The organism is uncultured Nocardioides sp. (assembly GCF_902805925.1).
Taxonomy (GTDB): domain Bacteria; phylum Actinomycetota; class Actinomycetes; order Propionibacteriales; family Nocardioidaceae; genus Nocardioides.
On record NZ_CADCUP010000078.1, the window covers coordinates 1 to 43,182 of the forward strand.

A 43,182-nucleotide genomic window follows, 5' to 3' on the forward strand; every position below is an offset into this window, starting at 1 on the left:
CCGACCCGAGCCAGGCGTACGCCGAGCCGAGGGTGGGGTGGCCGGCGAAGGGGAGCTCGGTGCGCGGGGTGAGGATGCGCAGCCGGTAGTCGGCGCCCTCGACCGTCGGCGGGAGGACGAACGCGGTCTCCGAGAGGTTGGTCCACGCCGCGAAGCGGCGCATCTGCGCGTCGGTGAGGTCGCCGGCGTCGAGCACGACCGCCACCGGGTTGCCCGTGAAGGGCGCGGTCGCGAAGACGTCGACCTGGCGGAACGCTCGTGCCCGGGGTGCCATGGCGCGCGCGGGTCAGATGCCGATCGGGTGCCAGACGGTCTTGGTCTCCAGGAAGGTCGTCATCCGGTCGAGGCCGGGCTCGGCGTACCAGTCGGGCTCGGCGGCCGGCGGTCGCAGCACCCGCTTGAGGTTGTCGGCCGCCGCCTCCTCCCAGGCCGTCGCCTCCTCGACGAGCCCGGTCGCGCCGGTCAGGTCGAGGGCGTTGACGTCCATGTGCGAGGCCAGCCACGGAGCGGTGGCCGTCATCGGACCGGTGAGGATGTTCACGACACCGCCGGGGACGTCGGAGGTCGCCAGCACCTCCGCGAAGGTCACCGCGGGCAGCGGGTGCGCGTGCGAGGCGAGGACCACGGCGGTGTTGCCGGTCACCACGACCGGCGCGATGACGCTGACCAGCCCGAGCAGCGAGGAGGCCTGCGGGGCCACCACGGCCACGACGCCGGTCGGCTCGGGGCTGGAGAGGTTGAAGTAGGGGCCGGCGACCGGGTTGGCGCTGCCGATGACCTGGGTGATCTTGTCGGCCCAGCCGGCGTACCAGACCAGGCGGTCGATCGACTCGTCGACCACCTTGTCGGCCTGGCGGCTCCCGAGGCCCTCCGACTGCTTGACCGCCTCGACGAACTGCGGGCGGCGGTCCTCCATCATCTCCGCGACGCGATAGAGGATCTGGGCCCGGTTGTAGGCCGTGCGGGAGGACCAGCCGGCGAAGGCCTTGCGCGCGGCGCTGACGGCGTCGCGGGCGTCCTTGCGCGAGGCCATGGCCGCGTTGGCCACGAAGGCGCCCCTCGCGTCGGCCACCTTGTAGGAGTGGCCCGACTCCGAGCGTGGGAAGGCCCCTCCGATGAAGAGCTTGTAGGTCTTGCGGACGGTCTGTCGTTCGCCGGGACGGCTCACGCGGAGGCTCCCTTCAGGTAGGCCAGCAGGCCCTCGCGGCCGCCCTCGCGGCCGTAGCCGGACTCCTTGTAGCCGCCGAACGGCGCGGAGGCGTCGAACTTGTTGAAGGTGTTGGCCCACACGGTGCCCGCGCGCAGCTGGTTTGCCATCCAGAGGATGCGCGAGCCCTTCTCGGTCCACACCCCGGCGGAGAGGCCGTACGGCGTGTTGTTGGCCTTCTCGACCGCCTCGGCGGGGGTGCGGAACGTCAGCACCGACAGCACCGGGCCGAACACCTCCTCGCGCGCGATGCGGTGCGCCTGGGTGACGCCGGTGAAGACGGTGGGCGGGAACCAGAAGCCGGTCGCCGGCAGGTCGCACGGCGGCGACCAGCGACCGGCGCCCTCGGCCTCTCCGATGTCGGAGAGCTGGCGGATCTTGGCGAGCTGCTCGGCCGAGTTGATGGCGCCCACGTCGGTGTTCTTGTCGAGCGGGTCGCCGACGCGCAGCGTGGCCATCCGGCGCTTCAGCCTGGCGAGCACCTCCTCGGCGACGCTCTCCTGCACCAGCAGGCGGCTGCCCGCGCAGCACACGTGGCCCTGGTTGAAGAAGATGCCGTTGACGACGCCCTCGACGGCCTGGTCGAGGGGTGCGTCGTCGAAGACGATGTTGGCGGCCTTGCCCCCCAGCTCGAGGGTGACGGTCTTGCTGGTGCCGGCGACGGTGCGGGCGATCTGCTTGCCCACGTCGGTCGAGCCCGTGAAGGCGATCTTGTCGACGTCGGGGTGCGCGACGAGCGCGCGGCCGGTCGCGCCGGCGCCGGTGACGATGTTGACGACGCCCGCGGGCAGGTCGGCCTGCTGGCAGATCTCGGCGAAGAGCAGGGCCGTCAGCGGCGTGGTCTCGGCCGGCTTGAGCACCACGGTGTTGCCCGCGGCGAGCGCCGGGGCGATCTTCCAGGCCAGCATCATCAGCGGGAAGTTCCAGGGGATGACCTGGCCGGCGACACCGAGCGACCGCGGGTCGGGGCCCAGGCCCGCGTGGTCGAGCTTGTCGGCCCAGCCCGCGTAGTAGAAGAAGTGAGCGGCCAGGGCCGGGACGTCGACGTCGCGGGACTCCCGGATCGGCTTGCCGTTGTCGATCGACTCGAGCACGGCGAGCTCGCGACCGCGCTCCTGCACGATGCGGGCGATCCGGTAGAGGTACTTGGCGCGCTCCCGGCCGGCCATCCGCGACCACACGCGGGTGTGGGCACGCCGGGCGGCGCGCACCGCGAGGTCGACGTCGGCGGCGCTGGCCTCGGCGATCTCGGCCAGCACCTCCTCGGTCGCGGGGTTGATCGTCTTGAACGCCCGGCCCTGGCCGTCGACGAACTGGCCGTCGACGAACAGGCCGTACGACGGGGCGATGTCGACGATGGCACGCGACTCGGGAGCCGGGGCGTAGTCGAACGACGGCGTCGGCGTCGCGGTGTCGGGGACCTTGACCATGGTGCGGCTCTCTCTCAGTCCAGGGTGACGTAGTCGGGGCCGGAGTAGCGGCCGGTGCGCATCCTGGTGCGCTGCATGAGCAGGTCGTTGAGGAGGGTGGAGGCGCCGAAGCGGAACCACGCGGGGCGCAGCCAGTCGGCGCCGGCGACCTCGTTGACCATCACCAGGTACTTGATGGCGTCCTTGCTGGTGCGGATGCCGCCGGCCGGCTTCACCCCGACCATCTGACCGGTGGCCTCGCGGAAGTCGCGGACGGCCTCGAGCATGACCAGCGTGACGGGCAGGGTCGCCGCGGGCTGCACCTTGCCGGTGGAGGTCTTGATGAAGTGGGCGCCGGCCATCATCGCCAGCCAGGAGACGCGGCGCACGTTGTCGTAGGTCTGCAGCTCGCCGGTCTCGCAGATCACCTTGAGGTGCGCGCTCCGGCCGTCCGGCCGGGCGCACGCCTCGCGGGTGGCGACGATCTCCTCGAAGACCTGGAGGTAGCGCCCCGAGAGGAAGGCGCCGCGGTCGATGACCATGTCGATCTCGTCTGCCCCGGCCTCGACCGCGTCGCGGGTGTCGGCCAGCTTGACGCCGAGGGCGGCGCGGCCACTGGGGAAGGCGGTGGCGACGGCGGCGACGTTGACCCCGGAGTCGCCGAGCACCTGCCGGGCCGTGGCCACCATGTCGGCGTAGACGCACACGGCCGCGGCCGCCGGGCAGCTCTGGTCGGCCGGGTCGGGCCGCATCGCCTTGGCCGAGAGCGCGCGCACCTTGCCGGGGGTGTCCATGCCCTCCAGCGTGGTGAGGTCGACCATGGAGATGGCCAGGTCGATGGCCTGGGCCTTGGCAGAGGTCTTGATCGACCGGGTGCCGAGGACGGCGGCGCGGGCCTCGGCGCCGACCTGGTCGACGCCCGGGAGGCCGTGCAGGAAGCGCCGCAGGGACGCGTCGGAGCCGGTGACGTCGGCGAAGTCCCGACCGGCGTCGATCGCTCCGGAGCGGGCGCCCGTGGCGGCGGAGGAGGTGGTCGTCACCTGCCCAGCATAGGCTCGGCGCGCGGGGGCACGGCAATCACGGGGAGGCGTCGAGCATGGCGGCAACGGACGGCTCCGAGCGCTTCCCCGCCACCGGCGGCAGGGTCACCGGCATCGCCATCCTCGCGATGTCGGCGGGCGTGCTCGTCCTCGCCGTGGCCGAGCGCGACGAGCCCTGGTCGCTGTCCCTGGGACTGGCCGCCCTCACCTTCGCGGGCATCGCCTGGGCCTCGATGCTGCGCCCGGCCCTGTCCGTCGACGGCGACCGGCTGGTGATGCGGGGCATGGTCGGCACCGTGGAGGTGCCGCTCGCCGCGATCGAGCAGGTGGCGGTGCGCCAGGTGCTCGCCGTCCGCGCGGGCGAGAAGCGCTACGTCTCGCCGGTCGTGAGCAAGTCCCGGCGCAGGCTCACGCGTGCCGAGCGGGTGCGCGGCGCCGAGCGCCCCGTGCAGGGCGAGGTCAGCTACGCCGACTTCGTGGAGGAGCGGATCCTGCACCTGGCCGAGCAGGCCCGCTCCGAGCGCGGTGTGGCCCTGCTCAGCGACGAGCAGCTCGCCCTGGGCCGGGACGTGCGTCGCGCGTGGGCCTGGCCGGTCGTCGCGGCGGTGACGGTCCCGCTGGTGCTGTTCGTGCTGTCCGTGCTCCTCTGACCCTCCGCGGGTCCGTCCCCTCAGAGGCCCGCGGCCCTCCTGATGTCGGACCCGATGGAGTCCAGCCGCCCGGCGGCCGCGATGCGGGCGGCCGCGACGCCGTCCTCGGGGTGCACCGGCACGACCACCTCGAGGTAGCACTTGAGCTTGGGCTCGGTCCCGCTCGGCCGCACGACCACCCGAGCGCCCTCGGCCAGCCGGTAGCGCAGGCCCTCGGTGGGCGGCAGCTCCGCCGACCCCTCGGCCAGGTCGTCGACCTGCTCCACGTCCAGGCCGCCCAGCGCGGTCGGCGGTGTGGACCGCAGCCGGTCCATGGCCGCACCGATGAGCGAGAGGTCGGTGACGCGCACCGACACCTGGTCGGTGGCGTGGAGGCCGAACTCGGCCGCGATCTCGTCGAGCAGGTCGGTCAGCGACCTCCCGTCGGCCTTGGCCCGGGCGGCGAGCTCGCACAGCAGCAGCAGGGCCGAGACGCCGTCCTTGTCCTTGACGTGCTCGGGGTCGACGCAGTAGCCCAGCGCCTCCTCGTAGCCGAACGCGAGCCCGTCGACCCGGCCGATCCACTTGAACCCCGTGAGCGTCTCGACGTACGGCTGGCCGGCGGCCGCGGCCATCCGCGACAGCAGCGAGGACGAGACGATGGTGGTGGCGTAGACGCCCCGGCGACCCGACGTCAGCAGGTGGCGGGCGAGCAGGGCGCCGACCTCGTCGCCGCTGAGCATCCGCCAGCCGTGGGGGCCGGGGACCGCCACCGCGCAGCGGTCGGCGTCGGGGTCGTTGGCCACCACGAGGTCGGCGGACCTCTCGGCCGCGAGCGCCATCGCGAGGTCCATCGCCCCCGGCTCCTCGGGGTTGGGGAAGGCCACGGTCGGGAAGTCGGCGTCGGGCTCCTCCTGCTCGGGCACCACGTGCGGGGCGTCGAAGCCCGCCGTCTCCAGCACCTCCACGACCGCGGTGCCGCCGACGCCGTGCAGCGGGGTGTAGACGATGGTGAGGTCGCGAGGGCCGTCGGTGGCGAGGTCGGCCGCGGTGTCGAGGTAGCGGTCGAGGATCTCGGCGCCCACGGTCCGGCCCGGGCCGCCCCGCGGGACGTCGGCCGGCGCGCCCACCGCGGCGATGTGCCCGGCGATCTCGCTGTCGGCCGGGGGCACGATCTGGCTGCCGTCGCCGAGGTAGACCTTGTAGCCGTTGTCCTGCGGGGGGTTGTGGCTCGCGGTGACCATCACGCCGGCCACGCAGCCCAGCTCGCGGATGGCGTAGGCCAGCACCGGCGTGGGCAGCGGCCGCGGCATGGTGATCGCCCGCAGGCCGGCACCGGTCATCACCTCGGCGGTGTCGCGGGCGAAGACGTCGGAGTTGTGGCGGGCGTCGAAGCCGATGACGACGCTCGCGTCGGGACCGGCGCCCTGCGCCTTGAGGTACGCCGCCAGGCCGGCTGCCGCGCGCAGCACCACGACCCGGTTCATCCGGTTGGGGCCGGCGCCGAGGCCGCCCCGCAGCCCCGCCGTACCGAACTCCAGGGTGCCGTCGAAGCGGTCGGCGAGGTCGGTCGCGTCACCGCCGGCGGCCACGTCCTCGATGATCGCCGCGAGCTCGGCCCGGGTGGCCTCGTCGGGGTCCTGCGCCGCCCACGTGCGGGCACGATCGAGGAGCGCGGCGGTGTCGGTGTCGGTCATGTCGGCACGGTAGCGCGGCACGAGGCTCGACGTGGAGCCACGACGACGGGCGCCGACGACGTCCGACCGGGGGTCCCGGTGGACGCCGTCGCGCGAGGTCAGGACAGCGCGGCGATCGCTGCGTCGTAGTCGGGCTCGGTGCTGATCTCGGGCACGAGCTCGGTGTAGGTGACGGTGCCGGACTCGTCGAGCACGACCACCGCGCGGCCGAGCAGGCCCTCGAAGGCGCCCCCGGTCAGCGTGACGCCGTAGTCCTCGCCGAAGGTGGAGCGGAAGGCCGAGAGCGTCGTGACGCCCTCGATGCCCTCGGCGCCGCAGAAGGCGGTGAGGGCGAACGGCAGGTCCTTGGACACGCACACCACGGTGGCGTTGTCGAGGCCCGCGGCGAGCTCGTTGAAGCGGCGCACGCTCGCGGCGCACACGCCGGTGCCGACGCTGGGGAAGATGTTGAGGACGACCCGCTTGCCCTCGGTGGAGGACGAGGTGACCTCGGCGAGGTCGGTGCCGACGAGGGTCCAGGAGGGAGCGGTCGTGCCGACGGCCGGCAGGTCGCCGACGGTGTGGACGGGGGAGCCCTTGAGTGCTGTGGTTGCCATGCCCCATTCCTACCCCATGCCCCCACCGACCACGTGTGCCGGCCCCGCGGGCCGTCAGGCGTCGATGTGAGACATGTCGCCGTACCGGTCCCCCGCGACGGCCTCGCGAGGGACGGCGGCGTCCAGGGCCGCGAGGTCCTCGCCGGTCAGCGTGACGTCGGCTGCGGCGACGTTCTCCTCGAGGTAGGCGACGCGCTTGGTGCCGGGGATGGGGACGACGTCGTCGCCCTGCGCCAGCACCCAGGCGAGCGCGAGCTGGCCCGGCGTGCAGCCCTTCGCCGCGGCGAGCTCCCGGACCCGGTCGACCAGCGCCAGGTTGGCGTCGAGGTTCTCGCCCTCGAACCGCGGGAAGTACGACGACCGGCGGTTGTCCGCCTCGCCGTCGGCGCCGCTGTCGCGGGTGATGGCGCCGGTGAGCAGCCCGCGACCGAGCGGGGAGTAGGGCACCAGCCCGATGCCGAGCTCACGGATCGTCGGGAGGATGTCGTCCTCGAGGTCGCGGGTGAACAGCGAGTACTCGGTCTGCAGTGCCGTGACCGGGTGCACGGCGTGCGCCGTGCGGATGTTGGCGGCACTGGCCTCCGAGAGGCCGATGTGGCGCACCTTCCCGGCCTCGACGAGCTCCTTCATCGCGCCGACGGTGTCCTCGATCGGCACCGTCTTGTCGACGCGGTGCTGGTAGTAGAGGTCGATGTGGTCGACGCCGAGCCGCTGGAGGGAGGCGTCGGCGGCCCTGCGGACGTACTCGGGCGAGCCGTCGATGCCCAGCCGCTCGCCGTTCGGGCCGCGGACGTTGCCGAACTTGGTCGCGAGCTGCACCTCCTCGCGGCGGTCGGCGATGGCCTTGCCGACCAGCTGCTCGTTGACGAACGGGCCGTACATGTCGGCGGTGTCGAGGAAGGTCACGCCCAGGTCGAGGGCGCGCCGGATCGTGGCGAGACCACCCTGCTCGTCGGGCGTGCCGTAGAACTCGCTCATCCCCATGCAGCCCAGGCCCATCGCGGAGACGGTGAGGTCGGTGCCGAGGGTGCGTCGTGGGATCGTCATGCCATCCACTCTCGGTCTTCGAGCGCGCTCGAAGTCAACCCGTCAGCCGGTGCCCGCGGTGTCGAGCCGGTGCCGCTGGTCGGCGGTGAGCTCGAGGGAGGCGGCCGCGAGCGTCTCGTCGAGCTGGGCCACCGACGACGCCCCGACCAGCGGGACGACCGGGAGCCCGCCACCGAGCAGCCAGCTGAGCACCACCTGGTTGGGGGTGGCACCGGTGGCCGCAGCGACCTCCGCCAGGGCCGTACGCCGGGCGGTGGTGCCCGGGTGGTCGAGCTGCGGTCCCACCGGCTTGTCGTCGCGCACGTAGGCACCGCCGAGCAGGGGGGAGTAGGCCACCAGGGTCGTTCCGGGCGTCGCTGCGACATAGCTGAGCACGTTGCCGTCGGCGGCGCCTGAGGAGCCCTCGGGCGACCAGGGGTACGGCTGGTCGGTGCGCGGGCGCAGGTAGGTGTGGGCGTACTGCAGCACGTCGTAGGACGGCAGGCCGCGCGCGGCGGCCAGCGCCCGAGCGCGCTCCACCGACCATGTCCAGTGGTTGCTGACCCCGAGCAGGCCCGCGGACTGCCGCTCCATCCGCGCCGTGATGTCCTTGCCGGGGGCGTCGGGGCGAGCGCCCATCTTGGTCGCCACCGAGATCTCGTCCCCGATGCCGCGGTCACGCAGCCACCGACCGAGCAGCGACTCGCTCTCACCGCCCCGGGTGCCGTCGACCCAGAAGGCGTAGTTGTTCGAGGTGTCGACCAGGGAGCCGCCGGCCTCGACGTAGCGGTCGAGGATCGCGAACGAGGTGGCCTCGTCGGTGCGGGTGCCCATCAGCATCGCTCCGAGGGCGATGCAGCTGACCGTCCGGGTGCGCGCGGGGTCGGTGCCGATGGTCCGGGTGGGGAGGGTCGTCATGGGTCCAGCGTGGCCCTTCGAGCGCGCTGGCAGTCAAGGGTCGGGCCGGTGGCGTGCCGGTCAGCCGCAGTCGCCGGCGCGGCCGGCGTACCACTCGATCTTGCGCTCGATCAGGTCGAGGTGCTGCCGGGTCTCGTCGAGCTCGGCGCGCACGATCTCGCGGTGCCGCTGGAGGATGCGCATCCGCTCCGCCTCCGTGCCGTCACCGCTGCGCACCAGCTCGGCGTAGCGGCGGACGTCGCGGATCGGCATGCCGGTGCGCCGCAGCCGGGTGATCATCGCGATCCACTCCAGGTCGCCCTCGGTGTAGCGGCGGTGCCCGGTGGTCGAGCGGTCGACCGTCAGCATCAGCCCGTCGCGCTCGTAGTAGCGCAGCGTGTGGGCGGTCAGTCCCGTGCGCACGGCGGTCTCGGCGATGGTCAGGCTCATGGGGCCGATCATCCCGCTTCGAGCGCGCTCCAGGTCAAGGTCGCGGACGCAGGCCGTCCGCGACCAGCCCTAGGCTCACCGGCAGACCGCTCACCACCGCTCCTTCCAGGGGGATCCCGACATGGCCGAGGTGCTCCTGCTGGACCTCCTCGCCGCTCGCTCACGATGAGCGGCGCGCGCATCACCGTGGTCCCGGCGAACCAGGCGTCCTGGGAGGACCTCCAGGCGGTCCTCGGCACGCGCGGCCAGGCGGCCCGCTGCCAGTGCCAGCGCTACAAGCTCGCGCGGGGCGAGTCTTTCGCCTCCTTCCCGGTCGAGGAGCGCGCCCACCGGCTGCGACTGCAGACCGATGCCGGGCACCCGGAGCGAGGCACGACGAGCGGCCTGGTCGCGCGGCTCGACGGCGAGCCGGTGGGCTGGTGTGCCGTGGAGCCGCGGCCGGACTTCCCGGGCCTGGTCCGCAACGCCAGGGTGCCGTGGGAGGGCCGCGACGAGGACCGGTCCGACTCCGGCGTGTGGGCGGTCACCTGCCTGTTCACCCGGGCCGGCTTCCGCCGGCGCGGCGTGAGCCGCGCCCTGGCCCGGGCAGCGGTCGAGCACGCCCGCGCCGGTGGGGCGCGCGCCCTGGAGGCCTACCCGATCACCACGACCGAGGTCGTCGCGGAGGAGCTCCACGTCGGCACCGTCGGCGTCTTCGCCGCCGCCGGCCTCGTCGAGCTGGCGAGGCCGACCCCGCGCCGGGCCGTCATGCGCGTCGAGCTCGCCTGAGCGGCGGCGTCAGAACGCCGGGATCTCGAAGGAGCGGGCGGCGAACGGACCACCCACGTGGGCGGCCGCCTCCTCGTCGCCCTCGGCCGCCTGCACCTCGCCGGCGTACGTCTCGGCGTCGTCCTGCGGCTCGTAGCCCAGCCGCCGCCCGGGCTCCAGGTCCCACCACGCGCGCGTGTTGGCGCTGATGCCGTAGACGACGGCGTAGCCGGGGGCGGGGGCCGTGAGGGCCGCCTCGGCCATCCGCACGCAGTCGGCGGGGGAGAGCCAGGTCGACAGCGCCCGGACGTTCTGGGGGGTCTCGGTGAAGGAGCCGATCCGGCAGCTGACGGCGTCCAGGCCGTGGCGGTCGGCGTACAGGCTCAGCAGCGCCTCCGCGGCGACCTTGCCGACGCCGTAGAAGGTGTCGGGCCGTGGGCGGTGGTCGACAGTGAGCAGGCCCTGCCGCGGGGTGCGGCCCACGGCGTGGTTGGAGGAGGCGTAGACGATGCGCGTCACCCGGTGGGCGACCATCGCCTCCAGCAGGGCGGCCGTGGTGACGGCGTGCGAGGTGAGCGACTCCGCAAGCCCGCGCTCGCCGGGGATGCCGGCGAAGTGCAGCACCGCGTCGAGGGTCTCCTCGGCGAAGACGGCCGCCACGGCGTCGGGGTCCGCGCAGTCGGCCACGTGCCAGGCCCCGGTGACGCCCTCGGGTGCGGGCACCAGGTCCAGGCCCACGACCTCGTGGCCACGGCCTGCGAGCCCCTCGCAGAGCACCCGGCCGATGGTCCCGCCGGCACCGGCGAGCAGGACCCTCATCAGATGCGGGGCACGACGTCGCCGAGGAGGTCGCCCATCCGGCTGGCGGCGGCCCGGCCGGCCTCCAGCACCTCCGCGTGGTCGAGCGGCTCGCCGCTGATGCCGGCCGCGAGGTTGGTGACCAGGCTGATGCCCAGCACCTCCATGCCGGCCTCGCGGGCCGCGATCGCCTCGAGGGTGGTGCTCATGCCGACGAGGTGACCGCCGATGGCCCGGACCATGCCGATCTCGGCCGGCGTCTCGTAGTGGGGGCCTGGGAACTGCACGTAGACGCCCTCGTCAAGACTCGCGTCGACCTCCCTGCACAGGGCGCGCAGGCGGCTGGAGTAGAGGTCGGTCAGGTCCACGAAGCTGGCGCCCTCGATCGGCGAGGTCGCGGTGAGGTTGATGTGGTCGCTGATCAGCACCGGCGTGCCGGGCGTCCACGTCTCCTTGAGGCCGCCGCAGCCGTTGGTCAGCACGATGGTGCGGCACCCCGCGGCGGCGGCGGTGCGGACCGGGTGCACGACCGCTCGCACCCCCCTGCCCTCGTAGAAGTGCGTGCGGCTGAGGAACACGAGCAGGTTCCTCTCGCCGGCGCGGACGCTGCGGATCCGCCCGCTGTGCCCGGCGACGGCCGCCGCGGAGAAGCCGGGAAGGTCCGTCGTGGCGATCTCGGCGGTGGCCTCGCCGAGCGCGTCGACGGCCGGTAGCCAGCCCGAGCCGAGCACGAGAGCCACGTCGTGGCGCTCCACCCCGGTGAGGTCGGCGAGGACACGCGCCGCCTCGGCGGCGAGCTCGGAGGGCGGTGCGGCGGCGGGAGCGTGGGTCACGCGCCGCACTCTAGGACCGCCGGGGAGGAATCTGCCAACGTAGGGTGCGGGTCGTGACTGCCGCCAGCACCAGGGCCCGGACCGACCTGATCGTGGGGTCGCTGGGTGACGCGTTCGCACCACTCATGGAGGCCGACCCCGTCGCCTTCCGGGCCAAGTACCGCAAGATGGCCGCCGACCCGCACGCCTTCTACCGCGGCTCCGCCTGCCTGTTCTACGCCGACGTCACGCAGGAGACCGACGACTTCGTCGACGACCGCTCCTCGCGCATCTGGATCCACGGCGACCTGCACGTGGAGAACTTCGGCACCTACCTCAACTCCGACGGCCGCCTGGTCTTCGACGTCAACGACTTCGACGAGGCCTACCTCGGTCACTACACCTGGGACCTCCAGCGGTTCGCGGCGAGCCTCGCGCTCGTCGGCTGGCAGAAGGCGTTGCCCGAGGAGACGGTCCGGCGGCTCATCGGCCGCTACCTGCGGTCCTACCTGTCGCAGATCAACCACTACCGCGACAGCGAGACCGACGAGGACTTCGCCCTCACCCTCGACAACAGCGCCGGCGCGGTGCACGAGGCCCTCGTGCTGGCCCGTCAGATCCGCCGGGCCGACCTGCTCGACGGCATGACCGTGCTGACCCACGGGGTGCGGCAGTTCGCCGAGCACTCCTCCGTACGCCGCCTCGGCAAGGCCGAGCGCGCCCGGGTCGTGGCCGCGTTCGAGGGCTACCTCGACACCATCCCGGAGTCCAAGCGGTTCGACCGCGACCTCTTCTACGAGCTGCGCGACGTGGTCGGGAAGTCGGGGTTCGGGATCGGCAGCGCCGGCCTGCCGGCGTACAACCTGCTGGTGGAGGGCTTCAGCCAGGCTCTCGACAACGACGTGGTGCTGTCGATGAAGCAGGCCAACGTGCCGGCCCTGAGCCGCTTCGTGGACTCCGCGGAGGTGGACGGCTACTTCCAGCACGAGGGGCACCGGACCGCGGTCAGCCAGCGGGCGCTGCAGGTGCACACCGACCCGCTGCTCGGCCACACCAGCCTGGCCGACGTCGGCTTCGTGGTGTCGGAGGTCTCGCCCTACGAGGTCGACCTCGACTGGGGCGGGCTCAACGAGCCCGAAGACATCGCGGTGGTCGTGGACCAGCTCGGCCGTGCGACGGCCAAGATCCACTGCGCCTCCGACGAGGACAGCAGCCAGGACCTCGTCGACTTCCAGGTCGAGGAGGTCATCGCCGCGGCGCTCGAGGGGCGCCGCAGGGAGCTGACCGAGCACGTCGTCGAGTGGGGGATCGCCTACGCCACCCGGGTGCAGCAGGACTACTCGCTGTTCGTCAACGCCTTCCGCGAGGGGGCGATCGGGATCAGCGCGACGTGACCGTCCCGCGGCCCACGCTGCCGGTCCGCACCGAGCGACTCGTGCTGCGCCCGGCGCGGCCCGACGACGTCGGCACGCTGCACGACTACCTCGCGCGCGCCGACGTCTGCCGCTACCTGCCCCACGGCGTGCAGACCCGTGAGCAGTGCGCCGCGCGGATCGAGACGTGGGCCCGCTGCCTGGACCCGAGGCAGCCCGACGAGCACCTCCTGCTGTTCGTGGAGCACGAGGGCCGCCACGTCGGCCACGTCATCCTCTTCCTGCGCGGCGCGGAGCTGTCGAAGGGGGAGGTCGGCTGGGCCCTCCACCCCGACGTGTGCGGGCGCGGCCTCGCCACCGAGGCGGGCCGGGCCCTGGTCGACCTCTGCTTCGGGCACTACGGCATGCACCGGGTCAGCGCGCAGCTCGACGCGCGCAACACGGCCTCGGCGCGGGTGTGCCGGCGGCTGGGGATGCGGCAGGAGGCGCTGCTGCGCCGGGACTACCCCAACGACGGTGGGTGGGCCGACACCCAGGTGTTCGCGGTCCTCCGCGACGAGTGGGGGTGAGGCGCTCAGAGGCCGGTCGAGCGGCAGGTACGACGCCGCAGCGCCGCGACGTAGTCGGCCGGCGCGTCGGCCGCCTCCGCCGCGGAGGCCAGCATGCCGAGCAGGGACGCCGACGGCAGCCCGCCCTCGTAGGCGTCGAGCACGTAGGCCCACGCCAGCACCTCGCCGTTCATCGTCGAGACGCGCACCTTGGTCTTGCGGTAGAGCCCGGTGTCGGCGCTCTCCCAGCCGTCGAGGGCCGACTCGTCCTCGGGGGTGACGTCGAACACCGCGACGAAGACCTGCTCGATCGGGTCCTCGACGATGGTGGGCAGGGCGCCGTCCCAGCCGTGCTCCTCGCCGCCGAAGGTCAGGCGCCAGCCGGTGAGCCAGCCGATGGTCCTCAGCGGCGAGTGCGGGCACCGCTCGCTCATGCGTGCGGGGTCCATGTTCGTCCCGTAGGCGGCGTAGAGCGTCACGGGAGGAGCGTAACGGCCGGCGGCACCGGCGACCGGCTCGCGGGTCCCACCGGCTGGGTCCTAGGCTTGAGGACGTGAGCGAATCCCACTTCGATGTCATCGTCCTCGGCGCCGGACCCGGGGGGTACGTCGCCGCGATCCGTGCCTCGCAGCTCGGCAAGTCGGTCGCCGTGATCGAGGACAAGTACTGGGGCGGCGTGTGCCTCAACGTCGGGTGCATCCCCTCCAAGGCTCTGCTCCGCAACGCCGAGCTCGCCCACACGCTGGCCCACGAGAAGGACAAGTTCGGCATCGAGGGCGACGCCACCATGTCCTTCGGCGCGACGTTCAAGCGGTCGCGCCAGGTCAGTGCGGGCATCGTCAAGGGTGTCCACTACCTGATGAAGAAGAACAAGATCACCGAGATCGACGGCTGGGGCAACTGCACCGGCGACGGGAAGGTCGAGGTCAAGGACGCCGACGGCAACGTCACTCCCTACACCTACGGCGACCTGATCATCGCCACCGGCGCGACCGTGCGGGTGCTGCCGGGCATGAGGATCAGCGACAACGTCGTCACCTACGAGGAGCAGATCCTCGACGAGAACCTCCCCGACTCGATCATCATCGGCGGCTCGGGTGCCATCGGCGTCGAGTTCGCCTACGTGATGCGCAACTTCGGCGTGGACGTGACGATCGTGGAGTTCCTGGACCGGATGGTGCCCACCGAGGACGCCGACATCTCCAAGGAGCTGCTCAAGCACTACAAGAAGCTCGGCGTCAAGGTCATGCTCTCGACCAAGGTCGACCAGGTCGAGGACACCGGCTCCGGGGTCCGGGTGACCGTCAGCCCCGCGGCCGGCGGCGACTCCCAGGTGCTCGAGGCCGACAAGATGATGGCCGCCTTCGGCTTCGCGCCGCGGATCGAGGGCTACGGCCTGGACACCCTCGGCGTCGAGCTCACCGAGCGCGGCGCCATCGCGATCGACGGCCGGTTCCGCACCAACGTGGAGCACGTCTACGCCATCGGCGACGTGACCGGGCGGATGATGCTGGCCCACGCCGCGGAGGCGATGGGCATCGTCGCGGCGGAGACGATCGCGGGCGAGGACACCCAGGAGATCAACTTCGACATGATCCCGCGGGCCACCTACTGCCAGCCGCAGATCGGCTCCTTCGGCTACTCCGAGCAGCAGGCCAAGGACAAGGGGTACGACGTCAAGACGGCGACCTTCCCGTTCACGGCCAACGGCAAGGCGCAGGGCCTCGGCGAGGCGTTCGGGTTCGTGAAGATCGTCGCCGACGCCACCTACAACGAGATCCTCGGCGCCCACATGATCGGCCCCGACGTGACCGAGCAGCTGCCGGCGCTGACCCTGGCGCAGCAGTACGACCTCACCGCCGACGAGGTGTCGCGCAACATCTTCGCCCACCCGACCCTGTCCGAGGCCGTGAAGGAAGCCATGCACGGCATCGCGGGCCACATGATCAACCTCTGACCCGCAGGAGCCCCATGAACAGCGGTCAGCACGTCGTCATCGTCGGTGGCGGTCCGGGCGGCTACGAGTCGGCGCTGGTCGCGGCCCAGCTCGGGGCCCGCGTGACCGTCGTCGACACCGACGGCATCGGTGGGTCCGCGGTGCTCACCGACTGCGTGCCGAGCAAGACCCTGATCGCCACCGCGGAGCTGATGACCGAGGTCTCCTCGGCCGCCGAGCTCGGGGTCAACCTGCACGACCACGAGGGCGACGCCGCCACGGGCATCAAGGTCGACCTCGGCCGCGTCAACGCCCGCGTCCTGAAGCTGGCCGCCGACCAGTCGGTCGACATCGGGCGACGGCTGGAGAAGGAGGGCGTCCGGGTGGTGCGCGGCCGCGGGCGCCTGCTCGGTGCCGACCGCGTCCACGTCGCCCTGGCCGACGGCGGCGAGGAGACCCTCGAGGCCGACGCGGTGCTGCTCGCCACGGGCGCCGCGCCCCGCACGCTGCCCTCGGCCCGGCCCGACGGCGAGCGCATCCTGACGTGGGAGCAGGTCTACGACATCGCCGAGGTGCCCGAGAGCCTGGTCGTGGTCGGCTCGGGCGTCACGGGCGCGGAGTTCGCCTCGGCGTACCTCGCCCTGGGCATCGACGTCACGCTGGTCTCCTCGCGCGACCGGGTCCTCCCCGGCGAGGACGCCGACGCCTCCGCCGTGCTCGAGGAGGTCTCCACCCGGCGCGGCATGAAGGTGCTCTCGACGTCGCGCATGGCGTCGGTCACACGCGAGGGCGACACCGTGACCGTCACCCTCACCGACGGCCGCACCGTGCAGGGCTCGCACTGCATCCTGGCGCTCGGCTCCGTGCCGAACACCGCCGACCTCGGCCTCGAGGAGGCCGGCGTCGCGGTCGACGAGGGCGGATTCGTGGTCGTCGACCGGGTCTCCCGCACCTCCGCTCGCGGCGTGTACGCCGCCGGCGACTGCACCGGCGTGCTGATGCTCGCCTCGGTCGCGGCGATGCAGGGGCGCATCGCGATGTGGCACTTCCTCGGCGACGCCGTGGCGCCGCTGGACCTCAAGAAGGTCTCCTCCAACGTCTTCACCGCCCCCGAGATCGCCACGGTGGGGTGGTCCCAGCAGGCCGTCGAGGCCGGTGACATCCAGTGCGAGACGGTGATGCTGCCGCTGGCCGGCAACGCCCGCGCCAAGATGCAGGGCGTGCACGACGGCTTCGTGAAGCTGTTCTGCCGACCCGGCACCGGCATCGTCGTGGGCGGCGTCGTGGTGGGCCCGCGGGCCTCCGAGCTGATCCACCCCGTCTCGATCGCGGTGGCGGAGTCGCTGACGGCCGACCAGCTCGCGCAGGCCTTCACCGTCTACCCGTCGATGAGCGGATCGATCGCCGAGGCGGCGCGGCGGATGCACCGGGTGTCGGGCTAGGTGTGACCCGAGTCCCCGCCGCGCCGGCGGGAGGTCACTCGGGGACGACGTGCACCGCGGCCTCCTCGGCGCCGGCGGCAGCGCCGTCGATGCCGACGTCCTGGGCCAGCAGGTCACCCTCGACGTCGGTGTGCACGCCCTCGTCGGGCTCCACGAGGCGCCCGGCGCGCTCGTCGCCGACCTCGGTCACCTCGGCGTTCTCGTCGCTGCTGGCGAGCTCGGCCTCCCGCTCGGCCTGCTCGTACGGATCGGGCTCGGGGATCTCCTGGGCGACCCGCTGGTCGAGCGTCTCGCCCATCGACTCCTCGAGGTGGGTGTTGCCGAACCCCTGGCCCGCGGAGTAGCTCTCGCCCGGGGAGAAGCCCTCGTCCAGGGGGTCCGCCAGCCCGCGGTCGTCGTCGACCAGGCTGTCGCCGGTGCTCTGCGGCTGCGTCTCGTCGTCGACGCTGTAGCCGTGGTAGCTCTCCATGTCGTCGTTCATGGAGTCGTCCGACGGGTTGGTGCCGAGCGGCTCGGAGAGGTCGTTGCCTGACTCGCTCATGGATCCTCCTGGGTCGTCGTGCACGGTCGCTGCGACGGTACCCGGCGGCGTACGGCGTCATGCGAGGGCCGCCTCAGGCCAGCAGCTCCACCAGGATGCGGGGGACGTGGGGTGGGATCTCACGCGCGAGGTAGCCCAGGACGCCCACCTCGGCGGCCAGCCGCTCGCCCGCGCGGGCGTGCAGGTAGGCACCCCAGACGGCTGCCTGGGCGGGCTCGGCGCCGCGCGCCACCAGCCCGCCGACGATGCCGGCCTGGGCGTCGCCGGAGCCGGACACCCCCAGGCCCGGGCCGCCTCCCTCGACCGTCCAGGAACGGCCGTCGGGCGTCACGACGTGCTTGGTCGAGCCGCCGAGGAGCACGACGACGTTCGAGCGCTTCGCCACCCGGCTCGCCGGGCCGAGGGGGTCGTCCTCGACCTCCTCGGCCTCGCAGCCCGCGGTGAGCGCGAGCTCGGTGGGGTTGACGGTGAGCACGCCACGGCCCTCGAGGTGGTGGAGGCCGTCGGGGTGCTGGGTCAGGAAGGCCGAGCCGATGGCGTCGAGGACCAGCGCTCCGGTGACGTGGGGCAGCATCTCGGCGAGCACCTCGACGGCGCCGTCGGCGCTGGCGAAGCCCGGCCCCGCGACGACCACGTCGGCGGACTCCAGCCGCGACTGCACGACCGGCAGGCAGCCCACGGAGATGTCGCCGTCGTCGGTGCGGGGGAGGGCCAGCACCATGGCCTCGGGCACGGCCACGGCGAGGGCGGGCCCGACGTCGCCGACCGTCGCGATGGCGAGCTTCCCGGCGCCGGCGCGGAGGGCGGACTCCCCCGCGAGGAGCACCGCGCCCGGGGTGCCGCAGCTGCCGCCGACCACGACGACCTCCCCGCGCGAGCCCTTGCCGGAGCCGGCAGCCGGCAGCGCCCAGGTGCGCAGGGTCGCCGGCGTCACGATCGTGGGCGCGGCGCTCATGACCGACCGGTCTTCGAGGGCTCGTCGGTGACCTCCACCTCGGCGGAGTCGACCGCGGTGGTGTCGGCGAACGACTCGAGGTGGAAGTGCGTCCCGTCGCGCCGGTACGTCGTGAACGAGGCGTTCGGGATCGGCGTCTCGCGGTCGATGTCGAGCAGGTCCTCCTCGGAGACGTCCTCGAGGGCGTACCGGAAGCTGCTGATCACCGCCTGGTGGGTGAACAGCCACACCCGCTCCCCGTCGAACCCCTGGCGCAGGTCGTCCAGGAGGCTGCGCACTCGCAGCACCACGTCGGCCCAGCTCTCGCCGGAGGGGGGCTGGTAGTAGAACTTGCCCAGCTTGCTGCGGCGCTCTGCCTCCTCCGGGTAGTGCGCCCTGATGCCCACGCCGGTGAGCCCGTCGAAGACGCCGAGGTCGCGCTCGCGCAGCCGCTCGTCGAGGACCACCTCGAGGCCGAGGTCGGCGACCACGCGGGCCGCGGTGTCGGCGGCCCGTCGGTAGGGCGAGCTGACGACGACGGTCGGACGCCGGTCGCCGGTCTCACCGGCCAGCCAGGCGGCCACCGCACCGGCCTGCTCGCGCCCGGTGCCGGACAGCGCGACGTCGGCGTCGCGGGCATCGAGGTCGAGCCGCTCGGCGCCGGCCTCGCGGGCCTGGGCGTCGGCGAGGTTGCCCTCGCTGTGGCCGTGCCGGACCAGCACGATCTCCGCGGGTCCGCTGTTCCACCTGGGCTTCACGCTGGCTCACTCTCTCGTCGTCGACCGCTGCTGCCACCCTGTGCCCTCGGCGCCCGGCGTCCATGCACGACGCCGGCCTCCGGCCGGAGGTATGGACAGGGCAGGTGTGGACAGGGCGTGATCGGGTATCGGGAGGCATGAGCATCAGGGATCTGAGGGACATGGTGGGTCCGGCGCACCGCGCCGACGGCACGTCGCCGGCCGAGAGTCTCGCGCGGGCCTACGACCCGGAGGACGTCGTGGACCTGTCCGGCTTCGCCGGCAGCCTCACCACCTACGCAGCGGGCGTCGCGACGCTGACGCTGGTCGGCCGGGCGGCGGGGGTCCAGCTGCCCGAGCGCTACAGCGTCGTCGACGTGGTGCTGGGCGGCGTTGCGACCCACAAGTTCTCCCGCCTGCTGTCCAGGTCGTCGGTGGCCAGCCCGTTGCGAGCGCCGTTCACCCGGTTCCAGGAGGCCGCGGGCTCCTCCGAGCACGTGGAGGAGGCCCGCGGCGAGCACGGGGTCCGGCACACGGTCGGCGAGCTGCTGACGTGCCCGTTCTGCATGGGCGTGTGGGTCAGCACGGGGTACGTCGCGACGCTGGCGCTGGCCCCGCGCACGGCACGCGCCTGGGCGGCGCTGTTCGCGGTGTCGGCCATCTCGGACTCCCTGCAGCACGTCTACGCCCGGATGCGCGGGGACTGATGTCCCCGAGCCTCGCCCGGGGCGGCGTCACTGCAGCACGAGCACCAGGTCGCCGCCCTCGACCGCCTGGGTGGAGGTGACGGCGAGGCGGACCACGCGGCCGGCCACCGGCGCGGTGATCGACGCCTCCATCTTCATGGCCTCGATCGTGGCGACGGTGTCGCCCACGGCGACCGTGTCGCCCTCGGCCACGACCGGCGTGACGGCGCCCTGGAACGGAGCCGCGACCTGCCCGGGCACCGAGGGGTCGGCCTTCTCGGCCGCGGTCACGGCAGAGGCGACCGAGGTGTCGCGCACCGAGATCGGCCGCAGCTGGCCGTTGATGGTGGCCATCAGGGTGCGGAACCCGCGCTCGTCGGACTCGCTGATCGCCTGCACGCCGAAGAGGATCCGCACGCCCTCGGAGATCTCGACCTCGGTCTCCTCACCGTGCCGCAGGCCGTACAGGTAGCTCATGGTGGGGAGGACCGACACGTCGCCGTAGGTCTCCCTCGCCTCGCGGAACTCCTTGGTCGGGCCGGGGAACAGCAGCTCGTTGAGCGTCTCCCGGCGGTTCGCCGACAGGCCGGCCGACTGCTCGGGCGTCAGCTCGGTGGCCGGCGGTCGCCACGTACGGCCCGCCAGCGCCTTGGTGCGGAACGGCTCGGGCCAGCCGCCCGGCGGGTGGCCCAGCTCCCCGCTGAGGAAGCCGACGACCGAGTCGGGGATGTCGAACTTCTCGGGGTCCTCGGCGAAGACGGCCGGGTCGGCGCCGACGGCGACCAGGTGCAGCGCGAGGTCGCCGACCACCTTCGAGGACGGCGTCACCTTGACCACGTTGCCGAGGATGTCGTTGGCCGCGGCGTACATGTCCTCGATCTGCTCGAACTTCTCGCCGAGCCCGAGCGCGATGGCCTGCTGGCGCAGGTTGGAGAGCTGCCCGCCGGGGATCTCGTGGCGGTACACGCGCCCGGTGGGCGAGGGGAGGCCCGACTCGAAGGGCGCGTAGACGCGGCGGGTCGCCTCCCAGTAGGGCTCCAGCGCGCACACCGCGTCCAGGGACAGGCCGGTCTCGCGGTCGGAGTGGTCGGTGGCCGACACCAGCGCCGACAGGGCCGGCTGCGACGTCGAGCCGGCCATCGAGGCGGTCGCCGCGTCGACCGCGTCGACGCCGGCCTCGATCGCCGCCACCAGGGTGGCGAGCTGGCCACCGGGGGTGTCGTGGGTGTGCAGGTGCACGGGCAGGTCGAAGCGCTCGCGCAGCGCCGTCACCAGCGTGCGGGCCGCGGGGGCCCGGAGCAGGCCGGCCATGTCCTTGATCGCCAGCACGTGTGCGCCGGCGTCGACGATGCGCTCGGCGAGGTCGAGGTAGTAGTCGAGGGTGTAGAGGCTCTCGGCGGGGCTGGAGAGGTCGCCGGTGTAGCAGAGCGCGACCTCGGCCACCGTGGTGCCGGTCGCCCGCACGGCCTCGATCGCGGGGCGCATCTGCTCGACGTCGTTGAGCGCGTCGAAGATGCGGAACACGTCGACGCCGGTGGCCGCCGCCTCCTCCACGAAGGCGTTCGTGACCTCCGTGGGATGGGGGGTGTAGCCGACCGTGTTGCGCCCGCGCAGCAGCATCTGGAGGCAGATGTTGGGGACGGCCTGGCGCAGGGCCGCCAGCCGGTCCCACGGGTCCTCGGAGAGGAAGCGCAGCGCCACGTCGTACGTCGCCCCGCCCCAGGCCTCCACGGACCACAGCTGGGGTGTCGTGCGCGCCACGTGACCGGCGACCTGCAGCAGGTCGCGGGTGCGGACGCGGGTCGCGAGCAGCGACTGGTGGGCGTCGCGGAAGGTCGTGTCGGTCACCGCCACCTGCGTCTGCCCGCGCAGCCGGCGTGCGAACTCCTCGGGACCGACCGAGAGCAGCAGCTGCCTGGTGCCGTCGGGGGCAGGCACGCCGAGCTCGACCGGCGGCAGCTTGGTGGCCGGGTCGACCGAGACCGGTGCGGGCCCGTGGGGCTGGTTGACCGTGACGTGGGCCAGGTGGGCCAGCAGCTTGGTGCCGCGGTCCCCGGACGCGCGGGTGGCCAGCAGCTGCGGGTGCTCCTCGATGAACGCCGTGGTCACCCGGCCGGCGATGAAGTCGGCGTCGGCGAGCACGGCCTGGAGGAAGGCGACGTTGGTGGAGACCCCGCGGATGCGGAACTCCGCGAGCGCGCGCCGCGCCCGCTGCCCGGCCATCTCGTGGGTCCGGCCGCGGCAGGTCAGCTTGGCCAGCATGGAGTCGAAGTGTCCGCTGACCTCGGCGCCGGTGTAGGTCGTACCGCCGTCGATGCGCACACCCGCGCCGCCGGGGGAGCGGTAGGTCGTGATCTTGCCGGTGTCGGGCCTGAAGCTGTTGGCGGGGTCCTCGGTGGTGATCCGGCACTGCAGGGCGGCGCCGCGCACCACCAGCGACTCCTGGTCGAGGCCGAGGTCGGCGAGGGTCTCACCCGAGGCGATGCGCATCTGGCTCTGCACCAGGTCGACGTCGGTGACCTCCTCGGTGACCGTGTGCTCGACCTGGATGCGGGGGTTCATCTCGATGAAGACGTAGCTGCCGGCCGGGTCGAGCAGGAACTCGACCGTGCCGGCGTTGCGGTAGCCGATCTCGCGGGCGAAGCGGACCGCGTCGGCGCACATCCGGTCCCGGATCGCGGGGTCCAGGTTGGGCGCGGGCGCCATCTCGACGACCTTCTGGTGGCGACGCTGCAGCGAGCAGTCGCGCTCGAACAGGTGGATCACCTCCCCGCTGCCGTCGGCGAGCACCTGCACCTCGATGTGCCGCGGGTCGACGACGGCCTGCTCGACGAAGACCGTCGGGTCGCCGAAGGCCGCCTCGCCCTCGCGCATGCAGGTCTCGACCGCCTCGCGGAGCCGGGCGGGGTCGTCGACGCGTCGCATGCCGCGACCGCCGCCGCCCGCGACCGCCTTGACGAAGACGGGGAAGGGCAGCACCCCGGCGGCGTCGACCAGGGCGTCGACGTCGGTGGAGGGGTCGACGCTCTGCAGGGTGGGCACGCCGGCCGCCCGGGCCGCGGCGATGGCCCGTGCCTTGTTGCCGGTCAACGTCAGGACCTCGGCGGTGGGCCCGATGAAGGTGATCCCGGCGTCGGCGCAGGCCCTCGCCAGGGCGGGGTTCTCCGAGAGGAAGCCGTAGCCGGGGTAGATCGCGTCGGCCCCCGCGCGCACCGCGACGGCCACGATGGCGTCGGGGTCGAGGTAGGCGCGCACCGGGTGCCCACGCTCGCCGATCTCGTAGGCCTCGTCGGCCCGCAGGCGGTGCTCGGAGAGCCGGTCCTCGTGGGGGAAGACCGCGACGGTGCGGGAGCCGAGCTCGTAGGCGGCGCGGAACGCCCGGATCGCGATCTCGCCGCGGTTGGCGACCAGCACCTTGGAGAACATGCGCCGCAGGCTACCGAGCAGCGGCCGCCTGCGGGGCTCGGCCACCTCCCGGGTCCGTCATGCGGTCACGTCGACGGAGCGCCTTGTGAACTACACGTCTGTAGTTGCAGCCGTTCCGTTGTGACCCTTGGGGCAGGCGTGTTCCCATCGAGACCCAGACGTCACAGCAGACCCAGGAAGCCCTCGCGATGCGCCCCCTCCCGCACGGATCACGTCGGCTGCTGCTCGCCGCCATCACCGCCCTCACGCTGCCCCTGGGACTCTCCCTGCAGTCACCCACGGCGGCCAGCAGCGTCGTGGTCGACGAGGCCTTCGCAGTGCCGCCGTCGGCGTCGATCACGCTCACCGGTCACGGCTACGGCCACGGGCACGGCATGTCGCAGTACGGCGCCGAAGGCGCCGCGCGCGCCGGCCTCGGCTACCGCGACATCGTCGGGTTCTACTACGCCGGCACGGAGTGGGGCACGGCCTCCGGGCCGATCAAGGTGCTGGTCAGCGCCGACACGACCGACGACGTCGTCGTGCTCGCCCGCCAGGGACTCCGCGTCCGCAGCACCGCGACGCAGGAGGCGTGGACGCTGCCGGCCAACGGCGCCACCCAGTGGCGGCTCACCGCCGGCCGCAGCGGCAGGACCGTGGTCTCGCACCGCAGCGGCGGCAGCGCCTGGCGCCGGCTGATGGCCTTCGCCGGCGACGGGGAGTTCTCCGCCAGGAGAGCACCGATCGCCCTGGTCACCCCCACGCGCACCGTCTCCTACCGCGGCCGGCTCCGTGCCGCCTCGCCCACCCCGGGCAGCCCGGCGCGCGACACCGTGAACGTCGTCGGGCTCGACCGCTACCTGCGCGGCGTCGTGCCGCTGGAGATCCCCGCGACCTGGAGCCCCGAGGCCGTCAAGGCCCAGGCGGTCGCCGCCCGGTCGTACGCGTCGTACGAGCGGGCGCACCCGCGGGCCGGGCACTACCAGGTCTGCGACACCACCTCCTGCCAGGTGTACGGCGGCCGGTCGGCCGAGCATCCCGCCTCCGACGAGGCGGTGCGGGCCACCGCCGGCGAGGCGCTGACCGTCGGCGGGCAGCCGGCGTTCACGCAGTTCGCCTCCAGCAGCGGCGGCTGGACCGCGGCCGGGTCGGTGCCCTACCTCGCCGCCCGGGAGGACCCCTACGACGGCTGGGCGGGCAACCCCGTGCACACCTGGACCAAGCAGGTCACCGACGCGACCATCGAGGCGGCCTGGCCGCGGGTCGGCAACGTCACCCGGCTCGTCGTCGAGGCCCGCGACGGCAACGGCGAGTGGGGCGGCCGGGTCGACGACCTCACGATCGTCGGCGCCAAGGGGTCCGTGACCGTCTCCGGCGACGCGGTGCGCTCGGCCCTGGGACTGCGGTCGACGTGGTTCACGGTCAGCTCCATCACCGCCAGGTAGGCAGCGGCGTGGTCCCACGCGTCACTCCCGGAACACGCCCCGAAACGCGCGGGGGCGGACTACCTACCGGCGTTGCTCGGCCGGACCACGTACGGTGGGGGACTGCGAAGGGGGCGCCATGAAGAAGCGCATCACTCTCCTGGCCGGGGTCGTGGCCATCACGACGCTCTGGGGCGCGCCGGGAACGGCCGGCCTCACCACCGGCACAGGACCGTCCACGTCGATCTCCCAGGCAGCCGTCGTGCAGGCCCGTGCCGCCGAGACCTGCGGTGGCCAGGCAGCCACGATCGTGGGCACCGACGGTCCCGACCGCCTCGTGGGCACCCCCGGTCGCGACGTCGTCTGGGCCGGCAACGGCGACGACTACGTCGAGGCGCTCGACGGCAGCGACGTCGTCTGTGGCGGTGGCGGGTCCGACACCATCCTCGGTGGCGCCGGCGACGACACGATCTTCGGCGGGGCCGACGCGTTCTGGATCGACGGCCGCGGTGACCACAAGGTCGGCGACGTCATCGACCCGGGCCCGGGCAACGACACGGTCGACCCCGTGGCCGACCAGCGGCGCAGCCGCGACGAGACGATCCCCGACCGCGTGACCTACGCCACCTCCTCGGTGCCGGTGAAGGTGGACCTCAGCGCCACGGCCACCACCGGGACCGTCGCCGGCGACGGCACCGACACGATCGGCACCGCCGGCGCCGTGGGCATCATCGGCTCGCAGTTCGCCGACACCCTCAACGGCTCGCCTCGCGACGACTACCTCGAGGGCGGCGGCGGTGGCGACACCATCAACGGCCTCGGCGGCCACGACGAGGTCTGGGCCGAGGGCCCCGTGCCCGGCGGTGACGACGACGACCGGGTCTCCGGCGGCGACGGCAACGACACCCTCCGCAGCTACCGCGGCCGTGACACCCTCACCGGTGGGGGCGGCGTCGACGCGATCTACGCCCACTCCGGCCAGGCGGCCGACGTCACCGGCGGGGGCGGCCACGACGCGATCTTCGCCAACGTCGTCCGCGGCGGCACGATGCGGGTCGACGGTGCCTCGGGCGTCGACGTCCTCACGCTCACCAGCACCTACGGCGACCCGAGCGGCCGTCCGGGCATGAAGGTCGACCTCGCCGCCGGTGTCATCGACGGCCAGGGTGCCGGCAAGGTGAGCGGCGTCGAGCAGGTGCTCGTCAACGACTACGTCTCCGTGAACTTCACCGGCACCAACTCCGGCGAGCTCGTCGGCCTGGCGCGGGGCGGCGCGCTGGACGCCCGCCTGAACGGCGGCAAGGACTTCGCCTACGGCAGCTTCTACAACGACAGGATCGACGGCGGCAAGGGCAAGGACTTCGTCTGGGGCATGGGCGGCCGCGACTCCTGCTCCGCCGCGGAGTCGCGCCGCCTCTGCGAGTAGGCCGCCGGCCGTCGTCGACGGTTCATCATGGTATGCAGCCGAACCAGCGCTTCCCATGGCTTGCACGCCGTGGGAGGTCCCGATTCACCGACATACCATGATGAAGCAGCAGCGGTCAGGGGGCCGGACGCCCCCAGCTCAGTCCTTGAGCTCGCAGATGACCGCGCCGTTGGCGACGGTGGCGCCGACCTCGGCCCGCAGGCCGGTGACGGTGCCGGACTTGTGGGCCTTGAGCGGCTGCTCCATCTTCATGGCCTCCATGACCACCACGACGTCACCCTCGGCGAGCTGCTGACCCTCCTCGACGGCGACCTTGACGATGGTGCCCTGCATGGGGCTGGTCACGGCGTCGCCGGAGGCCGCGGCGCCGGCCTTCTTGCCGGCCGCGCGCTTGGGCTTCCGCGCGCCGCCGGCGGCACCGCCGCCGATGCTGCCGAGCCCGCCGGGCAGGACGACCTCGAGGCGACGCCCGCCGACCTCGACGGTCACCTTCTGGCGCTCCACCGGCTCCTCGGCCTCGGCCGAGTCGCCGGCGTACGGCGCGATCTGATTGTCGAACTCCGTCTCGATCCACGACGTGTAGACCGAGAAGGTCTCGCCGTCGCCGACGAACGCGGGGTCGGAGACGACCGCGGCGTGGAACGGGACCACGGTCGGCATGCCGTCGACGACGAACTCCGCGAGGGCGCGCCGCGAGCGCTCCAGCGCCTGGGTGCGGTCGCGGCCGGAGACGACGAGCTTGGCGATGAGGGAGTCGAAGGAGCCCGGGATCGTCTCGCCGGCGACGTACCCTCCATCGACGCGGACGCCCGGGCCGCTCGGCGGCGCCCAGGCGGAGAGGGTGCCCGGGGCGGGCATGAAGTTGCGCCCGCCGTCCTCGGCGTTGATGCGGAACTCGATGGAGTGGCCGCGGACCTCCGGGTCGTCGTACCCGAGCTCCTCACCGGCGGCGATGCGGAACATCTCGCGGACGAGGTCGATGCCGGTGACCTCCTCGCTGACCGGGTGCTCGACCTGCAGGCGGGTGTTGACCTCGAGGAACGAGATGGTGCCGTCCTGCCCGACGAGGAACTCGCAGGTGCCGGCGCCGACGTAGCCGGCCTCCTTGAGGATCGCCTTGGAGGAGTCGTAGAGCGTGGTCAGCTGCTCCGCGGAGAGGTACGGCGCGGGCGCCTCCTCCACGAGCTTCTGGTGGCGGCGCTGCAGCGAGCAGTCGCGGGTGGAGACCACCACGACGTTGCCGTGCTGGTCGGCCAGGCACTGCGTCTCGACGTGGCGCGGCCGGTCGAGGTAGCGCTCCACGAAGCACTCGCCGCGGCCGAAGGCGGTGACGGCCTCGCGGACGGCCGACTCGAACGCGTCGGCGACCTCCGACATCTCGCGGGCGACCTTGAGGCCGCGGCCACCGCCGCCGAACGCCGCCTTGATCGCGATGGGGAGCCCGTTCTCCTCCGCAAAGGCGACCACCTCGTCGGCGTTCGCGACCGGGTCCTTGGTGCCGGCGACGAGCGGGGCGCCGACCTTCTGGGCGATGTGCCGGGCCTGCACCTTGTCGCCGAGCGCGTCGATCGCAGCCGGCGGCGGGCCGATCCAGACGAGTCCGGCGTCGATCACCGCCTGGGCGAACGCGGAGTTCTCGGCGAGGAAGCCGTAGCCCGGGTGCACCGAGTCGGCACCGGCGTCGGTGGCCGCCCTCACGATCTTCTCGATGTCGAGGTAGGACTCGGCCGGGGTGGCCCCGCCCAGGGAGTACGCCTCGTCGGCCAGCCGCACGAACTGCGCGTCCCGGTCGGGGTCGGCGTAGACCGCCACGGAGCCGATCCCGGCGTCCCTGCAGGCGCGGACCACACGCACCGCGATCTCGCCCCGGTTGGCGACGAGGACCTTCTCGAGCGGCTTGATGTCAGGCACGGAGCGACCTTATCGCCCGCCGGCCCCGTGACCGCCCGAGACCCGTCCCGGGTGGTTAGCGATCGTTAACCTCTCCGGCTAGCATGGCGGCATGGCCTACGAGTTGTCGCCCGAGCACGAGATGTTCCGCCGCAGCGTCCGCGAGTTCGCGGAGGCCGAGATCGCGCCGTACGCCGCGCAGTGGGACCGCGAGCACCACTTCCCGACCGACGTCGTGCAGAAGATGGGCAAGCTGGGCCTGATGGGGCTCACCGCCCCCGAGGAGTACGGCGGCTCCGGCCTGGCCGGCGAGGACGGCGGCTTCACCAGCCTCTGCCTGGCCATCGAGGAGGTGGGCCGGGTCGACCAGTCGATGGGCATCACGCTGGAGGCGGCGGTCGGCCTGGGCATCAACCCGATCCTCACCTTCGGCTCCGAGGAGCAGAGGCAGACATGGCTGCCCGAGCTGGTGAGCGGTGACAAGATCGCCGGCTTCGGGCTCACCGAGCCCGGTGCCGGCTCGGACGCGGGCGCCACCCGCACCAAGGCGGTGCTCGTGGACGGCGAGTGGGTCGTCAACGGCGCCAAGCAGTTCATCACGAACTCCGGCTCCGACATGACCAGCGTCGTCGCCGTGACCGCACGCACCGGAGAGCGACCAGGCACCTCCGCCGAGGGCGGCGGCAAGCCCGAGATCAGCGCGATCCTGGTGCCCAGCGGCACGCCCGGCTTCACCGCCGAGAAGGCCTACGACAAGCTCGGCTGGCACGCCTCCGACACCCACCCGCTGAGCTTCGAGGACGTGCGCGTCCCGGAGGGGAACCTCCTCGGTGGCCGCGGCCGCGGCTACGCCCAGTTCCTCGCCACCCTCGACGACGGCCGGGTCGCCATCGCCGCGCTCGCGGTCGGCTGCATCCAGGCCTGCCTGGACCTCTCGCTGCAGTACGCCGGCGAGCGGCACACCTCCCAGGGCCCCATCGGTCGCAAGCAGGGCGTCGCGTTCCAGATCTCCGACCTCCAGGTGATGCTCGACGCCTCGCGGCTGCTGACCTACAAGGCCGCGCACCTCAAGGACCGGATGGACGCCGGCCAGTCGGTCACCACCCGCGAGTTCAAGCAGGCAGCGGCCGTCGCGAAGCTCTACGCCACGGAGTCGGCCGTCACCGCGACCCGCATCGCCACGCAGGTCTTCGGGGGCTACGGCTTCATGGAGGAGTACCCCGTGGCGCGCTTCTACCGCGACGCCAAGGTGCTCGAGATCGGCGAGGGCACCTCCGAGGTGCAGCGCATGCTCATCGCCCGCGGGCTCGGCCTGCCGGTCGAGTAGCCCGGGGCCCGGCTTCCTCGGACTCGGCCGCCGGGCCGGCGCCGGTCTCAGCCGAACAGGTCGAACAGTGACGTCGCTGCGGCGGCCACGATCCAGAAGCGCAGGAACCGCCCCACCAGGCCGGTGACCAGGAAGACCACGATGTTCGCCCGCAGGACGCCGGCCAGCGCCGCCATCACGGCGTACGGCGGGAACCCGGCCCAGGCGGACACGAAGAGCAGCAGCGCGGTGAACCACGGGCGCCCCTGCGTGCGGGCCTGCCACTTGTCCATGCTGGCGCGGGTCTTCGGCCGCTCCATCTTGCGGTTGATGTAGGGCAGCCTCTCGGCGTGGGCGCCGGCGTAGTACCAGAGCACCTTGCCGACCATCTGGCCCACGGCCGCCACGGCCGCGATGAGCAGCGGGGGGTGGCTCCTGGCCGCCACCGCGACGTAGGCCTCCGCGTTGAGGATCGGGACGAGCGCCGAGCCGAACGAGAACAGGAACGTCCCGATCAGCAGGTTCACGCGCTGACTCGCTCCGGCACCGGCAGCCGCAGCTTCATGAGCCAGCCGAGCGAGACGCACTTGAGCACCAGCAGCGCCGTGGCGATCGCCAGGCCCAGCCACATCCAGCCGGTGACCAGCAGCAGCACCGCGAAGAGCGCGGAGTTGGTGGCCTTTCCGGGCTTGGACCAGTTCCACAGCCACAGGCGCCGGTCGACCTCATAGAAGTAGTTGGGGCTGCGGATCGGCCAGGCGAGGAACGCGATCGAGAGGAAGCAGTCGATGACCATGAACTCGGCGAGGTAGACGAAGATGGCCGGCGACAGGTGCGGCTCCAACCAGGCGAGCCCGATGTAGAAGGCCGCGGCGCAGAACCGGTCGCTGAAGATGTCCATCACCGCGCCGATGCGGGTCTCCTCGTCGCGCACCCGCGCCACGAAGCCGTCGAGCATGTCGCCGACCCAGTAGACGACCAGCGCGACGACCAGCAGGGTCAGGTCACCGTCGTACGCCGCCCAGGCCGCGAGGGTGACCGAGATCGCCGTGCGCACGAAGGTCACCACCGTGGCCGACGTCCAGAGCCGCTCGGCGCTCGCGTCGGCGGCGGTCTGCCTCGTCGCCCCCATGCTGGCGAGGCTACCGGTCCGGGGGTTCTCGACAGCGCAGGTGGCACGCGGCACAGTGGGGCCGTGCGGAATGCTCCGGGACACGGGATCGCGAGATGGTCGGCGGGCGCTGTCGCAGCGCTGCTGCTGGTGCCCCTGTCCGCGTGCGGGGTGACCCGCGGTGCCGACTCCCGCGACCTGCTGATGATCATCCCCAACAGCCCCGGCGGCGGCTACGACCAGACGGGCCGCGCCGCGGTGGCCGCGATGGAGGCCAACGAGGTCACGGGCGGCTCCTTCACCGTCGACAACGTCATCGGCGCGGGCGGGGCAGCGGCGATGACCGAGCTGATCGGCGACGCCGGCGACGAGCGGACGGTGATGACCGTCGGCCTCGGCGTGGTGGGCTCGACGTACTCCTTCGCCAGCTCCTACAACCCCCTGGACGCGACCCCGCTGGCCCAGCTGATGAGCGAGCCCGAGGGGATCCTGGTGCCGGCCGACTCGCCGTACCAGACGGTGGAGGACTTCGTGGAGGCGTGGACGGCCGATCCCGGCTCGCTGGCGATCGGCGGCGGCTCCTCGCCGGGAGGGCCCGACCACCTCTTCCCGATGCAGCTCGCGGCCGAGGTCGGGATCGACCCCCGCGACGTCAACTACGTCTCCTACGACGGCGGCGGCCCGCTGACCAGCGCGCTGCTGGGCGCGAAGATCGACGCCGGCTTCTCCGGGCCGGCGGAGTTCCTGGGCAGCATCGAGGACGGCGAGCTGCGGATGCTGGCGGTGTCGGGGGAGGAGCGGTCCCCGCAGGAGGCCTTCGCCGAGGTGCCGACGCTCACCGAGTCGGGCATCGACCTGGTCTTCCTCAACTGGCGGGGCCTGCTCGCCCCTCCCGACATCTCCGAGGAGCGCCGCGACGAGCTGATCGGCTACCTGGAGACGATGCACGAGACCGAGGAGTGGCAGGGGGAGCTGACGGCCAACGGCTGGACCGACGACTTCATCACCGGCGACGAGTTCGGCGACTTCCTGCAGGAGCAGGACCAGCGCGTCGCCGGCACCCTCGAGGAGCTGGGTCTGATCTGATGGCCGATGCACTCACGCCCCGGGGCCCCGCGCCGGTCCAGGTCGACCGGGGACAGTACCTCCTCGCGGGAGCCCTCGCGGTCGTGGGCGTCTACACCGTGATCGACGCACGCGGGCTGAACGTCGGCTTCGGCGACCCGGTCGGGCCGCGGGTCTTCCCCTACGTCATCGGCGTCGGCATGGTCGTGCTCGCGGTGCTGCTGGCCCTGGCCACCGCCCGCGGCGACGTGGCACAGGGCGAGGAGGGCGAGGACATCGACCTCACCAGCCCGCCCGACTGGGTCACCGTCGGCAAGCTCGTCGGCATCCTGGTGCTCAACCTGCTGCTCGTGAACATCATCGGCTGGGCGGTCACGGGGGCGCTGCTCTTCGCCGGCTGCGCCTGGGCGCTCGGGTCGCGCACGCTGGTGCGCGACCTCCTCGTCGGTGTGGTGCTCTCGGTGGGCAGCTGGTACGGCTTCTACGTCGGCCTGGACGTGCCCCTCGCGCCCGGCATCCTGGACGGCATCCTGTGATGGACACCCTGAACCTGCTCCTCGGCGGCCTGGGCAACGCCCTGACGCTGGAGAACCTGCTCTTCGCCGCCGTCGGCGTGCTGCTCGGGACCTTCGTCGGGGTGCTGCCGGGCATCGGGCCGGCCATGGCGGTGGCGCTCCTGCTCCCGATCACCTTCGGCCTCGAGGCCACCCAGTCGCTGATCCTCTTCGCCGGCATCTACTACGGCGGCATGTACGGCGGCTCGACGACGTCGATCCTGCTGAACACCCCGGGTGAGTCGGCGTCGGTGATGACCGCCATCGAGGGCAACAAGATGGCCAAGAGGGGGCGCGCCGCCCAGGCGCTCGCGACGGCGGCCATCGGCTCGTTCATCGCCGGCACCATCGGCACGCTGCTCGTGGCCTTCCTGACCCCGTGGCTGGCCGACATCGCGGTCGACATCGGCGCGCCGTCGTTCTTCGCGATCATGCTGCTCTCGCTGGTGCTCGTCACCGCGGTGCTGGGCTCCTCCAAGCTGCGCGGCTTCATCGGGCTGTTCATCGGCCTGACCATCGGCCTGGTCGGGATCGACCTCTCGACCGGCCAGGCCCGCCTCACCGCCGGCGTCCTGCAGCTGGCCGACGGCGTCGACATCGTCGTGGTCGCGGTCGGCGTGTTCGCCATCGGGGAGGCGCTGTGGATCGCCGCCCACCTGCGGCGGGCCCCCATCGACGTCATCCCCGTCGGCCGTCCCTTCATGAGCCGTGACGACTGGGGCCGCTCGTGGGGGCCGTGGCTGCGCGGCACCGCCCTCGGGTTCCCGTTCGGGGCCCTCCCCGCCGGCGGCGCGGAGACGCCGACGTTCCTCTCCTACGTGCTGGAGCGGCGGCTGTCGCGGAAGTCCGAGGAGTTCGGCCACGGCGCGATCGAGGGTGTCGCCGGGCCGGAGGCCGCGAACAACGCCAGCGCCGCCGGCATGTTCGTGCCCCTGCTCGCCCTCGGCCTGCCGGTGACCGCCACGGCCGCCGTGCTGCTGGCGGCGATGCGCACCTACGGCATCGTGCCGGGCCCGACCCTGATGGCCGACCAGCCCGACCTCGTCTGGACGCTGCTCGGCGCCCTGCTCATCGGCAACACGCTGCTGCTCCTGATCAACCTGCCGCTCGCACCGCTGTGGGCCAAGCTGCTGCAGGTCCCGCGGCCGCAGCTCTACGCCGGCATCCTCTTCTTCGCCTCGCTGGGCGCCTACGCCGTCAACCAGAGCGCCTTCGACATCGCGCTGCTCCTGGTCTTCGGGGCCGTGGGCTTCGCCGTCCGCCGCTTCGGCATCCCGATCCTGCCGCTGATCCTCGGCGTGATCATCGGCCCGCTGATGGAGACCCGGATGCGCGAGGCGCTCGACGTGTCCGACGGGGCCATCAGCGGGCTCTTCAACGAGCCGCTGGCCATCGTCATCTACGTGCTGATCGTGCTGGCGCTGGTGGTCCCGCCGATCCTGGAGCGCCGCGGTCGGGGCCTGGTCCCGGGCAGGCTCGACGACACGTCCGACGACCGCACCGACGAGAGCGAGGTCCGGCGATGAGCGTGGTGGTGGGCTACATCCCCAACGAGTACGGCGAGGCGGCGCTGACCGAGGCACTGGCCGAGGCGCAGCGGCGGGGCACCGGCCTGGTCGTCGTCAACGCGACCAGGGGCGACAGCCTCGTCGACAAGCGGTACGTCGGCGAGCGGGACCGCACCGAGCTGGAGGAGCGGCTCTCGGCGTCGCCCGTGGACGTCGAGCTGCGCCAGTCGATCGGTGCCGACGTCGCCGAGGAGATCCTGGCGGTGGCTCGCGAGGTCCGCGCCGAGGCGCTGGTGATCGGGGTCCGCCACCGCAGCCAGGTGGGCAAGATGCTGATGGGCAGCGTCGCCACCCGGCTGCTGATGGAGGCGCCCTGCCCCGTGGTGGCCGTCAAGCCCTGAGGCCGAAGGCGTCACGCTCGACGCCGAGGTGGATGTAGGCGGTGGTCATCTCACCTACCCCTGGTCAGGGGGGGTCGCCCAGAGCGACGGCCACGCGTGGCCGAGCTCGCGCACGAGGTCGCGCAGCAGCGGGAGGCTGACGCCGACGACGTTGTGGTGGTCGCCCTCGATGCCGGTGACGAAGGCGCCGCCGAGGCCGTCGACGGTGAAGGCGCCGGCGACGTGCAGCGGCTCTCCGGTGGCGACGTATGCCGCCACCTCCGCGTCGGTGACGTCGGCGAAGTGGACCGTCGTGCTGGCCGTGGCGGCGGCCACCGCGCCGGTGGCCAGGTCGCGCAGCGAGTGGCCGGTGTGCAGGACGCCGGAGCGCCCGCGCATCGCCTGCCACCGGCGGACGGCCTCGTCGGCGTCACCTGGCTTGCCCAGCGCGTCGCCGTCGAGCTCGAGGACCGAGTCGCACCCGAGCACCAGCCCGTCACCCGGGAGGTCGCCCCGGACGGCGACGGCGGCGCACTTGAGCTCCGCGAGCTGGAGCGCCAGCTCGACCGGCGGCAGCCCCACCAGGCGTGACTCGTCGACGCCGCTGACGACCACGTGGGGGTCGAGCCCGGCGCTGCGGAGGGTGGCCAGCCGGGCGGGAGACTGGGAGGCCAGGACGAACGGGAGGCTCACCCGGCGACCCTATCCGCGGCCTCGACGTCGTGGGAGGCCACCTGCACGAAGGCGGGACGGTCGTGCCGGCCCTCGTGCACCTCGCCGCGCGCCCACCACAGGTGCAGGCCGGAGGGGGTCACCTCGAGGGTGGCCAGGTTGTTGTCGAACCAGGGCCCCTTGGCCAGCCGCCAGCGCACCGGCGCCTCGGGCAGCCTGGCCCAGCGCGCGACGGCGCGCCCCACCGAGCCGGCGACGCCGGTGGACACGACGGTTGTCGCGAAGCGCACCTTCCGTGGCATCGGGTTGCGGATCGGGGAGCAGACGGCCTGCACGACACGGCTGCGCAGCGGCGGTTGCCCCTCGGTCGCGCGGCGGGTGGCCCGGGCCTCGCAGACATAGCTGTGGTGGACGTCGCCGGAGAGGAAGGTGACCGTGCGCGGTGCCCGCCCGCGCATGCCGCGCGCGACCTCCAGGACCATCGCCGCCACCGTCTGGAAGCCCTCCTGGAACGCGGCCCAGTGCTCGAGGTCGACCGTGGTGCGCATCCTCTCGCTGAGCGTGCCGACGCGCCGTCCCCAGGCGCCGCCGGCGAGCGCCTCGTTGAACGCCTCGACGTAGTGCAGTCCGGGGGCCAGGAGGAAGGGCAGCGAGGTGCCCAGGAGCAGGTGGTCGACGTCGCCCCGCATCTGCTCGTCGAGCCACGCGAGCTCATGGGCGTCGAGGATCGAGCGACGCCCGGGCTCCAGCACACGGGCCGCCCGGGAGTCGATGACCACCAGCCGGGCCTGGCTTCCGAAGTCGCGCGAGTGGCTCCACCGGTAGCTCTCGGGGTGCTGGTCGGCGCGCTCGGCCAGCGCGTCGAGGTGGGCGGTGGCGTCGTGCTCGTGCTCGCCCTCGTGGGCGGTGATCGCCCTCCAGACCTCGTCGTCGACGCGCTGGGCGGGGGAGAGGTTCCCCAGGTGCTGGTAGACCCAGTACGCCGCGAGCCCGGCGACGACCCGGCCGTGCCACCAGCTGGTGGCCTCCATCTCGTCCTTCCAGACCTGCGAGGTGTTCCAGTCGTCGCGGATGTCGTGGTCGTCGAAGATCATCGCGCTCGGCACCGTGGAGAGCAGCCAGCGGTTGGTGGGCTCGACCCACGCGATCTGGTAGAGGTGGGCGTACTCCTGGTAGTCCTTCAGCTCCGTCCACGGCGGCTGCTCGATGTCACGCCGGGCCTCGATGAACTCGCGCATCTCGGCCGTCGTCTCGTCGGCGTAGACCTGGTCGCCGAGGAAGAGCAGCAGGCCGGGCCAGCGCACGTCGCCCCCTGCATCGGGGTCGTGGTCGCCCGAGGCATCGGTGACCCCGGCCATCCGCAGCGCGTAGGCGCGCAGCGCGTCCACGCCGTGGATGCCGTTGCCCTCGGCGTCGTGGCTGATCGAGGTGCGGCAGGACCCGAAGACCACCCGCAGCGGCTCGTCGTGGTCGAGGGTGACGATCTGTGAGGGCGGGTACGGCGAGTCGGCCGGCGGCCACACCGGCTCGCCGTCGACGAGGACCCGGTAGTCCAGGCGCGTCCCCCTCGGCAGGCCGTCGAGCTCGACGAGGGCGTAGTGGTGACCGTGCACGCCGAAGGTGCGTGCGGTGGCCTCGTGCTCGCCGGCGCACACCGTCACCCGGGCGGCTGCGACGGTCTTCACCCACACCGAGGCGGTGTGCTCGTCGACGTAGCGGACCAGGGGGCCAAGGACGAGTGCGGTCATGGGCCCACCCTCACACGTCCTGCCTGAGGGAGGGCTGCCTCCCCGTTGCTGGAACGTTCGTACAACGCCCGTTGCACGAACGTTCCAGCAACCGGTCGGACACCCTCACTGCGGCAGGCCGCTGGAGCGCCAGCCGCCCGGACCGTGCGGGAGCGTACGGCGCACCTTGCGGTGGTGGGCCGACCACTCCGGGACCGGCTTCGGGGCAGGCGCCTGGTCGGACCCGAGCGCGGAGAGGACGGCGACCAGCGCCGCGACCTCCTCGGCGGTGGCGTCCGGGGTGAGGACGCGGAGCACGGGCTGGTCCTCGTCGGCGCCACTGCTCGTGGCCATCAGAGGGGGATGTTCCCGTGCTTCTTCGCGGGCAGCGACTCCCGCTTCGAGCGCAGCAGGCGCAGTGCCCGGACGACCTCGACCCGCGTCTCGTGCGGGGTGATGACCGCGTCGACGTAGCCGCGCTCGGCGGCCTGGTAGGGGTTGGCCAGCGTGTCGTCGTACTCCTGCACCAGCTCGGCGCGACGTGCCTCGGGGTCCTCGGCGCTCCTCAGCTCGTTGCGGTAGAGGATGTTGACCGCGCCCTGGGCGCCCATCACCGCGATCTGCGCGGTGGGCCACGCCAGGTTGATGTCGGCGCCGAGGTGCTTGGAGCCCATGACGTCGTAGGCGCCGCCGTAGGCCTTGCGGGTGATGATGGTGACCAGCGGGACGGTGGCCTCGGCGTAGGCGTAGATGAGCTTGGCGCCGCGGCGGATGATGCCGTTCCACTCCTGGTCGGTGCCGGGCAGGAAGCCGGGCACGTCGACGAAGGTCAGCACCGGGATGTTGAAGGCGTCGCAGGTGCGCACGAAGCGCGCGGCCTTCTCGGAGGCGTCGATGTCCAGGGTGCCGGCGAGCTGCAGCGGCTGGTTGGCCACGATGCCGACCGAGCGGCCCTCCACCCGGCCGTAGCCGACGACGATGTTGGGCGCGAACAGCGCCTGCACCTCGAGGAACTCCTCGTCGTCGAGCACCGCCGAGACGACCTCGTGCATGTCGTAGGGCTGGTTGGGCGAGTCGGGGATCAGCGCGTCGAGGGCCCGGTCCACCTCCGAGAGGTCGAGGTCGGCCGCCTCGTCGTAGATCGGCGGCTCGTCGAGGTTGTTCTGCGGCAGGTAGGACAGCAGCGCCTTGACGTAGTCGATGGCGTCCTGCTCGTCCGAGCCCAGGTAGTGGGCGTTGCCGGACTTCGTGTTGTGGGTGCGGGCGCCGCCGAGCTCCTCCATGGTGACGTCCTCGCCGGTGACGGTCTTGATGACGTCGGGGCCGGTGATGAACATGTTCGAGGTGCCGTCGACCATGATCGTGAAGTCGGTGACCGCGGGGGAGTAGACGTGCCCGCCGGCACAGGAACCCATGATCAGGCTGATCTGCGGGATGACGCCCGAGGCGTGCACGTTGCGCTTGAAGATCTCGCCGTACAGGCCCAGGGACACCACGCCCTCCTGGATGCGCGCGCCGGCGCCCTCGTTGATGCCGATGATGGGCGAGCCGGTGCGCACCGCGAGGTCCATGACCTTGCAGATCTTCTCGCCGTAGACCTGGCCCAGCGAGCCGCCGAAGATGGTGAAGTCCTGCGAGAACACGCACACCTGGCGGCCCTCGATGGTGCCGTAGCCGGTGATCACGCCGTCGCCGTAGGGCCGGTTCTTCTCCAGCCCGAAGTTGGTGGAGCGGTGGCGCGCGAGCTCGTCGATCTCCACGAACGAGCCCTCGTCGAAGAGCAGCGCGATGCGCTCGCGAGCGGTGCCCCGGCCCTTGGCGTGCTGCTTCTCGACCGCCTTGGCCGATGCCGCGTGCACCGCCTCGTCGAGTCGGAGCTCGAGGTCGGCCAGCTTGCCGGCCGTGGTGTGGATGTCGGGCTCGGGTTGGGTCGCGTCTGCACTCACCGGTGTGGCCTCCTCGTGGTCCGTGCGCCAATCTAGTGCCCATGAGCGACGCCCTGGCACCTCGCCCGCCCCTGGATGCCGAGCGCCTGGCCGCGCTCCCCGGACCCTGGCGCGTGGAGGTGGTCGACGCCACGCCCTCGACGAACGCGATCGTGGTCGAGCGGGCGCGGGCGGGGGAGGAGGCGGGCCTGGTCGTCACCACCGAGCACCAGACCGCCGGCCGCGGGCGCCTCGACCGGGTGTGGGAGACGCCGCGCGGCGTGGCCCTGACGTTCTCGGTGCTGCTGCGCCCCGACGTGCCCGCGGCGCAGTGGCCCCTGCTCCCGTTGCTCGTCGGGTACGCCGTCCAGGCGGCCCTGGCCGACCGGGTGCCCGAGGTGGCGCTGAAGTGGCCCAACGACGTCCTGGTGGGTGACCACAAGATCGCGGGGATCCTCGTGGAGCGGATCGAGACCCCGGGCGGTCCCGCCGCGGTCGTCGGCGTCGGCATCAACGTCAACCAGACGATGCACGACCTCCCCGTCGCCCTGGCGACCTCGCTGGCGCTCGAGCTGGGGGAGAGCTTCGACCGCACCGACCTGCTGGTGCACGTGCTCGGCGCCCTCAACGGGCTGCTGCCGCTGCTGGAGGCTCCCGACGCCGTGCGCGTGGCCTACCTGGACGCCTGCTCGACGATCGGGCGGGAGGTGGAGGTGCACCTCCCCGGTGGCGACGTGCGCCGCGGGGAGGCGATCGGGATCGATGCCCACGGCGCGCTGGTGGTGAGCTCGGCCGACGGCACCCTCACCGTGGGCGCCGGGGACGTGATCCACGTGCGCGCCACGGCCGACTGAGGCGCCCGCGCGCGGACCGAGGAGGCGGCGGGGCCGGGGCCCCATGTCCCAGGCCCCGCCGCCGGTCGAGAGCTACGTGGTGACCGCTCAGGCGGCCGGCGCCACGTAGTCGGCCGAGTCGCCGGTGACGACCACGTAGAACCGCTTGCGGTTGTCGGCCGTGGTGACCCCGCCGTTGCTCAGCCGCGGGCTGACCACCAGGTGATTGAGGTTGGCGGTGCCGGGAGGGGCGCACGCGGTGACGGGGACGCCGCACTGGCTGACCGAGATCTCACCCGAGAACTCGGGGTTGGCGTCGGCGCCGGGGGCGCGACCGTTGGTGATGGCGTCACCGTTCTGGTCCACGGTGTTCTGCAGCGCGACCACGGCGAGGACGCCGTTGTTGCCCAGCGGCTCGTTGGCGTTGATGTAGACGTTCCCGTTGGCGCGGGCCGAGTTGTCACCCGGGGCGGGCGCGGTGTTCGGCAGCGTCGGGTAGGCGGCGGTGATGCTGAACCCGCCCGACTGCGCCTCGATCTGCCCGGCAGCGTTCACCAGTGCCCAGCGGCCGACCCCGGCGGGTCCCTGCGGGCCCTGCGGCAGGTCGCTCTCGCGGAAGTCCTTGGCTCGCAGCGAGCCGTTCTTGACGTCCTTGCTCTTCACGGTGTTGTTGCGGATGTCCTTGGAGGACACCGTGCCGTTCTTGATGTCCTTGCCGGTGATCATCACCGCGGCGTACGACGTGCCGCCGGTCGCGACGACCAGCGCGAGGCTGGAGATGATCAGGGCGGGGGACGGGCGGCGGCCCCTGAGCAGGCGAGGCAGGTGTGGACGCATGGGAGGGTTCCCTTCGGCTGTGTGTTCGCGGTGACGTGGTGAGGGCTTCGTCGCGGACGACTGGATCGGATTGGCCGCGGGCGCGGCGCGCCCACAGCAGTACATGCACCTGGGCGGGACGGTGTTACAGGAGACGGCGTGGCAGGTCAGACCCGGCAGGGTCGTCCTGCGAGGTGACATGATCGGCCGGTGACCTACCCCGCCCGGCTCCTCAACGAGGGCCAGCGCGTCGTCGCCTCGACCCGCACCCAGACCGAGGCCCTTCTCGGCCCGGTCCGGCTCCTGGTCGTGGTGGCGCTGGCGGCGCTGTGGTTCGTGGTCCGGCCGCTGGTCGCCGAGGATCTGCACCGACTCTCCGGGAGCGACCCGGAGCGACCCGGTGCGACACGACGATGACGCCTGACGACTCCTCGCCCAGCGAGCGCCTCGAGCGCGCGATCCTGCGGCAGGACCGCGTCTACAACGCCGCCGAGGTGGCGTCCGAGACGGGTGTGACGATCGACCAGACCCGGCGCCTGTGGCGGTCCCTGGGCTTCCCCGAGCACGTCGCCGAGGTGGCGTTCACCCAGTCCGACGTCGACGCGGTCTCCACGATCATCTCGATCGTCGACTCCGGCGCCATCGACTTCGACCTCGCGGTCAACCTCACCCGCGCGGTCGGCCAGACGATGGCCCGCCTCGCCGACTGGGAGGTGGCGACGCTGGTCAACCGGGTGGAGGAGCTGGCCCGCACCGACGAGGAGTCGGGCAGCCGCGTGGAGTCCGCGCTGCGGCTGGTCGAGCAGGTCAACGAGCCGTTCGAGACGCTGCTGACCTTCGCCTGGCGCCGCCACCTCGCCGCCGCGGTGTCGCGGATGGAGGCCCTGGGCGCCAACGAGGCCGACCTGCACACCACCGCGGTCACCGCCGGGTTCGCCGACATCGTCAGCTTCACCCAGCTCAGCAACGAGATCGACGCCAACCGCATCGGCGACCTCGTGGAGGTGTTCGAGAGCCGTTGCGCCGATGTCGTCAACGCGCAGGGCGGCCGGGTCATCAAGAGCATCGGCGACTCGATGCTCTTCGTGGCCGACGACGCCGAGCGCGCTGTGTCGATCGCCGAGGGCATCATCAACGTCATCGGCCGCGACAGCCGGATGCCCGACGTCCGCCTCGGGCTGGCCAGCGGCTCGGTGGTCATGCGGATGGGCGACGTCTTCGGGCCGCCCGTGAACATGGCCGCGCGGCTCACCGCCGTCGCCCGCCGCAACCGGGTGATCATCGACCAGGCGACCGCCGACCTGCTGCCGCCCGCGGAGTTCGAGACCCGTCGGCTGCCGGCCCGTCCGGTGCGCGGGTTCGGGCTCGTCGAGCCGGTCGCCGTACGCCGTCACTGAGGCGTCGCTGGTATGGACCAGAGGGCCCCGCTCAGCGGTTTACGGCGTGGCGCGCCCCGCGCATTCCTACGGTCTACCCGTGATCATGGTGCAGGACGTGTGCGTGGACCCCGAGCAGCGTCGCTGCTGGCGTGGGGACGATGAGGTGCGCCTGTCGCGCAAGGAGTTCGACCTCGTGCACGCGCTGATCGCCCGCGCCGGTGAGGTCGTCACCCGCGACGAGCTCATGCACCGCGTCTGGGACGCCCGCTTCTACACCTCGTCGAAGACCATCGACGTGCACCTGGGGTGGGTGCGCCGCAAGCTCGGTGACGACACCCGGCGACCCACGCTCATCACCACGTTGCGCGGCCGCGGCCTGCGCTTCGAGGTGGCCGCCCCCGTCGAGGTCCGCGTCCTGTCCTAGAGTCGGCCGCGTGCCGCAGCCCCCTGCCCCGTCCCAGGCGCCGACCCTGGCCGTGATCGGCGGCGGGCAGCTGGCGCGGATGATGGCGCAGCCCGCCATCGCGCTCGGCCTGCCGCTGCGCCTGCTCGCCGAGGCCGACGGCGTCTCGGCCGCCCAGGTGGTCCCCGACCACGTCGTGGGCGACTTCCGCGACCTCGAGACGCTGCGGTCGGTGACCGCCGGCTGCGCCGTGGTGACCTTCGACCACGAGCACGTGCCCACCGAGCACCTGCGCGCGCTGGAGCAGCAGCTGGCCGTCCGGCCCGGCCCCGACGCGCTGGTGCACGCCCAGGACAAGGCCGTGATGCGACGCCGGCTGGCCGAGCTGGGCGTCCCGTGTCCTCGCAACGCCGTGGTGGAGGGGCTCGCCGACGTCGAGGCGTTCGGCTTCCCCTGCGTGCTCAAGACGACCCGCGGCGGGTACGACGGCAAGGGTGTCTGGTTCGTGCGCGAGCCGGACCAGGCCCGGGCCGCCTTCGAGGCCGCCGCGGCTGCGGGTGTGCAGGTGCTGGCCGAGGAGCTCGTCGACTTCCGTCGCGAGCTGTCGGCGATCGTCGCCCGGTCGCCGAGCGGGCAGGCCGCCGCCTACCCCGTCGTCGCCTCCACCCAGCTCGACGGCGTCTGCCACGAGGTCGTCGCGCCCGCACCCGACCTCTCCGCCGAGCTGGCCGGCGAGGCCCAGCGGATCGCGCTGCGCGTGGCGGGGGAGCTGGGCGTCACCGGCGTCCTGGCCGTCGAGCTCTTCGAGACCACCGACGGGCGGGTGCTGGTCAACGAGCTGGCGATGCGGCCGCACAACACCGGCCACTGGACCCAGGACGGCGCCGTCACCTCGCAGTTCGAGAACCACCTGCGCGCCGTCATGGACCTGCCCCTCGGCTCGCCCGCGCCGCGGGCGCGGTGGACCGTGATGGTCAACATCCTCGGCGGGCCCGACGACACCGGACGCCTGTACGACGGCTTCCCGCACGCCCTGGCGCGCGACCCGTTCCTGCGGGTGCACCTCTACGGCAAGACGCTGCGTCCGGGACGCAAGGTGGGCCACGTCAACGCCTACGGCGACGACCTCGAGGACTGCCTCGAGCGCGCCCGGCACGCCGCCGCGTGGTTCCGCGGAGACCTGGGAGACGAGAGCGAATGAGTGCCGACGACCGGCCCCGCGTGGGCATCGTGATGGGGTCCGACTCCGACTGGCCGGTGATGCAGGCCGCCGCCGAGGCGCTCGCCGAGTTCGACGTCGCCCACGAGGCCGACGTCGTCAGCGCCCACCGGATGCCCGAGGAGATGCTCGCCTACGGCCGCGACGCCGCCGGCCGCGGCATCTCGGTGGTCGTCGCCGGCGCCGGGGGCGCGGCCCACCTGCCCGGCATGCTGGCGGCCGTCACCCCGCTGCCCGTCATCGGCGTGCCCGTGCCCCTCAAGCACCTCGACGGCTTGGACTCCCTGCTCTCGATCGTGCAGATGCCGGCCGGCGTGCCCGTCGCCACGGTGTCGATCGGCGGCGCGCGCAACGCCGGGCTGCTCGCCGTACGCATCCTCGCCGCCTCCGACCCTGCGCTCCAGCAGCGGATGCTCGAGTTCCAGTCCTCCCTGCGCGCCGCCGCGGCCGAGAAGGGCGCCGCCGTGCGCCGGGAGTCCGGCCGGGGGGCGCGAAGGCTGGGGTTCTGAGCCGGGGGTGTCGTGCGCGCAGGGATCCCCGGATATCCGGGGATCCCCTCGCTTGGCGGGTGTTGCAACCCCCATTAACCGTGAGACACGCCGGCGAAGGTTGGGCGGACACGCCGGGGCGAGGC

Annotated in this window: 44 protein-coding genes; 20 read left to right on the forward strand and 24 right to left on the reverse strand. The window is 72.7% G+C overall.

Translation table 11 applies throughout. The annotated features are described in order from the left end of the window. The 4 genes from QZX64_RS05445 to deoC form a co-directional block, all read right to left on the reverse strand. A partial coding sequence (locus QZX64_RS05445; protein ID WP_295657585.1) for a PhzF family phenazine biosynthesis protein occupies nt 1-274 on the reverse strand: 274 nt, incomplete at its 3' end. Between the two features lie 12 nt (nt 275-286). Continuing rightward, nucleotides 287-1,168 (reverse strand): aldehyde dehydrogenase family protein, encoded by an 882-nt coding sequence (locus tag QZX64_RS05450; protein WP_295657586.1) that lies wholly within the window; start codon nt 1,166-1,168, stop codon nt 287-289. After that, nucleotides 1,165-2,637, reverse strand: coding sequence for an aldehyde dehydrogenase family protein (locus QZX64_RS05455; protein ID WP_295657587.1), 1,473 nt, complete (start codon nt 2,635-2,637; stop codon nt 1,165-1,167). Before QZX64_RS05455 ends, QZX64_RS05450 begins: the two co-directional genes overlap by 4 nt. Nucleotides 2,638-2,651: 14 nt before the next feature. Next, on the reverse strand, nt 2,652-3,611 hold the full coding sequence (deoC, locus tag QZX64_RS05460; RefSeq protein ID WP_366558519.1) for a deoxyribose-phosphate aldolase: 960 nt from the start codon (nt 3,609-3,611) through the stop codon (nt 2,652-2,654). A gap of 101 nt (nt 3,612-3,712) precedes the next feature. Between deoC and QZX64_RS05465 the strand changes: the two genes are divergently transcribed. Next, complete coding sequence (locus QZX64_RS05465; RefSeq protein WP_295657591.1) at nt 3,713-4,306, forward strand: hypothetical protein; 594 nt, start codon at nt 3,713-3,715, stop codon at nt 4,304-4,306. Between the two features lie 20 nt (nt 4,307-4,326). Here the strand turns inward: QZX64_RS05465 and QZX64_RS05470 are convergent, their stop codons facing one another. From QZX64_RS05470 to QZX64_RS05490, 5 genes are all read right to left on the reverse strand, one after another. Then, nucleotides 4,327-5,982 carry a phospho-sugar mutase gene (locus QZX64_RS05470; RefSeq protein ID WP_295657593.1) on the reverse strand — a complete coding sequence of 552 codons (1,656 nt, stop codon included), beginning with the start codon at nt 5,980-5,982 and terminating at the stop codon, nt 4,327-4,329. A gap of 98 nt (nt 5,983-6,080) precedes the next feature. Then, nucleotides 6,081-6,578: a thiol peroxidase gene (tpx, locus tag QZX64_RS05475; protein WP_295657595.1), complete on the reverse strand. Its 498-nt coding sequence runs from the start codon at nt 6,576-6,578 to the stop codon at nt 6,081-6,083. A gap of 54 nt (nt 6,579-6,632) precedes the next feature. Beyond that, nucleotides 6,633-7,625, reverse strand: a complete 993-nt coding sequence (locus QZX64_RS05480; protein ID WP_295657596.1) for an aldo/keto reductase — start codon at nt 7,623-7,625, stop codon at nt 6,633-6,635. Between the two features lie 42 nt (nt 7,626-7,667). Next, on the reverse strand, nt 7,668-8,522 hold the full coding sequence (locus QZX64_RS05485) for an aldo/keto reductase (RefSeq protein ID WP_295657597.1): 855 nt from the start codon (nt 8,520-8,522) through the stop codon (nt 7,668-7,670). A gap of 60 nt (nt 8,523-8,582) precedes the next feature. After that, nucleotides 8,583-8,951: a MerR family transcriptional regulator gene (locus QZX64_RS05490; protein ID WP_295657598.1), complete on the reverse strand. Its 369-nt coding sequence runs from the start codon at nt 8,949-8,951 to the stop codon at nt 8,583-8,585. A gap of 165 nt (nt 8,952-9,116) precedes the next feature. Here QZX64_RS05490 and QZX64_RS05495 point away from each other — a divergent pair, with 165 nt between their 5' ends. Further along, a complete protein-coding gene (locus QZX64_RS05495) occupies nt 9,117-9,719 on the forward strand; it encodes a GNAT family N-acetyltransferase (protein ID WP_295657599.1) in 603 nt (200 codons plus the stop codon). A gap of 9 nt (nt 9,720-9,728) precedes the next feature. On the opposite strand, the gene QZX64_RS05500 is transcribed toward QZX64_RS05495, so the two are convergent. Continuing rightward, nucleotides 9,729-10,517, reverse strand: a complete 789-nt coding sequence (locus tag QZX64_RS05500; RefSeq protein ID WP_295657600.1) for an NAD(P)-dependent oxidoreductase — start codon at nt 10,515-10,517, stop codon at nt 9,729-9,731. Continuing rightward, nucleotides 10,517-11,329 carry a purine-nucleoside phosphorylase gene (locus tag QZX64_RS05505; RefSeq protein ID WP_295657601.1) on the reverse strand — a complete coding sequence of 271 codons (813 nt, stop codon included), beginning with the start codon at nt 11,327-11,329 and terminating at the stop codon, nt 10,517-10,519. The genes QZX64_RS05500 and QZX64_RS05505 overlap by 1 nt, the downstream gene beginning before the upstream one ends. A 53-nt stretch (nt 11,330-11,382) precedes the next feature. Between QZX64_RS05505 and QZX64_RS05510 the strand changes: the two genes are divergently transcribed. Together QZX64_RS05510 and QZX64_RS05515 are read left to right on the forward strand one after the other, a co-directional pair. After that, entirely contained in the window at nt 11,383-12,702 is a 1,320-nt protein-coding gene (locus QZX64_RS05510; protein WP_295657602.1) for a DUF2252 domain-containing protein, read from the forward strand. After that, on the forward strand, nt 12,699-13,250 hold the full coding sequence (locus QZX64_RS05515; RefSeq protein ID WP_295657603.1) for a GNAT family N-acetyltransferase: 552 nt from the start codon (nt 12,699-12,701) through the stop codon (nt 13,248-13,250). The genes QZX64_RS05510 and QZX64_RS05515 overlap by 4 nt, the downstream gene beginning before the upstream one ends. Before the next feature lie 5 nt (nt 13,251-13,255). On the opposite strand, the gene QZX64_RS05520 is transcribed toward QZX64_RS05515, so the two are convergent. Continuing rightward, nucleotides 13,256-13,708, reverse strand: coding sequence for a gamma-glutamylcyclotransferase family protein (locus QZX64_RS05520; protein WP_295657604.1), 453 nt, complete (start codon nt 13,706-13,708; stop codon nt 13,256-13,258). A gap of 74 nt (nt 13,709-13,782) precedes the next feature. Here QZX64_RS05520 and lpdA point away from each other — a divergent pair, with 74 nt between their 5' ends. Beyond that, nucleotides 13,783-15,186 (forward strand): dihydrolipoyl dehydrogenase, encoded by a 1,404-nt coding sequence (gene lpdA / locus QZX64_RS05525; RefSeq protein WP_295657605.1) that lies wholly within the window; start codon nt 13,783-13,785, stop codon nt 15,184-15,186. Between the two features lie 14 nt (nt 15,187-15,200). Then, entirely contained in the window at nt 15,201-16,607 is a 1,407-nt protein-coding gene (locus tag QZX64_RS05530; RefSeq protein WP_295657606.1) for an NAD(P)H-quinone dehydrogenase, read from the forward strand. A gap of 34 nt (nt 16,608-16,641) precedes the next feature. Here QZX64_RS05530 and QZX64_RS05535 read toward each other — a convergent pair whose 3' ends face one another. The 3 genes from QZX64_RS05535 to QZX64_RS05545 form a co-directional block, all read right to left on the reverse strand. After that, entirely contained in the window at nt 16,642-17,148 is a 507-nt protein-coding gene (locus tag QZX64_RS05535) for a DUF5709 domain-containing protein (RefSeq protein WP_295657607.1), read from the reverse strand. A 73-nt stretch (nt 17,149-17,221) separates the two neighbouring features. Continuing rightward, a complete protein-coding gene (locus tag QZX64_RS05540) occupies nt 17,222-18,103 on the reverse strand; it encodes an NAD(P)H-hydrate dehydratase (protein ID WP_295657608.1) in 882 nt (293 codons plus the stop codon). Continuing rightward, nucleotides 18,100-18,840 (reverse strand): histidine phosphatase family protein, encoded by a 741-nt coding sequence (locus QZX64_RS05545; protein WP_295657609.1) that lies wholly within the window; start codon nt 18,838-18,840, stop codon nt 18,100-18,102. The genes QZX64_RS05540 and QZX64_RS05545 overlap by 4 nt, the downstream gene beginning before the upstream one ends. Before the next feature lie 137 nt (nt 18,841-18,977). On the opposite strand from QZX64_RS05545, the gene QZX64_RS05550 reads away from it, so the two are divergent. After that, on the forward strand, nt 18,978-19,526 hold the full coding sequence (locus QZX64_RS05550) for a DUF1360 domain-containing protein (protein ID WP_295657610.1): 549 nt from the start codon (nt 18,978-18,980) through the stop codon (nt 19,524-19,526). A gap of 27 nt (nt 19,527-19,553) precedes the next feature. Here QZX64_RS05550 and QZX64_RS05555 read toward each other — a convergent pair whose 3' ends face one another. After that, on the reverse strand, nt 19,554-22,931 hold the full coding sequence (locus tag QZX64_RS05555) for a pyruvate carboxylase (protein ID WP_295657611.1): 3,378 nt from the start codon (nt 22,929-22,931) through the stop codon (nt 19,554-19,556). A gap of 188 nt (nt 22,932-23,119) precedes the next feature. Here QZX64_RS05555 and QZX64_RS05560 point away from each other — a divergent pair, with 188 nt between their 5' ends. Further along, complete coding sequence (locus QZX64_RS05560) at nt 23,120-24,355, forward strand: SpoIID/LytB domain-containing protein (protein WP_295657612.1); 1,236 nt, start codon at nt 23,120-23,122, stop codon at nt 24,353-24,355. Nucleotides 24,356-24,473: 118 nt separating this feature from the next. Beyond that, complete coding sequence (locus tag QZX64_RS05565) at nt 24,474-25,760, forward strand: calcium-binding protein (protein WP_295657613.1); 1,287 nt, start codon at nt 24,474-24,476, stop codon at nt 25,758-25,760. A gap of 138 nt (nt 25,761-25,898) precedes the next feature. Here QZX64_RS05565 and QZX64_RS05570 read toward each other — a convergent pair whose 3' ends face one another. Further along, a complete protein-coding gene (locus QZX64_RS05570) occupies nt 25,899-27,671 on the reverse strand; it encodes a biotin carboxylase N-terminal domain-containing protein (protein WP_295657614.1) in 1,773 nt (590 codons plus the stop codon). A gap of 91 nt (nt 27,672-27,762) precedes the next feature. On the opposite strand from QZX64_RS05570, the gene QZX64_RS05575 reads away from it, so the two are divergent. Next, nucleotides 27,763-28,977 (forward strand): acyl-CoA dehydrogenase family protein, encoded by a 1,215-nt coding sequence (locus QZX64_RS05575; protein ID WP_295657615.1) that lies wholly within the window; start codon nt 27,763-27,765, stop codon nt 28,975-28,977. A gap of 47 nt (nt 28,978-29,024) precedes the next feature. On the opposite strand, the gene QZX64_RS05580 is transcribed toward QZX64_RS05575, so the two are convergent. Both QZX64_RS05580 and QZX64_RS05585 read right to left on the reverse strand, forming a co-directional pair. Then, the gene (locus QZX64_RS05580; RefSeq protein ID WP_295657616.1) at nt 29,025-29,483 is read right to left on the reverse strand and encodes a VTT domain-containing protein; all 459 of its coding nucleotides are present in this window, start codon (nt 29,481-29,483) and stop codon (nt 29,025-29,027) included. Then, nucleotides 29,480-30,088 carry a CDP-alcohol phosphatidyltransferase family protein gene (locus tag QZX64_RS05585; RefSeq protein WP_295657617.1) on the reverse strand — a complete coding sequence of 203 codons (609 nt, stop codon included), beginning with the start codon at nt 30,086-30,088 and terminating at the stop codon, nt 29,480-29,482. The genes QZX64_RS05580 and QZX64_RS05585 overlap by 4 nt, the downstream gene beginning before the upstream one ends. A gap of 63 nt (nt 30,089-30,151) precedes the next feature. On the opposite strand from QZX64_RS05585, the gene QZX64_RS05590 reads away from it, so the two are divergent. The 4 genes from QZX64_RS05590 to QZX64_RS05605 are packed head-to-tail and all read left to right on the forward strand — an operon-like array spanning nt 30,152 to nt 33,595. Continuing rightward, nucleotides 30,152-31,153 (forward strand): tripartite tricarboxylate transporter substrate binding protein, encoded by a 1,002-nt coding sequence (locus tag QZX64_RS05590; RefSeq protein WP_295657618.1) that lies wholly within the window; start codon nt 30,152-30,154, stop codon nt 31,151-31,153. Beyond that, a complete protein-coding gene (locus QZX64_RS05595) occupies nt 31,153-31,668 on the forward strand; it encodes a tripartite tricarboxylate transporter TctB family protein (RefSeq protein ID WP_295657619.1) in 516 nt (171 codons plus the stop codon). The genes QZX64_RS05590 and QZX64_RS05595 overlap by 1 nt, the downstream gene beginning before the upstream one ends. Further along, entirely contained in the window at nt 31,668-33,212 is a 1,545-nt protein-coding gene (locus QZX64_RS05600) for a tripartite tricarboxylate transporter permease (protein WP_295657620.1), read from the forward strand. Before QZX64_RS05595 ends, QZX64_RS05600 begins: the two co-directional genes overlap by 1 nt. Continuing rightward, the gene (locus tag QZX64_RS05605) at nt 33,209-33,595 is read left to right on the forward strand and encodes a universal stress protein (RefSeq protein WP_295657621.1); all 387 of its coding nucleotides are present in this window, start codon (nt 33,209-33,211) and stop codon (nt 33,593-33,595) included. The genes QZX64_RS05600 and QZX64_RS05605 overlap by 4 nt, the downstream gene beginning before the upstream one ends. 54 nt (nt 33,596-33,649) lie before the next feature. On the opposite strand, the gene QZX64_RS05610 is transcribed toward QZX64_RS05605, so the two are convergent. The 4 genes from QZX64_RS05610 to QZX64_RS05625 form a co-directional block, all read right to left on the reverse strand. After that, nucleotides 33,650-34,267 (reverse strand): nucleoside triphosphate pyrophosphatase, encoded by a 618-nt coding sequence (locus tag QZX64_RS05610; protein ID WP_295657622.1) that lies wholly within the window; start codon nt 34,265-34,267, stop codon nt 33,650-33,652. Continuing rightward, nucleotides 34,264-35,994 (reverse strand): alkaline phosphatase D family protein, encoded by a 1,731-nt coding sequence (locus QZX64_RS05615; RefSeq protein WP_295657623.1) that lies wholly within the window; start codon nt 35,992-35,994, stop codon nt 34,264-34,266. The genes QZX64_RS05610 and QZX64_RS05615 overlap by 4 nt, the downstream gene beginning before the upstream one ends. 105 nt (nt 35,995-36,099) lie before the next feature. Next, nucleotides 36,100-36,327 carry an acyl-CoA carboxylase subunit epsilon gene (locus QZX64_RS05620; RefSeq protein WP_295657624.1) on the reverse strand — a complete coding sequence of 76 codons (228 nt, stop codon included), beginning with the start codon at nt 36,325-36,327 and terminating at the stop codon, nt 36,100-36,102. Next, a complete protein-coding gene (locus QZX64_RS05625) occupies nt 36,327-37,919 on the reverse strand; it encodes an acyl-CoA carboxylase subunit beta (RefSeq protein ID WP_295657625.1) in 1,593 nt (530 codons plus the stop codon). Before QZX64_RS05625 ends, QZX64_RS05620 begins: the two co-directional genes overlap by 1 nt. 41 nt (nt 37,920-37,960) lie before the next feature. Between QZX64_RS05625 and QZX64_RS05630 the strand changes: the two genes are divergently transcribed. After that, nucleotides 37,961-38,752, forward strand: coding sequence for a biotin--[acetyl-CoA-carboxylase] ligase (locus QZX64_RS05630; RefSeq protein WP_295657626.1), 792 nt, complete (start codon nt 37,961-37,963; stop codon nt 38,750-38,752). 87 nt (nt 38,753-38,839) lie between these two features. Here the strand turns inward: QZX64_RS05630 and QZX64_RS05635 are convergent, their stop codons facing one another. Beyond that, on the reverse strand, nt 38,840-39,568 hold the full coding sequence (locus QZX64_RS05635) for a hypothetical protein (protein ID WP_295657627.1): 729 nt from the start codon (nt 39,566-39,568) through the stop codon (nt 38,840-38,842). Nucleotides 39,569-39,757: 189 nt separating this feature from the next. Between QZX64_RS05635 and QZX64_RS05640 the strand changes: the two genes are divergently transcribed. The 5 genes from QZX64_RS05640 (at nt 39,758) to purE (ending at nt 43,057) form a co-directional block, all read left to right on the forward strand. Next, the gene (locus tag QZX64_RS05640) at nt 39,758-39,964 is read left to right on the forward strand and encodes a hypothetical protein (protein ID WP_295657628.1); all 207 of its coding nucleotides are present in this window, start codon (nt 39,758-39,760) and stop codon (nt 39,962-39,964) included. Further along, entirely contained in the window at nt 39,961-40,944 is a 984-nt protein-coding gene (locus tag QZX64_RS05645) for an adenylate/guanylate cyclase domain-containing protein (protein WP_295657629.1), read from the forward strand. The genes QZX64_RS05640 and QZX64_RS05645 overlap by 4 nt, the downstream gene beginning before the upstream one ends. An 85-nt stretch (nt 40,945-41,029) precedes the next feature. Continuing rightward, complete coding sequence (locus tag QZX64_RS05650; protein ID WP_295657632.1) at nt 41,030-41,350, forward strand: winged helix-turn-helix domain-containing protein; 321 nt, start codon at nt 41,030-41,032, stop codon at nt 41,348-41,350. Between the two features lie 10 nt (nt 41,351-41,360). Then, entirely contained in the window at nt 41,361-42,530 is a 1,170-nt protein-coding gene (locus tag QZX64_RS05655) for a 5-(carboxyamino)imidazole ribonucleotide synthase (RefSeq protein ID WP_295657630.1), read from the forward strand. Next, the gene (gene purE / locus QZX64_RS05660) at nt 42,527-43,057 is read left to right on the forward strand and encodes a 5-(carboxyamino)imidazole ribonucleotide mutase (RefSeq protein WP_295657631.1); all 531 of its coding nucleotides are present in this window, start codon (nt 42,527-42,529) and stop codon (nt 43,055-43,057) included. Before QZX64_RS05655 ends, purE begins: the two co-directional genes overlap by 4 nt. Nucleotides 43,058-43,182: the final 125 nt, after the last annotated feature.

What these genes read in the sequence shown, in the direction of transcription:
- QZX64_RS05455 (WP_295657587.1), bottom strand. Translation starts at nt 2,637, where the DNA reads ATGGTCAAGGTCCCCGACACCGCGACGCCGACGCCGTCGTTCGACTAC.
- QZX64_RS05465 (WP_295657591.1), top strand. Translation starts at nt 3,713, where the DNA reads ATGGCGGCAACGGACGGCTCCGAGCGCTTCCCCGCCACCGGCGGCAGG.
- QZX64_RS05470 (WP_295657593.1), bottom strand. Translation starts at nt 5,982, where the DNA reads ATGACCGACACCGACACCGCCGCGCTCCTCGATCGTGCCCGCACGTGG.
- tpx (WP_295657595.1), bottom strand. Translation starts at nt 6,578, where the DNA reads ATGGCAACCACAGCACTCAAGGGCTCCCCCGTCCACACCGTCGGCGAC.
- QZX64_RS05480 (WP_295657596.1), bottom strand. Translation starts at nt 7,625, where the DNA reads ATGACGATCCCACGACGCACCCTCGGCACCGACCTCACCGTCTCCGCG.
- QZX64_RS05485 (WP_295657597.1), bottom strand. Translation starts at nt 8,522, where the DNA reads ATGACGACCCTCCCCACCCGGACCATCGGCACCGACCCCGCGCGCACC.
- QZX64_RS05490 (WP_295657598.1), bottom strand. Translation starts at nt 8,951, where the DNA reads ATGAGCCTGACCATCGCCGAGACCGCCGTGCGCACGGGACTGACCGCC.
- QZX64_RS05495 (WP_295657599.1), top strand. Translation starts at nt 9,117, where the DNA reads ATGAGCGGCGCGCGCATCACCGTGGTCCCGGCGAACCAGGCGTCCTGG.
- QZX64_RS05500 (WP_295657600.1), bottom strand. Translation starts at nt 10,517, where the DNA reads ATGAGGGTCCTGCTCGCCGGTGCCGGCGGGACCATCGGCCGGGTGCTC.
- QZX64_RS05530 (WP_295657606.1), top strand. Translation starts at nt 15,201, where the DNA reads ATGAACAGCGGTCAGCACGTCGTCATCGTCGGTGGCGGTCCGGGCGGC.
- QZX64_RS05535 (WP_295657607.1), bottom strand. Translation starts at nt 17,148, where the DNA reads ATGAGCGAGTCAGGCAACGACCTCTCCGAGCCGCTCGGCACCAACCCG.
- QZX64_RS05540 (WP_295657608.1), bottom strand. Translation starts at nt 18,103, where the DNA reads ATGAGCGCCGCGCCCACGATCGTGACGCCGGCGACCCTGCGCACCTGG.
- QZX64_RS05550 (WP_295657610.1), top strand. Translation starts at nt 18,978, where the DNA reads ATGAGCATCAGGGATCTGAGGGACATGGTGGGTCCGGCGCACCGCGCC.
- QZX64_RS05555 (WP_295657611.1), bottom strand. Translation starts at nt 22,931, where the DNA reads ATGTTCTCCAAGGTGCTGGTCGCCAACCGCGGCGAGATCGCGATCCGG.
- QZX64_RS05560 (WP_295657612.1), top strand. Translation starts at nt 23,120, where the DNA reads ATGCGCCCCCTCCCGCACGGATCACGTCGGCTGCTGCTCGCCGCCATC.
- QZX64_RS05565 (WP_295657613.1), top strand. Translation starts at nt 24,474, where the DNA reads ATGAAGAAGCGCATCACTCTCCTGGCCGGGGTCGTGGCCATCACGACG.
- QZX64_RS05575 (WP_295657615.1), top strand. Translation starts at nt 27,763, where the DNA reads ATGGCCTACGAGTTGTCGCCCGAGCACGAGATGTTCCGCCGCAGCGTC.
- QZX64_RS05585 (WP_295657617.1), bottom strand. Translation starts at nt 30,088, where the DNA reads ATGGGGGCGACGAGGCAGACCGCCGCCGACGCGAGCGCCGAGCGGCTC.
- QZX64_RS05595 (WP_295657619.1), top strand. Translation starts at nt 31,153, where the DNA reads ATGGCCGATGCACTCACGCCCCGGGGCCCCGCGCCGGTCCAGGTCGAC.
- QZX64_RS05600 (WP_295657620.1), top strand. Translation starts at nt 31,668, where the DNA reads ATGGACACCCTGAACCTGCTCCTCGGCGGCCTGGGCAACGCCCTGACG.
- QZX64_RS05605 (WP_295657621.1), top strand. Translation starts at nt 33,209, where the DNA reads ATGAGCGTGGTGGTGGGCTACATCCCCAACGAGTACGGCGAGGCGGCG.
- QZX64_RS05615 (WP_295657623.1), bottom strand. Translation starts at nt 35,994, where the DNA reads ATGACCGCACTCGTCCTTGGCCCCCTGGTCCGCTACGTCGACGAGCAC.
- QZX64_RS05620 (WP_295657624.1), bottom strand. Translation starts at nt 36,327, where the DNA reads ATGGCCACGAGCAGTGGCGCCGACGAGGACCAGCCCGTGCTCCGCGTC.
- QZX64_RS05630 (WP_295657626.1), top strand. Translation starts at nt 37,961, where the DNA reads ATGAGCGACGCCCTGGCACCTCGCCCGCCCCTGGATGCCGAGCGCCTG.
- QZX64_RS05635 (WP_295657627.1), bottom strand. Translation starts at nt 39,568, where the DNA reads ATGCGTCCACACCTGCCTCGCCTGCTCAGGGGCCGCCGCCCGTCCCCC.
- QZX64_RS05645 (WP_295657629.1), top strand. Translation starts at nt 39,961, where the DNA reads ATGACGCCTGACGACTCCTCGCCCAGCGAGCGCCTCGAGCGCGCGATC.
- QZX64_RS05650 (WP_295657632.1), top strand. Translation starts at nt 41,030, where the DNA reads ATGGTGCAGGACGTGTGCGTGGACCCCGAGCAGCGTCGCTGCTGGCGT.
- purE (WP_295657631.1), top strand. Translation starts at nt 42,527, where the DNA reads ATGAGTGCCGACGACCGGCCCCGCGTGGGCATCGTGATGGGGTCCGAC.